61 protein-coding genes (1 of these 61 cut by a window edge) are annotated in these 53,513 nt (G+C 72.8%); 30 read left to right on the forward strand and 31 right to left on the reverse strand.

The features are described from left to right. The first annotated feature begins 25 nt into the window (after nt 1-25). From ACIGO6_RS28490 to ACIGO6_RS28505, 4 genes are all read left to right on the forward strand, one after another. Nucleotides 26-475, forward strand: a complete 450-nt coding sequence (locus ACIGO6_RS28490) for a hypothetical protein (RefSeq protein WP_399881220.1) — start codon at nt 26-28, stop codon at nt 473-475. A gap of 282 nt (nt 476-757) precedes the next feature. After that, a complete protein-coding gene (locus tag ACIGO6_RS28495) occupies nt 758-1,978 on the forward strand; it encodes a cation:proton antiporter (RefSeq protein ID WP_399881222.1) in 1,221 nt (406 codons plus the stop codon). Nucleotides 1,979-2,078: 100 nt separating this feature from the next. After that, complete coding sequence (locus ACIGO6_RS28500) at nt 2,079-2,723, forward strand: PAS domain-containing protein (RefSeq protein ID WP_399881224.1); 645 nt, start codon at nt 2,079-2,081, stop codon at nt 2,721-2,723. Nucleotides 2,724-2,774: 51 nt separating this feature from the next. Next, nucleotides 2,775-3,041, forward strand: a complete 267-nt coding sequence (locus tag ACIGO6_RS28505) for an ATP-binding protein (protein WP_399881226.1) — start codon at nt 2,775-2,777, stop codon at nt 3,039-3,041. 407 nt (nt 3,042-3,448) lie between these two features. Here ACIGO6_RS28505 and ACIGO6_RS28510 read toward each other — a convergent pair whose 3' ends face one another. Genes ACIGO6_RS28510 through ACIGO6_RS28520 form a run of 3 tightly spaced genes read right to left on the reverse strand, consistent with a single transcriptional unit; the run spans nt 3,449 to nt 5,348 of the window. Beyond that, a complete protein-coding gene (locus ACIGO6_RS28510; protein ID WP_399881228.1) occupies nt 3,449-4,075 on the reverse strand; it encodes a YigZ family protein in 627 nt (208 codons plus the stop codon). Between the two features lie 17 nt (nt 4,076-4,092). Then, complete coding sequence (locus ACIGO6_RS28515) at nt 4,093-4,635, reverse strand: SixA phosphatase family protein (RefSeq protein WP_399881230.1); 543 nt, start codon at nt 4,633-4,635, stop codon at nt 4,093-4,095. Next, nucleotides 4,632-5,348, reverse strand: a complete 717-nt coding sequence (locus ACIGO6_RS28520; protein ID WP_399881232.1) for a hypothetical protein — start codon at nt 5,346-5,348, stop codon at nt 4,632-4,634. Before ACIGO6_RS28520 ends, ACIGO6_RS28515 begins: the two co-directional genes overlap by 4 nt. A 182-nt stretch (nt 5,349-5,530) precedes the next feature. Here ACIGO6_RS28520 and ACIGO6_RS28525 point away from each other — a divergent pair, with 182 nt between their 5' ends. Both ACIGO6_RS28525 and ACIGO6_RS28530 read left to right on the forward strand, forming a co-directional pair. After that, complete coding sequence (locus ACIGO6_RS28525; protein WP_399881234.1) at nt 5,531-5,938, forward strand: CoA-binding protein; 408 nt, start codon at nt 5,531-5,533, stop codon at nt 5,936-5,938. A 64-nt stretch (nt 5,939-6,002) separates the two neighbouring features. Beyond that, the gene (locus tag ACIGO6_RS28530) at nt 6,003-7,226 is read left to right on the forward strand and encodes a 4-hydroxybenzoate 3-monooxygenase (protein WP_399881236.1); all 1,224 of its coding nucleotides are present in this window, start codon (nt 6,003-6,005) and stop codon (nt 7,224-7,226) included. Nucleotides 7,227-7,236: 10 nt separating this feature from the next. Here ACIGO6_RS28530 and ACIGO6_RS28535 read toward each other — a convergent pair whose 3' ends face one another. Continuing rightward, a complete protein-coding gene (locus tag ACIGO6_RS28535) occupies nt 7,237-7,596 on the reverse strand; it encodes an ArsR/SmtB family transcription factor (protein WP_399881238.1) in 360 nt (119 codons plus the stop codon). Between the two features lie 69 nt (nt 7,597-7,665). On the opposite strand from ACIGO6_RS28535, the gene ACIGO6_RS28540 reads away from it, so the two are divergent. Next, on the forward strand, nt 7,666-8,709 hold the full coding sequence (locus ACIGO6_RS28540) for a cation diffusion facilitator family transporter (protein WP_399881240.1): 1,044 nt from the start codon (nt 7,666-7,668) through the stop codon (nt 8,707-8,709). 4 nt (nt 8,710-8,713) lie between these two features. Here the strand turns inward: ACIGO6_RS28540 and ACIGO6_RS28545 are convergent, their stop codons facing one another. The 3 genes from ACIGO6_RS28545 to ACIGO6_RS28555 form a co-directional block, all read right to left on the reverse strand. Beyond that, entirely contained in the window at nt 8,714-9,271 is a 558-nt protein-coding gene (locus ACIGO6_RS28545; RefSeq protein ID WP_399881242.1) for a YbaK/EbsC family protein, read from the reverse strand. A 43-nt stretch (nt 9,272-9,314) separates the two neighbouring features. Next, nucleotides 9,315-9,887 carry a helix-turn-helix domain-containing protein gene (locus tag ACIGO6_RS28550; RefSeq protein ID WP_399881244.1) on the reverse strand — a complete coding sequence of 191 codons (573 nt, stop codon included), beginning with the start codon at nt 9,885-9,887 and terminating at the stop codon, nt 9,315-9,317. A 111-nt stretch (nt 9,888-9,998) separates the two neighbouring features. Beyond that, nucleotides 9,999-10,802 (reverse strand): acyltransferase, encoded by an 804-nt coding sequence (locus tag ACIGO6_RS28555; RefSeq protein WP_399881376.1) that lies wholly within the window; start codon nt 10,800-10,802, stop codon nt 9,999-10,001. Nucleotides 10,803-10,910: 108 nt separating this feature from the next. On the opposite strand from ACIGO6_RS28555, the gene ACIGO6_RS28560 reads away from it, so the two are divergent. Beyond that, nucleotides 10,911-11,441, forward strand: coding sequence for a gamma carbonic anhydrase family protein (locus ACIGO6_RS28560; protein WP_399881246.1), 531 nt, complete (start codon nt 10,911-10,913; stop codon nt 11,439-11,441). 68 nt (nt 11,442-11,509) lie between these two features. Here the strand turns inward: ACIGO6_RS28560 and ACIGO6_RS28565 are convergent, their stop codons facing one another. Together ACIGO6_RS28565 and ACIGO6_RS28570 are read right to left on the reverse strand one after the other, a co-directional pair. Continuing rightward, nucleotides 11,510-12,133 carry a DedA family protein gene (locus tag ACIGO6_RS28565; protein ID WP_399881248.1) on the reverse strand — a complete coding sequence of 208 codons (624 nt, stop codon included), beginning with the start codon at nt 12,131-12,133 and terminating at the stop codon, nt 11,510-11,512. A 105-nt stretch (nt 12,134-12,238) separates the two neighbouring features. Beyond that, entirely contained in the window at nt 12,239-12,676 is a 438-nt protein-coding gene (locus tag ACIGO6_RS28570) for a DUF4442 domain-containing protein (RefSeq protein WP_399881378.1), read from the reverse strand. Nucleotides 12,677-12,815: 139 nt separating this feature from the next. On the opposite strand from ACIGO6_RS28570, the gene ACIGO6_RS28575 reads away from it, so the two are divergent. Together ACIGO6_RS28575 and ACIGO6_RS28580 are read left to right on the forward strand one after the other, a co-directional pair. Further along, nucleotides 12,816-13,748, forward strand: a complete 933-nt coding sequence (locus tag ACIGO6_RS28575) for a hypothetical protein (protein WP_399881250.1) — start codon at nt 12,816-12,818, stop codon at nt 13,746-13,748. A gap of 105 nt (nt 13,749-13,853) precedes the next feature. Beyond that, nucleotides 13,854-14,870, forward strand: coding sequence for a hypothetical protein (locus tag ACIGO6_RS28580; RefSeq protein WP_399881252.1), 1,017 nt, complete (start codon nt 13,854-13,856; stop codon nt 14,868-14,870). Nucleotides 14,871-14,916: 46 nt separating this feature from the next. Here ACIGO6_RS28580 and ACIGO6_RS28585 read toward each other — a convergent pair whose 3' ends face one another. From ACIGO6_RS28585 to ACIGO6_RS28595, 3 genes are all read right to left on the reverse strand, one after another. Next, entirely contained in the window at nt 14,917-15,762 is an 846-nt protein-coding gene (locus ACIGO6_RS28585; RefSeq protein ID WP_399881254.1) for a spermidine synthase, read from the reverse strand. A 60-nt stretch (nt 15,763-15,822) separates the two neighbouring features. After that, on the reverse strand, nt 15,823-16,992 hold the full coding sequence (gene tuf, locus ACIGO6_RS28590) for an elongation factor Tu (protein ID WP_399881256.1): 1,170 nt from the start codon (nt 16,990-16,992) through the stop codon (nt 15,823-15,825). A gap of 284 nt (nt 16,993-17,276) precedes the next feature. After that, nucleotides 17,277-17,999 (reverse strand): DNA alkylation repair protein, encoded by a 723-nt coding sequence (locus ACIGO6_RS28595; protein ID WP_399881258.1) that lies wholly within the window; start codon nt 17,997-17,999, stop codon nt 17,277-17,279. 49 nt (nt 18,000-18,048) lie between these two features. Between ACIGO6_RS28595 and ACIGO6_RS28600 the strand changes: the two genes are divergently transcribed. Further along, on the forward strand, nt 18,049-18,828 hold the full coding sequence (locus ACIGO6_RS28600; RefSeq protein ID WP_399881260.1) for a TVP38/TMEM64 family protein: 780 nt from the start codon (nt 18,049-18,051) through the stop codon (nt 18,826-18,828). A gap of 51 nt (nt 18,829-18,879) precedes the next feature. On the opposite strand, the gene ACIGO6_RS28605 is transcribed toward ACIGO6_RS28600, so the two are convergent. Next, nucleotides 18,880-20,049: a thiolase family protein gene (locus ACIGO6_RS28605; protein WP_399881262.1), complete on the reverse strand. Its 1,170-nt coding sequence runs from the start codon at nt 20,047-20,049 to the stop codon at nt 18,880-18,882. A gap of 125 nt (nt 20,050-20,174) precedes the next feature. Between ACIGO6_RS28605 and ACIGO6_RS28610 the strand changes: the two genes are divergently transcribed. The 3 genes from ACIGO6_RS28610 to ACIGO6_RS28620 all read left to right on the forward strand — a co-directional run bounded on the left by ACIGO6_RS28610 (nt 20,175) and on the right by ACIGO6_RS28620 (nt 21,926). Then, nucleotides 20,175-20,648, forward strand: a complete 474-nt coding sequence (locus ACIGO6_RS28610) for a winged helix-turn-helix transcriptional regulator (protein WP_399881264.1) — start codon at nt 20,175-20,177, stop codon at nt 20,646-20,648. 139 nt (nt 20,649-20,787) lie between these two features. Beyond that, the gene (locus ACIGO6_RS28615; RefSeq protein WP_399881266.1) at nt 20,788-21,663 is read left to right on the forward strand and encodes an undecaprenyl-diphosphate phosphatase; all 876 of its coding nucleotides are present in this window, start codon (nt 20,788-20,790) and stop codon (nt 21,661-21,663) included. Nucleotides 21,664-21,746: 83 nt separating this feature from the next. Next, the gene (locus ACIGO6_RS28620) at nt 21,747-21,926 is read left to right on the forward strand and encodes a hypothetical protein (protein ID WP_399881268.1); all 180 of its coding nucleotides are present in this window, start codon (nt 21,747-21,749) and stop codon (nt 21,924-21,926) included. A 62-nt stretch (nt 21,927-21,988) separates the two neighbouring features. On the opposite strand, the gene ACIGO6_RS28625 is transcribed toward ACIGO6_RS28620, so the two are convergent. Beyond that, on the reverse strand, nt 21,989-22,729 hold the full coding sequence (locus ACIGO6_RS28625; protein ID WP_399881270.1) for an SDR family NAD(P)-dependent oxidoreductase: 741 nt from the start codon (nt 22,727-22,729) through the stop codon (nt 21,989-21,991). Nucleotides 22,730-22,889: 160 nt separating this feature from the next. On the opposite strand from ACIGO6_RS28625, the gene lnt reads away from it, so the two are divergent. Then, a complete protein-coding gene (gene lnt, locus ACIGO6_RS28630) occupies nt 22,890-24,464 on the forward strand; it encodes an apolipoprotein N-acyltransferase (protein WP_399881272.1) in 1,575 nt (524 codons plus the stop codon). Here the strand turns inward: lnt and ACIGO6_RS28635 are convergent. Further along, on the reverse strand, nt 24,388-25,293 hold the full coding sequence (locus tag ACIGO6_RS28635; protein ID WP_399881274.1) for a Gfo/Idh/MocA family protein: 906 nt from the start codon (nt 25,291-25,293) through the stop codon (nt 24,388-24,390). The genes lnt and ACIGO6_RS28635 overlap by 77 nt on opposite strands. A 13-nt stretch (nt 25,294-25,306) precedes the next feature. Further along, nucleotides 25,307-26,488, reverse strand: a complete 1,182-nt coding sequence (locus ACIGO6_RS28640) for an FAD-dependent monooxygenase (RefSeq protein WP_399881276.1) — start codon at nt 26,486-26,488, stop codon at nt 25,307-25,309. 98 nt (nt 26,489-26,586) lie between these two features. Between ACIGO6_RS28640 and ACIGO6_RS28645 the strand changes: the two genes are divergently transcribed. From ACIGO6_RS28645 to ACIGO6_RS28655, 3 genes are all read left to right on the forward strand, one after another. After that, nucleotides 26,587-27,210, forward strand: coding sequence for a TetR/AcrR family transcriptional regulator (locus ACIGO6_RS28645; RefSeq protein ID WP_399881278.1), 624 nt, complete (start codon nt 26,587-26,589; stop codon nt 27,208-27,210). 42 nt (nt 27,211-27,252) lie between these two features. Further along, nucleotides 27,253-27,765 (forward strand): DinB family protein, encoded by a 513-nt coding sequence (locus tag ACIGO6_RS28650; RefSeq protein ID WP_399881280.1) that lies wholly within the window; start codon nt 27,253-27,255, stop codon nt 27,763-27,765. Between the two features lie 114 nt (nt 27,766-27,879). Beyond that, nucleotides 27,880-28,365, forward strand: coding sequence for a hypothetical protein (locus ACIGO6_RS28655; protein WP_399881282.1), 486 nt, complete (start codon nt 27,880-27,882; stop codon nt 28,363-28,365). Between the two features lie 55 nt (nt 28,366-28,420). Here the strand turns inward: ACIGO6_RS28655 and ACIGO6_RS28660 are convergent, their stop codons facing one another. The 5 genes from ACIGO6_RS28660 to fabG form a co-directional block, all read right to left on the reverse strand. After that, nucleotides 28,421-28,999, reverse strand: coding sequence for a hypothetical protein (locus ACIGO6_RS28660; protein ID WP_399881284.1), 579 nt, complete (start codon nt 28,997-28,999; stop codon nt 28,421-28,423). A 123-nt stretch (nt 29,000-29,122) separates the two neighbouring features. Further along, a complete protein-coding gene (gene ung / locus ACIGO6_RS28665) occupies nt 29,123-29,806 on the reverse strand; it encodes a uracil-DNA glycosylase (protein WP_399881286.1) in 684 nt (227 codons plus the stop codon). An 82-nt stretch (nt 29,807-29,888) separates the two neighbouring features. Beyond that, nucleotides 29,889-31,475, reverse strand: a complete 1,587-nt coding sequence (locus ACIGO6_RS28670) for an ABC transporter substrate-binding protein (protein ID WP_399881288.1) — start codon at nt 31,473-31,475, stop codon at nt 29,889-29,891. Between the two features lie 200 nt (nt 31,476-31,675). Beyond that, nucleotides 31,676-32,437 (reverse strand): SDR family oxidoreductase, encoded by a 762-nt coding sequence (locus ACIGO6_RS28675; protein WP_399881290.1) that lies wholly within the window; start codon nt 32,435-32,437, stop codon nt 31,676-31,678. Between the two features lie 11 nt (nt 32,438-32,448). Continuing rightward, nucleotides 32,449-33,210 carry a 3-oxoacyl-ACP reductase FabG gene (gene fabG / locus ACIGO6_RS28680; RefSeq protein ID WP_386307321.1) on the reverse strand — a complete coding sequence of 254 codons (762 nt, stop codon included), beginning with the start codon at nt 33,208-33,210 and terminating at the stop codon, nt 32,449-32,451. A gap of 270 nt (nt 33,211-33,480) precedes the next feature. Here fabG and ACIGO6_RS28685 point away from each other — a divergent pair, with 270 nt between their 5' ends. After that, nucleotides 33,481-34,335, forward strand: coding sequence for a hypothetical protein (locus tag ACIGO6_RS28685; protein ID WP_399881292.1), 855 nt, complete (start codon nt 33,481-33,483; stop codon nt 34,333-34,335). A 54-nt stretch (nt 34,336-34,389) separates the two neighbouring features. Here ACIGO6_RS28685 and ACIGO6_RS28690 read toward each other — a convergent pair whose 3' ends face one another. Both ACIGO6_RS28690 and ACIGO6_RS28695 read right to left on the reverse strand, forming a co-directional pair. After that, nucleotides 34,390-34,773: a DUF3037 domain-containing protein gene (locus ACIGO6_RS28690; protein ID WP_399881294.1), complete on the reverse strand. Its 384-nt coding sequence runs from the start codon at nt 34,771-34,773 to the stop codon at nt 34,390-34,392. Then, nucleotides 34,770-35,525, reverse strand: coding sequence for a HipA family kinase (locus ACIGO6_RS28695; RefSeq protein ID WP_399881296.1), 756 nt, complete (start codon nt 35,523-35,525; stop codon nt 34,770-34,772). The genes ACIGO6_RS28690 and ACIGO6_RS28695 overlap by 4 nt, the downstream gene beginning before the upstream one ends. Nucleotides 35,526-35,818: 293 nt before the next feature. Between ACIGO6_RS28695 and ACIGO6_RS28700 the strand changes: the two genes are divergently transcribed. The 3 genes from ACIGO6_RS28700 to ACIGO6_RS28710 all read left to right on the forward strand — a co-directional run bounded on the left by ACIGO6_RS28700 (nt 35,819) and on the right by ACIGO6_RS28710 (nt 38,552). After that, on the forward strand, nt 35,819-37,348 hold the full coding sequence (locus ACIGO6_RS28700) for a SpoIIE family protein phosphatase (protein WP_399881298.1): 1,530 nt from the start codon (nt 35,819-35,821) through the stop codon (nt 37,346-37,348). Nucleotides 37,349-37,596: 248 nt separating this feature from the next. After that, the gene (locus ACIGO6_RS28705; RefSeq protein ID WP_399881300.1) at nt 37,597-38,088 is read left to right on the forward strand and encodes a Rieske (2Fe-2S) protein; all 492 of its coding nucleotides are present in this window, start codon (nt 37,597-37,599) and stop codon (nt 38,086-38,088) included. Continuing rightward, on the forward strand, nt 38,085-38,552 hold the full coding sequence (locus tag ACIGO6_RS28710) for a pyridoxamine 5'-phosphate oxidase family protein (RefSeq protein ID WP_399881302.1): 468 nt from the start codon (nt 38,085-38,087) through the stop codon (nt 38,550-38,552). Before ACIGO6_RS28705 ends, ACIGO6_RS28710 begins: the two co-directional genes overlap by 4 nt. Nucleotides 38,553-38,611: 59 nt before the next feature. On the opposite strand, the gene ACIGO6_RS28715 is transcribed toward ACIGO6_RS28710, so the two are convergent. After that, nucleotides 38,612-39,514, reverse strand: a complete 903-nt coding sequence (locus ACIGO6_RS28715; protein ID WP_399881304.1) for a LysR family transcriptional regulator — start codon at nt 39,512-39,514, stop codon at nt 38,612-38,614. Nucleotides 39,515-39,588: 74 nt separating this feature from the next. Between ACIGO6_RS28715 and ACIGO6_RS28720 the strand changes: the two genes are divergently transcribed. Continuing rightward, nucleotides 39,589-40,569: a DMT family transporter gene (locus ACIGO6_RS28720; protein WP_399881306.1), complete on the forward strand. Its 981-nt coding sequence runs from the start codon at nt 39,589-39,591 to the stop codon at nt 40,567-40,569. A 218-nt stretch (nt 40,570-40,787) separates the two neighbouring features. Here ACIGO6_RS28720 and ACIGO6_RS28725 read toward each other — a convergent pair whose 3' ends face one another. Next, on the reverse strand, nt 40,788-42,119 hold the full coding sequence (locus tag ACIGO6_RS28725) for an aminotransferase class I/II-fold pyridoxal phosphate-dependent enzyme (RefSeq protein WP_399881308.1): 1,332 nt from the start codon (nt 42,117-42,119) through the stop codon (nt 40,788-40,790). A gap of 35 nt (nt 42,120-42,154) precedes the next feature. On the opposite strand from ACIGO6_RS28725, the gene ACIGO6_RS28730 reads away from it, so the two are divergent. Continuing rightward, nucleotides 42,155-42,844 (forward strand): pyridoxamine 5'-phosphate oxidase family protein, encoded by a 690-nt coding sequence (locus ACIGO6_RS28730; protein ID WP_399881310.1) that lies wholly within the window; start codon nt 42,155-42,157, stop codon nt 42,842-42,844. Nucleotides 42,845-42,872: 28 nt separating this feature from the next. On the opposite strand, the gene ACIGO6_RS28735 is transcribed toward ACIGO6_RS28730, so the two are convergent. The 3 genes from ACIGO6_RS28735 to ACIGO6_RS28745 all read right to left on the reverse strand — a co-directional run bounded on the left by ACIGO6_RS28735 (nt 42,873) and on the right by ACIGO6_RS28745 (nt 45,687). Beyond that, on the reverse strand, nt 42,873-43,817 hold the full coding sequence (locus tag ACIGO6_RS28735) for a DMT family transporter (protein WP_399881312.1): 945 nt from the start codon (nt 43,815-43,817) through the stop codon (nt 42,873-42,875). Between the two features lie 188 nt (nt 43,818-44,005). Further along, entirely contained in the window at nt 44,006-45,010 is a 1,005-nt protein-coding gene (locus ACIGO6_RS28740; RefSeq protein ID WP_399881314.1) for an EamA family transporter, read from the reverse strand. A 137-nt stretch (nt 45,011-45,147) separates the two neighbouring features. Further along, on the reverse strand, nt 45,148-45,687 hold the full coding sequence (locus ACIGO6_RS28745; RefSeq protein WP_399881316.1) for a Clp protease N-terminal domain-containing protein: 540 nt from the start codon (nt 45,685-45,687) through the stop codon (nt 45,148-45,150). A 199-nt stretch (nt 45,688-45,886) separates the two neighbouring features. Between ACIGO6_RS28745 and ACIGO6_RS28750 the strand changes: the two genes are divergently transcribed. Next, on the forward strand, nt 45,887-46,075 hold the full coding sequence (locus ACIGO6_RS28750) for a hypothetical protein (protein WP_399881380.1): 189 nt from the start codon (nt 45,887-45,889) through the stop codon (nt 46,073-46,075). An 88-nt stretch (nt 46,076-46,163) separates the two neighbouring features. Here the strand turns inward: ACIGO6_RS28750 and ACIGO6_RS28755 are convergent, their stop codons facing one another. Beyond that, nucleotides 46,164-46,811 (reverse strand): PadR family transcriptional regulator, encoded by a 648-nt coding sequence (locus ACIGO6_RS28755; RefSeq protein WP_399881318.1) that lies wholly within the window; start codon nt 46,809-46,811, stop codon nt 46,164-46,166. 153 nt (nt 46,812-46,964) lie between these two features. Here ACIGO6_RS28755 and ACIGO6_RS28760 point away from each other — a divergent pair, with 153 nt between their 5' ends. Further along, nucleotides 46,965-47,774: a PhzF family phenazine biosynthesis protein gene (locus ACIGO6_RS28760; RefSeq protein ID WP_399881320.1), complete on the forward strand. Its 810-nt coding sequence runs from the start codon at nt 46,965-46,967 to the stop codon at nt 47,772-47,774. A gap of 52 nt (nt 47,775-47,826) precedes the next feature. Here the strand turns inward: ACIGO6_RS28760 and ACIGO6_RS28765 are convergent, their stop codons facing one another. Both ACIGO6_RS28765 and ACIGO6_RS28770 read right to left on the reverse strand, forming a co-directional pair. Next, nucleotides 47,827-48,669 (reverse strand): CPBP family intramembrane glutamic endopeptidase, encoded by an 843-nt coding sequence (locus ACIGO6_RS28765; protein WP_399881322.1) that lies wholly within the window; start codon nt 48,667-48,669, stop codon nt 47,827-47,829. 132 nt (nt 48,670-48,801) lie between these two features. Next, complete coding sequence (locus ACIGO6_RS28770) at nt 48,802-50,319, reverse strand: glutamate--cysteine ligase (protein WP_399881324.1); 1,518 nt, start codon at nt 50,317-50,319, stop codon at nt 48,802-48,804. 552 nt (nt 50,320-50,871) lie between these two features. Here ACIGO6_RS28770 and ACIGO6_RS28775 point away from each other — a divergent pair. From ACIGO6_RS28775 to modA, 4 genes are all read left to right on the forward strand, one after another. Beyond that, nucleotides 50,872-51,456: a hypothetical protein gene (locus ACIGO6_RS28775; RefSeq protein WP_399881326.1), complete on the forward strand. Its 585-nt coding sequence runs from the start codon at nt 50,872-50,874 to the stop codon at nt 51,454-51,456. 272 nt (nt 51,457-51,728) lie between these two features. Further along, on the forward strand, nt 51,729-51,932 hold the full coding sequence (locus ACIGO6_RS28780; RefSeq protein WP_311584508.1) for a DUF5999 family protein: 204 nt from the start codon (nt 51,729-51,731) through the stop codon (nt 51,930-51,932). A 190-nt stretch (nt 51,933-52,122) separates the two neighbouring features. Then, nucleotides 52,123-52,518, forward strand: coding sequence for a molybdopterin-binding protein (locus tag ACIGO6_RS28785; protein WP_399881329.1), 396 nt, complete (start codon nt 52,123-52,125; stop codon nt 52,516-52,518). 213 nt (nt 52,519-52,731) lie between these two features. After that, nucleotides 52,732-53,513, forward strand: the 5' portion of a protein-coding gene (gene modA, locus ACIGO6_RS28790; RefSeq protein WP_399881331.1) for a molybdate ABC transporter substrate-binding protein. Its footprint extends 70 nt past the window's final position; 782 of the gene's 852 nt are visible here — the first part of the coding sequence; the start codon lies at nt 52,732-52,734; its stop codon lies off the right edge, out of view.

Below are 53,513 nucleotides of genomic sequence, written 5' to 3' on the forward strand. Positions count from 1 at the left end.
CAGCAGGGACGGTCGGGGTCGACATGTGCTCTTCGTCACCATCGGCGGCAGGACGTGGGCCCGCGTCATCGCCGCGCGAGCGACCGGCGGACGACGAGCGGAGTCACGTGGGACGGTTCCACGGGCGGACCCTGGCCGCGGTGATCCGTGTGCTGCTGCTCGTCGCCGTACCGCTGACCGCAGCACCGTCAGCGTCGCGCGGGACCGGCTGCCGACCGCCGACGCCCGTCCGGTCGCCGAACGCTGGACCGCCACGGGCCAGTGGCAGATCGCGTCCGTCGAGGCCCGCAACGGCATCGTCGTCATCGGCGTACTCGGCCTGCCCCCACAACCCGCCCCCGACGCACTGCGCGCCGCGCTCGGCGACCACGGCATGGGCTACGCCGATCTGGAACTCCACCTGGTGGGCGGACGGACCCACTGGTGTCCCGCCGACACCGACACGTGCTCCACGCGACGGGGGAAGCGGAGCTGAGGGCGATCCGGATGCGGCCGCAAGGCTTCCGTCGACACCGCGCGTTCCTTCCCCCCGACGGCGTACACCCGGTCGTCCCGGCCGTCCCCGCGCGCGAGAGTGGCACCGACCGCGCGCGGGGTCGCGGCGGTCTGCTCACACCGTCCATGAGGGAGATGGCGATGTCCCGGAGCCCGGAGTCGAAGCCCGCGGAGCCGGCGGTCGCGGCGGCCGACAAGGCGGTCCGGGAGCGTTTCCCCTTCGCCGTCGCCACTCCGTGACCCGGCCCCCCGGCGGCGTGTCATGACCCACCCGGGCACACTCGTCCTGATCATGGCCGTCGCCGTCGTCGCGCCGCTGCTCGCCCACGCCACGGGGCGCCGGATCCGGATCCCGCTGGTCGTCTTCGAGATCGTCCTCGGCATCGTCGTCGGCCCCCAGGTGCTGGGCTGGGCCCACCCCGACGAGGTCGTCGACACGCTCGCCGACCTCGGACTGTCGATGCTGATCTTCCTGGCGGGCTACGAGATCGACTTCGCCGCGGTCCGGGGCGACACCCTGCGCCGTTCCCTGTGGGCCTGGCCCCTCTCGCTCGCCCTCGGCATCGGCCTGGGTTTCCTGTTCAGCGGCGGCGAGATCTTCGAGGCGTTCGTCGTCGGCACCGCGCTGACCAGCACGGCGCTGGGCACGGTGCTGCCGATGCTGCGGGACCGCGGTGAGCTGCGGGGCCGCTTCGGGACGGTGGTGTCGGCGTTCGGCGCGGTCGGCGAGTTCGGTCCCGTCGTCGCCATGGCGCTGCTGCTCAGCGGACGCCGGCCCGCCGAGTCCGCCGTCCTGCTGGCCGCGTTCGGGGCGATCACCGCCGCGGCCGTCTTCTGGGCGCTGCGTCCACGCCCCCCGTGGTTCGGTGAGCTGACCGAGCGGACCCTGCACAGCAGCGGCCAGTTCGCGGTCCGGTTCGTGATGCTGCTGCTGGCCTGCATGCTGGGGCTCGCCGAGGTGTTCGGCCTCGACGTGCTGCTGGGCGCCTTCGCCGCCGGTGTCCTCACCCGCCTCGTGCTGCACCGGGCCGCTCCCGCGAGCAGCGATGCGGTCCTCGGCCGCGTGGAGGCCCTGGGCTTCGGCTTCCTCGTGCCGCTGTTCTACGTGGTCACCGGTATCGAGTTCGACCTGGACGCGCTGCTCGACGCCCCGGGCGCGCTGCTGCTGGTCCCGGCCTTCCTCCTGCTGTTCCTGCTGGTGCGCGGCGGACCGGTGTACCTGCTGGCCCCGAAGGACCTGGGCCGTACCGACCGGACGGCCCTCGCGTTGTTCGCCTCGACCTGCCTGCCGCTGGTCGTCGCGATCACGACCATCGGCGTGGACCAGGAGCTCCTCGGCACCGATCAGGCCGCCGCGCTGGTCGGCGCCGCGATGATCTCCGTACTCGTCCTGCCGTCGCTGGCCATGCGCCTGCGGTCGAGGACCGGCGGGACGGGGAGGCCGGCGGCCCCGGCGGAGGCGACGGACGCGGAGGCCTGGTGAGCGAGGGCGTCCGGGCGACGTGACCGTGCCGCGCCGGCCGAGTTGCCGCGGGCGACCGATGCGAGAAGGTGGGAAGGACGATCCGCGAAGGGAGTGTGCGGTGGCAGGCGGTTCCATCGACGACACCGCAGTGCTGAACGCGCTGATCGCCGGTTCGTCCCAGGGGCTGTTCGTCTTCGACTCCGAGCAGAGGGTCACCCGCTACAACCCCGCCGGGCGGGGAGTACGCAGACTGCCCGCCGAGGACATCCTCGGGCACACCATCGAGGAGTTCGCCCCCGACCTGGCGCGCAGCGAACTCCAGGGCCTGCTCGACGAGGCCCTCACCACCGGCGAGCCGCTGCGGAGCCGGCTGGTCCGGGGACCGGCGCCGTCGAATCCGCACCGGACCCTCGCGCTCGAGGTCTCCCTCTTCCCCCTGCACGGCTCGGGCGAGGACACGCCGGGGCTGGTGGCCGTGATCGAGGACGTGACCGAGCGGCAGGAAACGGCAGACCGCCTCGCCGTCCTCAGTGCGGTGCACGCGACCGTCGGCTCCACGCTGGAGGCGCGGACCACGGCCGACGAGCTGGTGCGGGCCCTGGTGCCCGCCTTCGCCGACGCGGCGAGCGTCGATCTGCTGGACCACGGTCAGGAGGCACCCGAGCGGCAGTCCGGCCCCCCGCCGACGGGTGTCCCCCTGCGCCGTGTGTCCTTCGCCCCGCCGACCGCCGAGCCGAGCAGGAAGGAGGGCGACACCACCTAACTCGTCGTCAGCGAACTCGTCACCAACGCCATCCGCTACGGCAAGGGACCGGTGCGCCTGCGGCTCATCCACGACCGGGGCCGGCTGCTGTCCGAGGTCACGGACGCCCACAGCGCCAGCCCCCACCTGCGCCACGCCCTGGACAGCGACGAGGGCGGACGCGGCCTCTACATCGTGATGAAGCTCAGCTCCCGCTGGGGCGTGCGGCACAGCCGCCGGGACAAGACCATCTGGGCCGAACAGCAACTCGACGGCGCGTCGCCGGACCCGTCGCTCGTGCCGGACGCCTTCGACCCGGCAGTGGTGCCGGAGCTCTGACGAGCCTCCCGTACGGCGTGCCGCACCGGAAGAAGGCGTCGCCGGCATCAAGGCCGACCAGGTCTGGCAGCAGTACGACGACCGGGCGAGGGCATCGTCATCGCCAACGTCGACTCCGGCGTGCAGTTCGACCACCCCGGCCTGGTCGCCAACCACCGCGGCAGCAACGGTGTCGGTGGGGCACCCCGCAAGGGGCAGGGCCGCGTCGCCGGCTGGGTCCGCTTCGTGGACGGGGCGCCGGGGAGAGCGCGTACCTCACCGCTCACGACGACGTCGACACCATCCGCGTCACCGGCAGCGAGCGCACGCACCACGCCATCGTGTGGGGCACCGGCGAGGAGCCCGAGGCGGACCAGGCTGCCGGGCGTCTTCACGTCGGCCCTACGCGGCTGAGCCGGCCCCTCGGGTCATGCGTCCCCGTACGCCTCGCCGCCCAGCTCGAACCCGGCCGACCCGGCGGTGGCGTCCGCGAGCCAGGACCGGAAGGCGTCCACGTCGGCCTCCGGCAGACCGACCTCGATGGTGACCGCCTCGGCGTACCGGACGTCGCGCACCGCGCGTCCCGCCGTGCGCAGGTCGTTCTGGAGCTTGCCGGCCCGCTGGTGGTCGACGGTCACGGTGGCGAGGCGGAACCGGCGCCGGGTGAGCGTGCCGAGGTCGTCCAGGGCCTCGCCGACCGCACCGCCGTAGGCGCGGATGAGGCCGCCCGCGCCGAGCTTGACGCCGCCGTAGTAGCGGGTGACGACGGCGACGACGTACCGCATGTCGCGGCGGAGCAGCATCTGGAGCATCGGGACGCCGGCGGTGCCGCCGGGTTCGCCGTCGTCGCTGGCCTTCTGCACGGCGGCGTCGGCTCCGATGACGTACGCCCAGCAGTTGTGGGTGGCGTCCGCGTGCTCCTTGCGCACGCCCGCGATGAACGCCTGGGCGTCCTGTTCGGTGGCGGCCGGGGCGAGGGCGCACAGGAAGCGCGAGCGGTTGATCTCGGTTTCGTGCACACCCGCGCGGGCGACCGTGCGGTACTCGTCCTGCATCCGGCCAGCCTATGCGCTCAGGGTCGCCCGCCCCTCGGCACCGTCATCGCGGTCAGCAGGGCCGTGCCCGGGGCGAGCGCCCGCCAGTCGGTGCCGTGCCAGGCCAGTACGGCGACGGCCGACGTGGGGTACTTCACCCGGACCCGGTCCAGGGCGTCGTCCAGGGCGTCACCCGCCAGCTCGAGGACCAGCTCCTCCAGACCGGGATTGTGACCGACCAGGAGCAGCGTCCCGACCTGTGCGGGCGCCTCGCGCACCACCTCCAGCAGGTCCGGTACGGCGGCGGCGTACAGACGCGCGTCGTAGCGCACCGGCGGCGGGGTGCCCCATTGGGCGGAGGCCAGTTCCCAGGTCTGCCGGGCGCGCACGGCGGTGGAGCACAGGGCGAGGTCCGGCAGGCAGTCGGCCTCCGCGAGGGCCCGGCCGGCGGCGGGGGCGTCGCGGCGACCGCGTCCGGCGAGCGGACGGTCGTGGTCGGCGACGCCTTCGGGGCGGGCCGACTTGGCGTGCCGCAGGACGACGAGGCGGCGCAGCGGACCGGCCCCCGGGCGCGCGATCACGCCGGGGTCCCGAGGTCACGGGTGAGCTCGAGGCCGAGGAACCGGTCGGCGTACGCGTAGACCTCGAACCGGGCCCCGTCCAGAAGGTCCGGATCGGTCTCCACGTCGCGCAGCACACGCAGCACCCCTGCGGCGTCCAGGTCGTCCTCCCAGGCGGCCCGCAGCCGCTCGCGGACCTCGCCGGGCACCGGACGCGACGGCTGCCGCGCCCAGGTGGCGACGGCGCGGCGCCAGCGCGCGAGCGTGTCCCGGGCCTCGTCCAGCACGGTCGCGTCGAGCTCCACGCGCGCGTGGTGGTGACGCTCCAGCAGCGCGAGTCGCAGGACGTCGGGGTCGGCGGGGATCCGTCCGGCCGGGTCCACCGGGGCGACGGCGACGGTCGCACCGTCCGGAGCGGCCCCGCCCTCGCGGACGACGTGCACGGTCTGGCCGGTGCGGGGCCCGGAGGCGGCGACACCGCCGTCCTCGAAGGGCCGGATGCCGAGCGCCGCCGCCTCCGCCCGCAGCCGGGTCCGGTCCTCCGCGCCGGTCACCAGGACCCACACGGGCGTGCCGTCGAGCTCCAGGGCGCGGACCAGGAGGTCGGCGACGAGCAGCACGCGCAGACCGGTGGTGTCGTGCCCCGGCGGGTGCGCCACGACACGGGTCGGGCCACGGCGTGCGGGGGCGGCGGGAACGGGCTCGGCGGTCCGGGCGTCGATGATGCGCAGCACGGGCTGAGCGTAGGCGGGGCGGGACGGCGGCGCACAGGGGCGCGCTCGCCGCCACTCCCCACCGCACGGGGAATCCGGGCGGGCCGCCGCCCGTTGTGACTGGGGGAAGGCACGACATCAGTGGTCCAGAAGTCACAGCCGTCCACAAGTCACAGTCGTCCACAAGTCACAGGAGGCCGCCGGTGTACGGCGACGAGGCAACCGTCCGCAGGATCCTCACCGAGCTCGGCGACACCTGGGCCGTGGTGGGCCTGTCGTCCAACCGGCAGCGCGCGGCGTACGGCGTCGCCGAGGTGCTGCAGCGCTTCGGCAAGCGCGTCGTGCCCGTGCACCCCAAGGCGGAGACGGTCCACGGCGAGCCCGGCTACGCCTCCCTCGCGGACATCCCCTTCGACGTGGACGTCGTCGACGTCTTCGTCAACGGCGACCTGGCCGGAGGGGTCGCCGACGAGGCGGTGGCGAAGGGTGCCGGGGCCGTCTGGTTCCAGCTCGGCGTCGTCGACGAGGCCGCGTACGAGCGGACCCGCGCCGCGGGCCTGGAGATGGTGATGGACCGCTGCCCCGCGATCGAGATCCCGCGCCTCGGCTGATCCGGCGACGCGGCCGGACGTCCGGACCGTTCCCGTGGAGCAGGGCCGCCGCCATACTGCTCCCGTGACCGCAGCCTCCCCCGCCGCCAACTCCGCTGCCACGCAACGCTTTTCGGTCGTCGTCGTGGGCGCCGGCCCCGCCGGGCTCACCGTCGGCAGCATCCTGCGCGCCGCGGGGGTCGACTGTCTGGTCCTGGAGACCGGGACCCGTGCGTTCATCGAGCGGCGGCCCCGTGCGGGAGTCATCGAGGAGTGGGCCGTACGCGGGCTGGAGCGGCGGGGACTGGCACGGACCCTGTTGGAGCGGGCGCAGACGCACACCGAGTGCGAGTTCCGGTTCGCCGGGGAGCGGTACCGGTTCGCGTACACCGAACTGACGGGCAGCCATCACTACATCTACCCGCAGCAGTTCCTGGTGACGGACCTGGTGCGGGAGTACGCGGACGTGCGGGGCGGGGAGATCCGGTTCGGGGTCCGGGACGTGCGGCTGCACGGACTGGAGTCCGGTCGCCCGTCGGTGTCCTACCTGTGTCCCGACTCCGGTGAACGGTGCGTCGTGGACGCCGGGTTCGTCGCCGGCTGCGACGGTGCGCGCGGGGTGACCCGGACGGCGCTGCCGCCCGGGCGCGCGCGGGTCGCCCGGCACGACTACGGGCTCGGCTGGCTGGCGCTGCTCGCCGAGGCGCCGCCGTCCTGCGACTGCGTCGTGTTCGGCATGCATCCGCGCGGTTTCGCCGGCCACATGGCGCGCAGCCCCGAGGTGACCCGGTACTACCTCCAGTGTCCGCCGGGTGACGACCCGGAGAACTGGCCGCACGAGCGGGTCTGGGCTCAGCTGCGGGAGCGGCTCGGCGCGGCGGGCGCCCCGCCGCTCAAGGAGGGGCGGCTGATCGAGCGGCGCGTCCTCGACATGCACAACTACGTGGTCGAGCCGATGGCCTTCGGGCGTCTCTTCCTGGCCGGGGATGCCGCCCACCTCACCGCGCCCATCGCCGCCAAGGGCCTGAACCTCGCCCTGCACGACGCCTTCCTGCTCGGCGACGGGCTGGTCGCGGCCCTGACGAAGGGCGACGACACCGGGCTGTCCGGCTACTCGGCCACGTGCCTCGCCCGGGTGTGGGACTACCAGGAGTTCTCCCAGTGGCTCTCGGGGCTCTACCACGGCACGGCGTCGGGCGATCCGTACCGCGCGGGCGCCGCACTCGCCCGGCTGCGCCGCCTGTTCGATTCCCCGGTCGCGGCCCGGGCCTTCGCCGAGCAGTACCTGGGCTGCCGCACCACGGGCTGAGGGCGCCCGCTCAGTCGTGGAGCGGCCGGTCGCCGAGCCGGTGGTCGGCCACGTTCAGTGCCTCGGCGACCAGGCGGCGCAGATGTCCGTCACGCAGCGCGTACACCACCCGCCGCCCTTCCTTGCGGGTGCTCACGAGCCCCGCGAGCCGCAGCCGGGCCAGATGCTGACTGACCGCGGGCCGCGCCGCCCCGCACGCCTCGGTGAGGGTGGTGACGTCGGCCTCGCCGCCGGTCAGGGCGTGCAGCAGGGTCAGGCGGGTGCGGTCACCGAGCAGGGCGAGCAGTTCGGCGGCGAGCGCGAACTGCTCCTCGCCCGGGGTACGCGGGTGCGCATCGTCGGCAGGTGACAGGTGCATGCGTGCGCTCATACGCACATAATGGCGTCGTGGGCGCCCCGGCGTCCACCCACCGCACCGGACCACCGGAAGGGGCACCCCGTGAGCGACCCGCACCGGCACCACCACCACGACCACTCCCCCGGCCACCACTCCCCCACCGGCCCGTGGCGGCGTCTCGCGCACCGCCTCACCCCGCACTCCCACGAGAGCACCGACAAGCTGGACCCGGCCCTGGAGTCCTCCGCCCGCGGACTGCGCGCGCTGTGGGTCTCGCTGGCGGTGCTCGGCGCGACGGCGCTGGCGCAGGCGGCCGTGGTGGCCGCCTCCGGCTCGGTGGCGCTGCTCGGCGACACGGTGCACAACACCGCGGACGCCCTGACCGCCGTACCGCTGGGCATCGCCTTCCTCCTGGGCCGGCGCGCGGCCACCCGGCGCTTCACGTACGGCTTCGGGCGGGCGGAGGACCTGGCCGGCATCGTCGTCGTCCTGACGATCGCCGCGTCGGCGGTCCTCGCGGCGTGGACGGCGGTGGACCGGCTGCTCGACCCGCGTCCGGTCGCGCACGTCCCGGCGGTCGCCGTGGCCGCCCTGGTCGGTTTCGCCGGCAACGAGTGGGTGGCCCGCCACCGGATCCGCGTGGGCCGGGAGATCGGCTCCGCCGCACTGGTCGCCGACGGACTCCACGCCCGGACGGACGGCTGCACGTCGCTGGCCGTGCTGCTGGGCGCCGGGGGCGCGGCGCTGGGTTGGCAACTCGCCGACCCGCTGGTCGGTCTGGCGATCACGGCCGCGATCGTGCTGGTCCTGCGGGACGCGGCGCGCGAGGTGTTCCGGCGCCTGATGGACGCCGTCGACCCGGCTCTGGTGGACCGGGCCGAGCGCGCACTGGGCGAGGTGGCCGGCGTGCGCGGGGTGGGCGAGCTGCGACTGCGCTGGATCGGGCACCGGCTGCGCGCCGAGGTCGCCCTGGTCGTGGACGGCGAGGCGACCGTCCGGCAGGCCCATCGCATCGCCGTCGAGGCCGAGCACGCCCTGCTGCACGCCGTGCCGCGCCTCACCGCCGCGCTGGTCCACGCCGACCCCGCACCGGCCCCGGGCGAGGCGGACCCGCATCTGGCGCTGGCCCACCACGCCACGGCGTGAACGGTCAGGCGACGCCCAGCCCGTCCAGCACCACGGCCCCCGGCAACTCGGCGAGGGCCTTGCCCGGCACCAGCAGCTTGCCGCGCCGGCGTCCGCTGCCGACGAGGACGTACGGCAGGTCGACGACGGCCGAGTCCACCAGCACGGGCCAGTCTCCGGGCAGGCCGACCGGGGTGATGCCGCCGTACTCCATGCCGGTCTCGCCGGTCGCCGTGTCCATCGGGGCGAACGACGCCTTCCGGGCGCCGAGGTGGCGGCGTACGACACCGTTGACGTCGACCCGGGTGGTGGAGAGGACCACACAGGCGGCGAGCGTCGTGCCGCCGCCCCGCTTGCCGGTGACCACCACGCAGTTGGCGGACTGTTCGAGCAGTTCGCGGCCGTAGTGCTCGACGAAGGTGGCGGTGTCGGCCCATTCCGGGTCGGTGTCGACGTAGACGATCTGGTCGGCGGGGACGCCGCCGCTCCAGTGGCGTACGGCGTCGGCGACCGGGCGGGTCAGTTCGTCGAGGCAGTCCGGGGCGGGCGAGGCGCTGTCGAAGTTCCCGATGGGTGCGTGCATGGCGGCACGCTAACAACCGCGGGCGGCCTGGCGAACGGCCGTCTCAGCGGACGGGCGGCACCGAGACGGCCATGATCATCTCCATCGGTCCGTCGCCCTCGTTGCCGTAGGTGTGCGGGGTGTCGGACGCGAAGGAGGCGCTGGCGCCGGTCGGGACGCGATGCGCCACCCCGTCGACCGTGAGCGTCAGCTCCCCGGCCGTAACGTGCACCAACTCGACCGTGCCGGTGGGGTGCGGGTCGGACGGGCTGCTCTCGCCCGGCATCAGCCGCCACTCCCACATCTCCAGCGGGCCCGGCGCCTCGACCCCGGCGAGCAGCCGGCTGAAACTGCCCGCGTCGGTGTGCCAGAGCCGTACCGCCTGCTCGGCGGGGACGACGCGGACCGTGGGGCCCTGTTCCCAGTCGAGCAGGGTGGTGATGCTGACGCCGAGCGCGTCGCCGACCTTGACGACCGTGCCGAGGCTGGGGTTGGTGCGGGCCTGCTCGATCTGGATGAGCATGCCGCGACTGACCCCGGCCCGCGCGGCGAGCGCGTCCAGGGTGAAGCCGCGCTCGGAGCGCCAGCGTTTGACGTTGCGCGCCAGGGACTGGGTCAGCAGGTCGAGGTCCGCCACATTCCGTCCATTGCTTGTCCAGTGTCTTGGATGACCAGGTGCGCTTGACCGAACTGTCGCCGACTGCACCCGAACGTGCACTGAACTGTACTGCGGGCGGGGGCGACCCCCTCAGCCCTCGGCGGCCGGCTCCGCGAGCCTGTCCGGCGTTTCCTCCCGCTCGTCCAGCTCGGCGAGCCGGGCCACCGCCTCGTCGTCCAGCTTCGACAGCGCCCGCAACTGCCCCGGCGTGACCCCGTCCGGGATCGGCACCGGAGCCGGCGTCCGCAGCGGCGGCTGCCAGCCCCCGTCCGGCGTCCAGCGCCGTACGACACGGGCCGGCGCGCCCGCCACCACGGCGTGGTCGGGGACCGAGCCCCGGACCACGGCACCGGCGGCCACCACCACGTTCCGCCCGATCCGCGCGCCGGGCAGGATCACCGCGCCGGTGCCGATCCAGCAGCCGGGGCCGATCTCCACCGGGTCCATCCGGGGCCACTGCTTGCCGATGGGCTGGTGCGGGTCGTCGTAGGAGTGGTTGGTGGAGGTGACGTAGACGTACGGGCCGAAGTAGCAGTCGCTGCCGATGGTGACCGTGGTGTCCGCGATGACATGGCTGCCGCGGCCGAGCACGACCCCGTCACCGATGCGCAGGATCGGCTCGGGGCCGAGGTCCAGGTCGGGCATGAGACCGGCGGTGAGGGTGACCTGTTCGCCGATGATGCAGTGGGCGCCGACATGGATCCAGGGCTCGCCGAAGACGGTGCCGAGCGGGAAGGCGAGCCGGGTGCCCGTGCCCATCGCACCGAAGCGGAAGCGGCCGGGGCGGTCGGCGGTGACGGAGCCGGTGCGCTGCACCCAGGCCCAGCCCGCGTGGACGGCTCGCTGCGCCAGGCGGCTCCGCCAGGACGCGTACGTGTTCTTGCGCTTCGGCACCCGCTCACGGTAGTTGGCGTGCGCGGGGGTCATGACCGCGGAGGCCTGTGATCTTCACCCCACCGGGGTGGCGTACGGTGCCGTACATCACACGAGCAGGAGGCGACGATGACGCAGAAGGCGCTGATCACGGGCATTGGCGGCAAGGAACCGAAGGTGGACGCGGGGGCCTTCGTGGCGCCGACGGCCTCGGTCGTCGGGGACGTGACGCTGCACGCGGGGGCGAGCGTCTGGTACGGGGCGGTGCTGCGCGGCGACGTCGAGCGGATCTCCGTCGGCGCGAGCAGCAACGTCCAGGACAACTGCACGCTCCACGCCGACCCCGGCTTCCCCGTCACCGTCGGCGAGCGGGTCTCCATCGGGCACAACGCCGTGGTGCACGGCGCGACGGTGGAGGACGACTGCCTGATCGGCATGGGCGCGACGGTCCTCAACGGCGCGGTGATCGGCGCCGGCTCGCTGGTCGCGGCCCAGGCCCTGGTCCCGCAGGGGATGCGGGTGCCGCCGGGGTCGCTGGTCGCGGGGGTGCCGGCGAAAGTGAAGCGGGAGCTGACGGAGGAGGAGCGTCAGGGGGTCACGCTGAACGGCACGATGTACGCGGCGCTGGCTTCGGAGCATCGGGAAGCGTTTACCGTGTGACGGCGAGAGGCCGTCCGCGGGTTGTTCGTGGTTGCTCGCGCCGTTCCCCGCGCCCCTGCGGGGGCGCTTCAGTCGCCGGCGGTCAGAGGCGCTGCCCTGGCCGCCTTGCGCTTGAGCACCAGCATCGACGCGATGCCGATGGCCACGGCCAGCACCAGACCCAGCCACGAGAAGCGCTTCAGCCAGGACTCGGCGACCACTCCGACGTAGTAGATGACGGCGGTGGTGCCGCCCGCCCAGACGATGCCGCCGAGGACGTTGGCGATCAGGAACTTCCAGTACGGCATCCGCAGCACGCCGGCCAGCGGCCCCGCGAAGATGCGCAGCAGCGCGACGAAGCGGCCGAAGAACACGGCCCACATGCCCCACTTCTGGAAGGACCGCTCGGCGGTGGCGATGTGCCCCTCGCTGAAGTGCTTGGGGAACTTCCCGCCCAGCCAGGCCAGCAGTGGGCGCCCGCCCTTGCGGCCGATGGCGTACCCGATGGAGTCGCCGATCACCGCGCCCGCGCTGGCGCAGGCACCGAGGATCAGCGGGTCGATCCCGCTGTGCTGCGACGACATCAGGGCGGCCGAGACCAGGATGATCTCGCCGGGCAGCGGGATGCCCAGGCTCTCCAGACCGATGACCAGTCCGACCACGGCGTAGACGGCTGCCGCGGGCACCGTGTCGAGCCACTCCTGGACGTGCAACGCCCACCCTCCGCTTCGCGTTCGTGCTGCGATCCGGGTGGGACTCGCCGCTTCCCGGTGCGCCTCGACCGAGGCGCACCGGGAAGCCTACCGGGTCGCCGGCGGTCAGCCGTTGGGACGCAGGGTCCACGTGACGGTCATCTCGCCGGTGACGGCGCCGTCCTCCCGCTGGATGGCGACGCTCACCGGGAACTCGGGGCGGCTGCCCGCGTCCAGCTCCGCCACCACCTCGGCGATGGGGCGGCCGAGTGTCGCGGTGGCCGTGACCGGTCCGAGCGCGATCTTCTTGAAGGCGATCTCGGCGGTGACCGGCAGCGGCACCGCCCGGGAGAGCTGGTCACCGAAGGCGGCCAGCACGATCGCGCCGCTGGCCGACTCACCCAGCGTGAACATGGCTCCGGCGTGCGGCCCGCCGACGTGGTTGCGGTACTCGCTCTGGTCCGGAAGGGCCAGCACGGCCTTCTCCGGAGTGGTCTCCAGGTACTCGAGGTTCAGGGTCCGCACCATCGGCACCGTGGCGGCGAGCAACTCGCCGATCGACATCTGATCTGTGCTCATGCCGACAGGTTACCCACGAGTAGCTTCCGTGACCAGGCATGGCCGGGCATGGGTTCGGACAGGGGCCGGGCATGGGCAGGCACGGGGGCAGGCGTCCGGGATGATCGCCGTATGCTTTCCCCTCATGTGGCCAGGAGAGCAGTCGCCCACCGGTGGAGCGAACCCTCAGCAGCCCAACCCGTACCACCAGCCCGGCTACCAGCAGCACCGGCCGCCGACCGCCCCCTGGAACGCCCCCACGGTCACGGCCCCCGGGCCGCCCGACCGGGGACCGGGCGGCCGTACGAAGCTGGTGGCGATCGTCGCGGCCTCGGTCGTCCTGGTGGCCGCCGCGGCGACCGGGGCCGTCCTCCTGGGCGGCAATGAGGACGACGGGGCCGAGCCCGGCCCCACCGTCTCCTCGTCGGCGTCCGCCTCGGCCACCGCCGACGACCCCCGCAGCGGCGACGACGACCTGAAGCCGACCGTCTCGGGCTGGAACGTCGTGGCCAATCCCGACCACGGCATCGCCTTCGACGTGCCGGCCTCGTGGTCGCTGCAGTCGCCCACCTGGATCACCTACGTCACGGAGGACGACGACCCCGAGGAGAAGCCCCTGGTCGCCATGAAGGCCCCCGCCTTTCTCCAGGAGAAGTGGTGCGGGTCGGACGGCGACCGGGACGGCTCGGTCGACTACACGCCCCTGGCCGGCGCGGGTACCCGCGGCAACAACGGTGCGCGGAGCACCGAGGAGATCGCCCGGACGGACTCGGCGAACTGGGTCTACGGAAACTTCACCCAGCCGGACCGGAACAAGGTCTCGACGGGACCGGTGACCTCCTTCACCACCGCCTCCGGCATCGAGGGCAGCGTCGCCACCTCCCGGTCGTCCGGGGTGGAGAAGAAGGGCAAGTGCGACGTGAACGGCAAGGCCACGACGTTCGCCTTCAAGTCCGCCGACGGCGACCTCGTCTCCTGGTCGTTCTTCGGCGCCGCGGACGTCGGGGACGAGGTGCCGGACACCACCGTCCGGCAGATCCTCGCCACCGTCAGGGAGTACGTGCCGGCGGACTCCTGAGGGGGCGATGTGCCGTTGCCGAGGGCGAGCGTTCGCGGTTTCGGTACGGCCCTGACAAAGGCCGGTGACCGAATCGTGTCCTGGGCGGCATTAGGGTGACTCCTCATGTGGCCAGGACAGCAGCCGCCCGGGGGCGAGCAGAACCCGCAGAACAATCCGTACCAGCAGCCGGGGTACCAGCAGCCGAATCCGTATCAGCAGCCCGGCTATCAGCAGCCCAACGCCTATGGGCAGCAGCAGTGGGGGGCTCCGCAGCCCGCCGGGGCTCCGCAGGCGTCGCCGGGCGGTGGCGGTGGCGGCAACCGGACGAAACTGGTCGCGATCGTCGCGGCCCTCGCCGTGGTGGTGGCCGCCGGCGTCACCGGGTTCCTCGTACTGGGCGGTGACAAGGACGACCAGGCGGACGACGGCAAGGACAAGAAGCCGTCCGCCAGCGCGTCCGCGGACAAGTCCGAGTCCCCGCCGACCGACCCGAGCCCGACCGGCTCCGACGACAATCCGCGGGGCGACGGCGAGTTGCAGGCGACCATCGCGGGCTGGAAGGTCGTGGCCAACCCGCGGTTCGGCACCATGTTCGACGTGCCCGCCGAGTGGGAGATCGACAGCACCGACACCAGCGTCGGCTTCGAGTGGGAAGAGGACGGCAAGACCGACCGCACCACCGTCACCGCCCCGGCCTACCTGAAGTCCGAGTGGTGCACGGCGGACGAGAACAAGGACGGCCGCAAGGAGAGCACCGCGCTCGCCACCGCCGGCACCCGGGGCGAGGACGGCGCCAAGGACGCCACCATGGCGGCCGAGACGCGGGTGCCGTGGTGGATCTACGGCGGTTACACGCAGCCGGACAAGAAGAGCGTGAAGTACGGCAAGCCGAAGGCGTACACCACGGCTTCCGGCATCGAGGGCAGCGTCATCACGGCGTACTCGCAGGGCACCCCCCAGAAGGGGAAGTGCGAGAGCGAGGGCAAGGCGATCACCTTCGCGTTCAAGAACGGCGCGGGCAATTTCGTCACCTGGAACCTGTACGGCGCCAAGGGCGTCGCCGACGAGATCCCGGAGGCGACGGTCCAGAAGATCCTAAGCACCGTGCGCCTCACCGAGGAACCGCCGACCGACTCGTAGGCACACCCCGCGTCACACCCCCGCCGAGCGGCGCCGCGCGCGCCGCTCAGCCGATGCCGAACGCCCCGGCGGGAGGCGGGGGCGACGGTACGGCGTCCGCGTCCCGCACCGGCCGCGCGTCGCCGATGAACTCCCGCAGCGCGGGCCCGTGCTCGACCCTGGCCGGGAAGACGTCGGCGGCGGTGCGCCGGGTCAGCGCCGCCGTGTCGAGGGGCCGGTGCGCGGCGACCAGCACCGCGTTGCCGAAGCGGCGTCCGCGCAGCACCCCCGGTTCGGCGATCAGCGCCAGCTCCTCGAAGAGCGTGGCGAACCCCGCCAGTTGGGGGCGCAGGAAGGGGAACGGCGCCGCGTCGGCCAGGTTGGCCACGTAGACGCCGTCGGGCCGCAGCACCCGGGCGGCCTCGCGGGCGTACTCCACGGAGGTCAGGTGCGCGGGCACCCGCGAACCCCCGAAGACGTCGGCGACCAGCACGTCGGCCGAGTCCACGGGGGCGGACTCCAGCCAGGCGCGGGCATCGGCACCGTGCGGGGTGATGCCCGCGTCGTCCGGGAGCGGCAGGTGCTCGGCGACCAGGTCCAGCAGGCCCCGGTCGGCCTCCACGACGTCCTGCCGCGAGCCGGGCCGGGTGGCGGCCAGGTACCGGGGCAGGGTGAACGCTCCCCCGCCGAGATGCAGCACGTCCAGCGCACGCCCCGGCTCGGCCACCGTGTCCAGGACGTGGCCGAGCCGGCGCGTGTACTCGAACTCCAGGTGCGCCGGCTCGTCCAGGTCGACGTACGACTGCGGCGCCCCGTCGACGGTGAGCAGCCAGGCCCGCCGCCGGTCGACGTCGGGCATGAGCTTGGCGGTGCCGTGCTCGGTGACACGGCTGACGGGTATGGCTTCGTTCACCTGTTCATTGTGCCTGCGCACATTCATGGTGCCTGCGCACAAACGCCCCTGAAGGGGCACTCACCCGACAGCCGTCACCGTGCCCGCCCCCACGGTCCGCCCGCCCTCACGGATGGCGAACCCGAGCCCGGGCTCCAGCGGCACGTCCCGTCCCAGCTCCACCGTCATCGTGACCGTGTCACCGGGCCGCGCCACCGCCGCCCGACCGAGGTCGACGTTCCCGACCACGTCCGCGGTCCGGATGTAGAACTGCGGCCGGTACCCCGTGGCGACCGGCGTCGAACGCCCGCCCTCGCGCGCCGACAGCACGTACACCTGCGCCGAGAAGCGCCGCGCGGGCACGACGCTGCCGGGCGCGGCGACCACATGGCCGCGGCGCACCGTGTCGCGGGCGACCCCGCGCAGCAGCAGCGCCACGTTGTCGCCGGCCTGCGCCTCCTCCATCGGCTTGCCGAAGGTCTCCAGACCGGTGACGACCGTCTCGACGGACGCCCCGAGCACCTCGACCCGGTCGCCGACGCGGACGGTGCCGCGCTCGACCGCACCGGTCACGACCGTGCCGCGGCCGGTGATGGTGAGCACGTTCTCCACCGACAGCAGGAACGGCGCGTCCAGATACCGCTCGGGCATGGGCACATAGGTGTCCACGGCGTCGAGCAGCGCCTCCACGGACGCCGTCCAGCGCGGGTCGCCCTCCAGGGCCTTCAGCCCCGAGACCCGTACGACCGGCACGGCGTCGCCGCCGTAGCCGTGCGCGGTGAGCAGTTCCCGTACCTCCAGCTCCACGAGGTCGGTGAGCTCCTCGTCCCCCGCGTCGGCCTTGTTGAGCGCGACCACGATGTGGTCGACGCCCACCTGCCGGGCCAGCAGGACGTGTTCGGCGGTCTGCGGCATGATGCCGTCCAGCGCGGAGACGACGAGGATGGCCCCGTCGAGCTGGGCGGCGCCGGTGACCATGTTCTTGACGTAGTCGGCGTGGCCGGGCATGTCGACGTGCGCGTAGTGCCGGGTGTCGGTCTCGTACTCGACGTGCGCGATGTTGATGGTGATGCCGCGCGCCGCCTCCTCCGGGGCGCGGTCGATGCGGTCGAACGGCACGAACGTGCCGGCGCCGCGCTCGGCGAGGACCTTGGTGATGGCGGCGGTCAGGGTGGTCTTGCCGTGGTCGACATGGCCCATCGTGCCGATGTTCAGATGCGGTTTGGTGCGGACGTACGCCGTCTTGGACATGGCGGTACCTCGAAGCCTCGTGGCGGTGGTGGGGACCCCTGGGGCCGGCCGACCCTCCCCCTGCGGGGTCCGCCGGACGATCCGGGGAGGGTCAGCTTCGGGCGCCGTCGACAGCGGCCGGGAAGAAGGGGACGGCAGCCTTCGGGGCATCCGCGACCGCGGATGCTGCGAGGTGGAAGGCGTACCGGAACATGACGCCGATCATTTCCGACGCCTCGCCCCACGTCGAATGGTTTTCGGGCGCTCCCGTCCGGGAGCGTGAAGTTGGCGGTCTTCCCGGTCCGCTACGGACCGATGGTGCGCAGCGCCTCCCGCACCGACAGCGGCGCGAGACGCCGCCCGTGTCCGGCCACGAAGGCACGGACCGCGTCCGGATCGGTCTTGGCGTACTCGCGCAGGCACCAGCCGATCGCCTTGCGGACGAAGAAGTCGCCGTGGCCGCACTGGCGCAGGCAGTAGCCGAAGAGGCGGTCGGTGTCGGTGCGTTCCTTGTGGCGCAGTTGGTGGAGCAGGGCCGCGCGGACCAGCCACCTGTCCTCGTCCTCGATCCAGGCGTCCATGTCGGCCGTGAGGTCGGGGTCGGCCGCGACCAGCCCTCCGACGACGTGTGCGGCGAGCAGGTCGACGGTGTCCCACCAGGGGACGGTGGTGAGCAGATGCCGCACCACGGGCAGGACGTCGGAGGAGCAACGCGTCACATGCCGGCGCAGGTGGTCGACGGCGAAGTAGTGGTACTCGCGCTCGGGCAGCCGCCAGCAGCGCAGCGCGATCGCGGTGCAGTCCGGCTCACCCGGGCGGGGCAGACCCTCCAGGACGGTGCAGGACAGGGCGCGGCGAACCGGCGAGGTCAGGCCCAGGAAGGGCGCCACGTCCTTCATGTATCTTCGCAGGTCCACGGCCCGCTCGGGGTCGGCGGCGGCGGGGTAGACAGCGGTGAGCCGCTCCAGCACGGTGTCGGCGAGAGGGCTGGGCGGCACGTCGGGAATTCCCTTGGCTGTGACCCTCATGAGACGCACCATACGGCGATCACACACATTTGTCGGTTAGTGTCACCGGATGCTCGATGCCACCACCCGCTCTGGGGGCACCGCCACGGTCTCTCCCCGGACCGCCGCAACGGAGCTCGCCGTCGCCACCGCCGCCGGACCGGTCGCGCCGGCCGGCTTCGCCGCCCGCGCGACGAGAGTCCTGCTGTCGCCGTGGTCCCGGCTCTCCCTGCTCGTCGCCCTGCTGGCCGCGGCCGCCACGACGGTGGTGCTGTTCCAGCCCCAGCAGTTGCTGACCGACGGCTGGCCGCCCCAGCTCGGCGGGGCCGCGGCGGCCGTCGCCTACGCGGTGGCCTACGGGCTGTGCACCGTCGCCTTCGTGCCGCGTCCGCTGCTGAACCTGGCCGCCGGCGCCCTGTTCGGATCGCAGCTGGGCCTCGCCTCGGCGCTGGCGGGGACGGTGCTCGGGGCCGGGATCGCCTTCTGCCTGGGCCGGGCGCTGGGCCAGGAGGCGCTGCGCCCGCTGCTGCGGGGCAAGTGGCTGAAGGCCGCGGACGGTCAGCTCAGCCGGCACGGCTTCCGCTCGATGCTGGCGGCCCGGCTGTTCCCCGGGGTGCCGTTCGCCGCCGCCAACTACTGCGCGGCCGTCTCGCGGATGGGTCTGCTGCCCTTCCTGCTGGCGACGGGGCTCGGGTCGATTCCCAACACCGCCGCCTACGTCGTCGCCGGCGCCCGCGCCTCGACGCCGACGTCGCCGGCCTTCCTGATCGCCATGGCCTGCATCGCCCTGCCGGGGCTGGCGGGCGCGGTGGTGGCCTGGCGCAAGCGCCACCGGCTGAGCGGCCGCTGACGGGGTTTCACCCCGCTTCCGAGACTTCTCCCCGCTCGGAGACTCGGATTCCTACACCGCTTCCAGGATCATGGCGTTGGCGAGTCCGCCCGCCTCGCACATGGCCTGCAGTGCGTAGCGGGCGCCGCGTTCGTGCATGGCGTGGACGAGGGTGGTGGTCAGCCGCGTGCCGCTCGCTCCGAGGGGGTGGCCCAGGGCTATGGCCCCGCCGTGCACATTGACCCGGTCGAGGTCGGCGCCGGTCTCCTGCTGCCAGGCCAGGACCACGCTCGCGAACGCCTCGTTGACCTCGAACAGGTCGATGTCGCCGAGGGAGAGCGACGCCCGGCGCAGCACCTTCTCGGTGGCGGGTATCACGCCCGTCAGCATGAGCAGCGGGTCGGATCCGGTGACGGCGAAGCTGTGCAGCCGGGCGAGGGGGCGCAGGCCGAGGCGGGCGGCGGTCTCGCTCGACGTGATCAGCACGGCCGAGGCGCCGTCGTTGACCGGGCTGGCGTTGCCCGCGGTGACGTTCCACTCGATCTGCGGGAAGCGTTCGGCGAAGGCCGGGTCGTGGTAGGCGGACCTGAGGCCGGCGAGGATCTCGACGCTGCTGGTGGGGCGTACGCACTCGTCGCGTGCGACGCCGTCCAGGGGCGCGATCTCGGCGTCGAACCGGCCGGTGTCCCAGGCCGCGGCGGCCTTCCGGTGCGAGGAGACGGCGAAGGCGTCCATCCGCTCCCGGGTGAGCGACCACTTGGCGGCGATCAGTTCGGCGCTGATGCCCTGCGGGACGAGCCCCTGCGGGTAGCGGGCGGCGACACCGGGGCCGAAGGGGTCCTTGCCGGACGGCACGTTCGACCACATCGGCACGCGGCTCATCGACTCGACCCCGCAGGCGACGACGAGGTCGTACGCCCCGGCCATGACGCCCTGCGCGGCGAAGTGGACGGCCTGCTGGGAGGAGCCGCACTGGCGGTCCACGGTGGTCGCGGGGACGGACTCGGGGAAGCCCGCGGACAGGAGGGCGTAACGGGTGGTGTTCATGGCCTGCTCACCGACCTGGTCGACGGTGCCGCCGATGACGTCGTCGATCAGCGCCGGGTCGACGCCGGACCGCTCGACGAGGGTGCGCAGCGTGTGCGCGAGGAGCTCCACGGGATGGACGTGCGCGAGGGCGCCGTTCGGCCTGCCCTTGCCCATGGGGGTGCGTACGGCTTCGACGACGACTGCGTCACGCATGGTGCGGGCCTCCTTGGCCGTCGGGGCGGTGACCGGGCCACCGCGGGGACTACCTGTGAGTAGGAAATCCGAACTCACCATAGCCCCGTGAGTTGGAAAAGCAAACCCTCACCTAGACTGACGTCATGGCCGCCGCCCCCAAGAACCCGCGCCCCTGTTCCATCGCCGACGCCCTGGCACTCGTCGGAGAGAAGTACTCGCTGCTCGTGCTGCGCGAGGTGTGCCTGGGCAACGGCCGCTTCGACCAGCTGGTGCGCAACATCGGCGCACCCCGCGACATCCTCGCCACCAGGCTGCGCCGGCTCGTCGACGCGGGAATCCTGACGAAGCAGCCGTACAGCGAGCGCCCCCAGCGCTTCGAGTACCGGCCGACCCGGGCGGGGCTGGAACTGGAGCCGGTGCTGATGACCCTCATGGCGTGGGGCGACCGGCACCTGCGCACGGACGACGACCGGCCCATGGTGATCGAGCACATCTGCGGCAACGAGCTGGTGCCGCAGGTCACCTGCCGGGCGTGCGGCGAGGCCGTCCGGCACGAGGATCTGACCGCCCATCCCCAGGTTCCGGGCTGGACGGTGACGGGTCCGGCGGTGGCGTAGGAGGCTGCGGCCCCTGTGGCCTGGTGTTCACCCAGGGGCGCTACGCTGCCCCACGGCACGCCTGATCCTGATCACCGCACACGGCGGTTCGGTGTGCCCATCGCCCGTTTCTCGATCGGCACTTGGACTCCGTAACTTCATGTCTTGGTTTGAATCCCTCATCCTCGGACTCGTCCAGGGGCTGACCGAGTTCCTCCCCGTGTCCTCCAGTGCGCACCTGCGCCTGACCGCGGCGTTCTCCGGCTGGCACGACCCGGGCGCGGCCTTCACGGCGATCACGCAGATCGGCACGGAGGCAGCCGTGCTGATCTACTTCCGCAAGGACATCGGGCGGATCATCTCGGCGTGGACACGGTCGCTCACCGACAAGTCGATGCGCCACAACCCCGACGCGCGCATGGGCTGGCTCGTGATCGTCGGCTCGATCCCCATCGGCGCCCTCGGCCTGACGCTGAAGGACCAGATCGAGGGGCCCTTCCGCGACCTGCGGATCACCGCGACCATGCTGATCGTCGTCGGCGTGATCATCGGCGTGGCGGACCGGATGGCCGCGCGCGACGAGAAGGGCGGCCGGCACCGCGCGCCCCAGCAGCGCAAGGAGCTGGAGAACCTGGGCGTCCGGGACGGCCTGATCTACGGCCTGTGCCAGGCCATGGCGCTCATCCCCGGCGTCTCCCGCTCCGGCGCGACCATCAGCGGCGGCCTCTTCATGGGCTACCGGCGCGAGGCCGCCGCCCGGTACTCGTTCCTGCTCGCCATCCCGGCGGTGCTCGCCTCCGGCCTGTTCGAGCTCAAGGACGCGATGGAGAGCGACCACGTCTCGTGGGGACCGACGCTGTTCGCGACGATCATCGCCTTCGGCACCGGGTACGCGGTCATCGCGTGGTTCATGAAGTTCATCTCGACCAAGAGCTTCATGCCGTTCGTCTGGTACCGCATCGCGCTCGGCGTCGTCATCATCGTCCTGGTCAGCGCGGGCGTACTGAGTCCCCATGCGGCCGAGTCGGCGCACTGACCGCCCTTACCCGCTCTCGCGCTCTTCCGCATCTGTAGCCGTCCGGTAGCGCACTGTCAGTGCTTGCCCCTAGGCTTGTCCGCATGTCCCCCGATTCCGTGACTCCTGGTTCCGTGCGCTCTGCCGCGGAGCTGAACGATCAGATTCGTGCGCTGTGGCGGCGTGCGGGCGGGTCCCTGTCGGCACAGGAGCGTGTGGAGTACGAGTTGTTGGTGGTCGAGTGGGCGACCGCGATCCGCTGCGAGGTCATCGAGGCGGCCTGAGGGACGGGGGGCGTCCACCGCCCCGCCAACTCCCCTGACACCACGCGCCCTTGCAGACGTCTCTAGCGTCCGCCGGCCACCCGCAGCACCGTCCCCGTCGTGTACGACGCGTCCGGCGACATCAGCCAGGAGATCGCCGCGGCGATCTCCTCCGCCCGGCCCGCACGACCCAGCGGGACGGCCGCTCCCATCCGCCGCGCCCGGTCGGGGTCGCCCATCGCGGCATGCATCTCCGTGTCGACGACCCCGGGCGCGACGGCGTTGACGCGGACACCGTCCGGGCCGAGCTCCTTGGCCAGGCCCAGGGTCAGGGCCTCGACGCCCGCCTTGGTCGCCGCGTAGTGGACGTACTCCCCCGGACTGCCGAGGGTCGCGGCGGCCGACGACACGTTCACGATGACTCCGCTCCCGCGTGCGGCCATCAGCTGCGCGGCGCGCCGCGCGCACAGCAGCGTGCCGAGCAGGTTGACGTCGACGACCCGGCGCAGGTCCGCGGTGTCGCTGTCGGCGAGCCGGCCCAGGGGTCCGGTCACCGCCCCGTTGTTCACCAGTCCGGTCACCGGTCCGAGCTGCTCCTCCGCCACGTCGAAGAGGCGCTCGACCTCGGCCTCGACCGACGTGTCGACCCGCACCGCGAGGCCGCGCCCACCCGCCTCGCGCACCCCCGCCGCGACCGCCTCCGCGGCCGCCGAGTCCCGGACCCAGCCCACGACGACGTCGTGGCCGTCCGCCGCGAGACGCAGACAGGTCGCGGCACCGATTCCCCGACTGCCACCCGTGACCACAGTGACGTGACGTGCCATGAATGCCTCCCAGCCGGAAACCTGTTTGATCGATCATCGATCAAACAGCAATGGATCACAACCCCTGGCGGCTCCCGGGCCACGGACACCCGGTGTGATCAACTGAATTCGCCCTCGTCGAGAGCGCACACTGGGAGAACCACAGGGTAGGGAGGCGCCTATGAAGACGCTCGGCCACTGGCTCGCCTCCCCGTGGCGCCGCTCGGCGGCCGCCGTGCTCGCGGGCGCGTTGCCCGTCCTCGCCTTCCCGAGCCCCGCCCTGTGGTGGTGGGCCTGGGTCGCCCTGGTGCCGTGGCTGCTGCTGGCCCGCACCGCGCCGGGCGCCAAGCGGGCCGCCTACGACGGGTGGTGCGGCGGGTTCGGCTTCATGCTCGCGATGCACCACTGGCTGCTGCCCAACCTGCACGTGTTCACGTTCGTCATCGCCGCGCTGCTCGGCGCGCTGTGGGCGCCGTGGGGCTGGGTGGTGCGGCGGCTGCTGGGCGGGGCGCCCTCGGGCGGCCGGGTGGCGGCGGCGCTCCTGGTGCTGCCGTCGGGCTGGCTGGCGGTGGAACTGGTCCGTTCCTGGCAGGGACTCGGCGGGCCCTGGGGAATGCTCGGTGCGAGCCAGTGGCAGGTGGCGCCGGCGTTGCGGCTCGCCTCGGTGGGCGGGGTGTGGCTGCTGAGCTTCCTGGTGGTGGCCGTCAACGTCGCCGTCGCCGTCCTCGTCGCCGTCCCCCGGTCCCGGGTGCCCGCCGTGGCCGGGCTGGTCGCCACCGCCGCCGCCACCTCCGCGGCCTGGGTCTGGTCGCCGCGCCCCGACACCGACGAGCGGGTCGCGATCGCCGTGGTGCAGCCCGGCGTCGTCGCCGGACGGGACAGCGCCGACCGGCGCTTCGACCGGGAGGAACAGCTGACCCGCGAGCTCGTCGGCCGCGACCCGGACCTGATCGTCTGGGGCGAGAGCAGCGTCGGCTTCGACCTGGACGACCGCCCCGACCTGTCCCGTCGACTCGCGGCGCTGTCCCGGGAGACCGGCGCGGACATCCTGGTCAACGTGGACGCGCGGCGCTCCGACAGGCCCGGCATCTACAAGAGCTCGGTGCTCGTCGGGCCCGAGGGTCCGACCGGCGAGCGGTACGACAAGATGCGGCTCGTCCCGTTCGGCGAGTACGTCCCGGCCCGCTCACTGCTCGGCTGGGCCACCTCCGTCGGCGAGGCGGCGGGCGAGGACCGCCGGCGCGGTGACCGGCAGGTGGTGATGGACGTGGGCGACGGGCTGCGGATCGGGCCGATGGTGTGCTTCGAGAGCGCGTTCCCGGACATGAGCCGCCGGCTCGCCGCCGACGGCGCGGAGGTGCTGCTCGCCCAGTCGTCCACCTCGACCTTCCAGCACAGCTGGGCGCCCGAGCAGCACGCCTCGCTCGCCGCGCTGCGCGCCGCCGAGACCGGCCGCCCGATGGTGCACGCGACCCTCACCGGTGTCTCCGCGGTCTACGACGCGAACGGCGCGCGCATCGGCTCGTGGCTGGGCACCGACGCGAGCACGGCCCGCGTGTACGAGGTCCCGCTCACGCACGGCAGCACACCGTACGTCCGGTACGGCGACTGGACGGTGCACGCGGCGCTGCTGATCCTCGCGGCCTGGGCGGCCGGCGAGGGCGTACGGACGGTGCGGCTCAGGCGGAACGCTCGTGCACCCCGCGTACCACCCGCTCGCACAGCTCATGGGTCTCCAGCGCGTCCCGGGCACTGAGCACCTTGCCCGCGCGGACCGCGTCGAGGAAGGTGAGCACCGCCTGTTCGATGCCGCGCTGCCGGGCCACCGGGACCCAGTCGCCGCGCCGCCGCACGGTGGGCTGGCCCTTGTGGTCGATCACCTCGGCGAGGTTGACCACCTGGCGCTTGGTGTCCTGGCCGGAGACCTCCAGGATCTCCTCCGCCGAGCCGCTGAGCCGGTTCATGACGCCGAGCGCGGTGAAACCGTCCCCGGCGAGCTGGAGCACGACGTGGTGGAGCAGGCCGTCCTGGACGCGGGCGCGCACGGTGACGTCGTCCACCGGGCCGGGCACCAGGAACCGCAGGGTGTCGACGACGTGGATGAAGTCGTCGAGGATCATCGTGCGCGGGTCCTCGGGCAGTCCGGTGCGGTTCTTCTGCATGAGGATCAGCTCCCGCGGGTGCTCGGCGCACTGGGCGTACCCGGGGGCGTGGCGGCGGTTGAAGCCGACGGCGAGGCTGGTCCCGCGCTCCTCGGCGAGGGCAACCAGGCGTTCGGAGTCGGCGAGTTCGTAGGCGAGCGGTTTGTCGACGTAGGTCGGGACGCCGGCCTCCAGCAGCCGGGTCACGATCTGCGGGTGCACGTCCGTCGGCGCGTGCACGAAGGCGGCGTCGAGGTCCTGGGCGAGGAGTGAGTCGAGGTCGGCGTGGCGCTGGGCCTGCGGGATGCGCAGTCCGTCGGCGACCCGCGCCAGGGTGTCGGGGCTGCGGGTCTGCAGGTGCAGCTCGACGCCGGGCAGGGCGCCGAGTACGGGCAGATAGGCCTTCTGCGCGATGTCGCCGAGTCCGATGCAGCCGACCTTCACGGGATGTGCTCCTCTAACGCTCGCCGACCTGGGTCCGCTGGGAAGCATACGGGGGCCCCGGCGGACGCCAGTCGGCGATGCCGTCGAAGCCTCGCAGGAAGAGGGCGGGCCCGGCCTTGGACAGCGCGGCGATCGCGGTGTCGCGTACGGCGACGGCGGCGCGGTTGCTCATCAGGTTGAGCCGGGCGACCCGCACGGCCTGGCGGGCGATCGCGGTCGTACGGGGCAGCCGGGCCGCGGTGTAGGCGGCGAGGTCCCCGTGGTGGTGGGCGAGCACGACCGCGTCCTCGATGGCCTGGTTGCCGCCCTGTCCGAGGGTGGGCGGCATGGCGTGCGCGGCGTCCCCGAGGAGGGCGACCCGGCCGTGGTGGAAGGCGGGCAGCGGCGTGGCGAGGTGGTGCACGTCGTGGCGCAGGACGTCGGCGGGGCGGGCGGCGGCGAGGACGGCGGGGATCGGGTCGTGCCAGTCGGCGTACCGGTGCAGCAGCTCCGCCTTCTCGTCACCGGCGTGCCCTCCCGCCGCGGTGACGGCGGCGGCGTACGCGTAGACCCGGCCGTCCTTGAGCGGGTGCGTGCCCCAGATGCGGCCCCGGCCCCAGGTCTCGTGCGAGGCGAACGCGGCGCCGGGCACCGGGATCACGACCCGCCAGGTGGTGAAGCCGGAGTAGACGGGGCCGGGATGGAGCGGGAAGAGCCTGCCGCGTACGGCGGAGTGGATGCCGTCGGCGGCCACCACCAGGTCGGCCTCGAGTTCGCCGTCGGGTGTGCGCACCCGGGCGGGCCGGTCTGCGTCGCCGGCGTCGGCGAGATGCGCGTCGGCGGCGGTGCGGACGGCGTCCGGCGGCAGCAGCGCGGCCAGGCGGTCGATGAGCGTGGCCCGGTGCAGCAGCACCAGCGGTCCGCCGAACCGGGCCGCCGCGGCCTGGGCACTGGACCGGGAGAGCCAGCGCCCGCCCGGGGTGCGCAGTCCCCCGTCGCCCTGCCAGGCGGCGAGGTCGCGGATCTCGTCGCCGAGGCCGATGACGTCCAGGGCGCGCAGGGCGTTCGGCGACAGGGAGATGCCCGCGCCGACCGGCCGGAGCGAGGGGGCCCGCTCCAGGACGGTGACCCGCAGGCCCGCCAGGTGCAGGGCCGCCGCCGCGGTGAGGCCGCCGATACCGCCGCCGATCACGACGGCCCGCCTGGTGGGTGCCATGGCTCCTCCTCGCATGCGCCAGCTGCGCACTACAGATGTAGTGGGACTCTTCGCCTCGACTGTACTACGGCTGTAGTGAGCCGGGTAGGTTGAGTCCCATGCCCGCACGCACCCCACACCCCCCACGCACCGCACCCACCGAGCCCGCCGGTGCCTCCCGTGCCGGCCTCGTCGCCGACGCCGCCCTCGCCCTGCTCGCCGAGCGTGGGATGCGCGGGCTCACGCACCGGGCGGTCGACGAGACGGCCGGACTCCCGCAGGGCTCCACGTCCAACCTCGCGCGGACCCGGCAGGCGCTCCTGGAGCTGGCGGTGCGCCGCCTGGCCGACCGGGAGGCGCGGGTGCTGGCGCTACACGAGATGCCGGACCCGCGCGACGGCCTCGAGGCCCTGGTGGACGCGCTGGCCCTGGCGACGCACCGCGCGCTGACCCGCAACCGCGACCTGACGCTGGCCCGTTACGAACTGGCGCTGGAGGCCACGCGCCGCCCCGAGCTGCGCGCCCATTTCGACGCGGCCGGCGCCCGGTTCCGGGAGCAGCTCGGCGTCCTGGTCACGGCAATGGGCTCGGCCGACCCGCCCCGGCATGTGCTGTCGCTGGTCGCCTGGGCGGACGGGCTGATGTTCAGCTGTGTGGCCGGGTCCTTCCACGCCGAGGCGCCGGGGCTCCAGGAGGTTCGGGCAAGCCTGCGCGAGCTGTTGGGCGGCATGGCCGGCCGCTGAAAACCCCTGGATGCGGGAGGTCGCGTGGGCGAGGATGCCAACATGACGACCGAACGCCGTGAACCCGTCCCCGACCTCGACGAACGCACCATGCTGGAGGGCTGGTTGGAGTACCACCGGCAGACCCTCGCCTGGAAGTGCGAGGGTCTCACCGACGCCCAGCTCAGGACCGCCGCCGTCGCGCCCTCGACGTTGTCCCTGATGGGGCTGGTGCGGCACATGGCCGAGGTGGAGCGGAGCTGGTACCGCAGGGTGCTGGCGGACGAGGAGGCCGGTCCGATCCACTACTCCGACGAGGACCCGGACGGCGACTTCCGCGTGACCGGGTCGGACACCTTCGAGGAGGCCTACGCCACCTGGCAGGCCGAGATCGAGGCGGCCCGGCGCAACGCGGCCGGCGTGCCCCTCGACGCACCGACCCGGGGCAAGCACCGGCGCACCGGTGAGCGCTACACCCTGCGCTGGATCCACACCCACATGATCGAGGAGTACGCGCGGCACAACGGGCACGCGGACCTGATCCGTGAGTGCCTCGACGGCGCCACCGGCGACTGACGTCACCCTCGGTCGCCCCGGGACCTCCGTACGGGGCCGGAGATCACCCGTGCGGGGCAATCTCCGCCGGTGCGGCCTCGTGGACGGTGCCCCGCCCAGGGCAGAGTGACGCGGGTGCATCGAACGACGACCACCGCAGCGCTTCTGGTGACCGTGGCTGTCTCGGCCCTGACCGGCTGTACGACGGTCCAGGGTCCGGCCACGGCCGGCCCGTCCGCGGGCGCCCCCTCGTCCGCGCCGCGCCCCGAGGGTCCGGCCACACCTGCCGCCGCGCAGGCGCCGGCCCGTGAGGCGCTCGGGCGCAGCGGCCCTTCACGGACTCCGCGCCACGCCTCCGGCGAGCCGCGCCGTACGGCGCCCGCGCAGCAGCGCAAAGCGCCGGCCGCCCGCGCGGAACAGCGCCCGCGTCCCGACCGTTCCACTGCGCCGGTGCGCAAGCGGGTGCCCGTGCGGCCGCCCGCCGAGATTCCCGACGTTCCGGTGACGGGCGGCGGGAGCGTCGGCAAGGAGACGGACGTGTGCTCCCTCGGCAGGCAGTACGGCGGCTGGCGGCCGGGCAGCCCCGAGGCGGTCATCTGCGATCAGGCGTACGGCCACTGACGTACGGCCGTCGAGTACGGCCCTGACGTATGTACGCAATCGTGGCGGGCGGGGCCTACGGCCGCTGCTGCCGCGGTGGTCCCCACGGCCCGACGGGTCCGCCGGACCCACCCGGCCCGCCGGCCCCACCCGACCCGTCGGGTCCGGCGCCGCCCAGCCGGAGCTCCAGCCGGCCGATCGCCGCGCGCACCCCCTCGCCGTAGCGGTCCCGGGCGAGGGACTCGGCCGCGCCCCGGGCCCGCCGCAGGTGCAGCCGGGCCGCCTCGCGGTGGCCGAGCCGTTCGTAGTCGGCGGCCAGGTTCAGATGCAGCGAAGGGTAGAGGGCACGCGCGGCGAGCGCGCCCTCGTGCCGGTCGGCGGGGCGGTCCTCGGCGAGTTCCCGGGCAAGCTCCTGAGCGGCCGACAACGCCCGTAGGTCCCAGGCCAGTTCGTCCTCCGGGTCGTCCTGGGTGTCGGCCAGGTAGTGGGCCAGGGTGCAGCGGTGCAGCGGGTCGCCGTGCTCGCCGATCTCCGCCCACAGGCCGAGGAAGCGGTGCCGGGCCTCCTCGCGGTCGCCGGCGTGGTGCAGCATGACGACCTGCCCGATCCGCGTCAGCACGGCGTCCGGCGCCGCCTGCTCCTGTCCCTTGGCCACCGCGTCCTCCGTGCCCGTCGTCGGCTGTCCCGACGACGCTAACCGCACGCACCCGCATTCCCCGTCAGGCGGCTCCGGGACGCGCACGGGCCGGTCGGTGGCGGACCGGCCCGGGCGTCGGGCTCAGGCCAGGTTCGGGATGGTCCAGTCGATCGCCTCGTGGCCCTGCTTCGCGACCGCCTCGTTGATCTGCGTGAACGGGCGGGAGCCGAAGAACTCCTTCGCCGACAGGGGCGAGGGGTGCGCGCCCTTGACCACCACGTGCCGCGTCTCGTCGATCAGCGACAGCTTCTTCTGCGCGTAGTTGCCCCACAGCACGAACACCGCCGGGTCGGGCCGGTCGGCCACCGCGCGGATCACCGCGTCGGTGAACAGCTCCCAGCCGCGCGACTTGTGCGAGTTCGCCTCGCCGGCCCGGACCGTGAGCACCGCGTTGAGCAGCAGGACGCCCTGCTTCGCCCACGGCATCAGATAGCCGTTGTCCGGGATCGGGGTGTCCAGCTCCGCGTGCATCTCCTTGTAGATGTTCCGCAGGGAAGGCGGGACCTTCACGCCCGGCCGGACCGAGAAGCAGAGCCCGTGGCCCTGGCCCTCGCCGTGGTACGGGTCCTGCCCCAGGACCAGCACCTTCACCTGGTCGTACGGCGTGGCCTCCAGCGCGGCGAAGACCTCCTCCCGCGGGGGGTAGACGGGGCCGTTCGCCCGCTCCTCCTCGACGAACTCCATCAGCTCCTTGAAGTAGGGCTGCTGCAGTTCGCCGCCCAGCACCTCGCGCCAGGACTCGGGCAGCATGGCGATGTCGGTCACGTCAACTTCCTTACACTGTGCGGTCGCTTCCAGTACTGAAGAACCTACCGGCGACCACTGACAACGGGCGCGCCCAGGGCGCCTACCAGCTGGTCTTCCGGTACAGCTGCCACATCATCATGATCGTCGAGGGGTCCATGGCCCGCTCCGCGCCCGAGATGTCCGTGCTGGCGGCCACGTACTGCTTGCCCTGCCACAGCGGCAGCAGCCGTGCGTCGTTCACGAGGATCTGCTGCGCCCGCTCGAACTCCCGCTCCACGTTGGCGCGGTCGCTCTCCCTGCGTGAGCGCGGCAGCAGCTCGCCGGTGATCTCGGGGGCGAGGTAGGGCGTGCCGAGGGCGTTCTGCTCACCGACGAAGGGGGCGATGAAGTTCTCGGCGTCCGGGAAGTCCGGGGACCAGCCGCGCCCGAACACCGGGTACTCGCCTTTCTGGTAGCCGGCGACGTACGTCTTCCACGGCCGGCTCTCCAGGGTGACCGAGAACAGGCCCGACTCGTCGAGCTGGCGCTTGATCTCCTTGAACTCCAACGCCGTCTCGGAGCCGTAGCGGTCGGTGGTGTACCAGAGGGTGAGCGGGACCGGCTCGGTGATGCCGGCGTCGGCGAGGATCTGGCGGGCCTTGGAGACGCTCGGGTCTCCGTAGTCGTCGAAGAAGCCCGTGGTGTGGCCGGTCAGGCCCTTGGGGACCATCGAGTACAGCGGGTCGACGGTGTCCTGGTAGATCTTGTGGGAGATCGCGGCCCGGTCGATCACCTGGGCGACGGCCTGGCGCACTTCCTTCCGGCCCGCCCACGGGTCCTCGGGGTTGAAGACGAGGTAACGGATCTCCGTACCGCTGCCCTCGACCAGCTGCAGGTTCTCGTCCTTGCCGTCCTTGCCCTGCAGGGTGACGACGTCCTCGGCCGCGAGGCCGCGGTAGGTGACCTGGATCTCCCCGTCGCGCAGCGCCTTCACCATGCCGGCGGAGTCCTTGAAGTAGCGGATGGTCACCGCGTCGTTGTGGCGTTCCGCGAACCCCTTGTAGCGGTCGTTGCGGGCGAGTTCCGCCCGTTCGCCGTCCGTGTAGGACTGGAGCGTGTACGGGCCGGAGCCGACGACCTTGCCGTCCTCGCGCAGGGCGTCCGCCGGGTAGCCGTCGGGTTCGACGATCGACATGGCGGGCGTGGCGAGGACGAAGGGGAAGGTGGCGTCGGGCTTGTTGAGGTGGAAGACCACTTCGCGCTCGCTCGGTACCTGGACGCGTTCGAGGCTGCCCAGCAGGCCGGCGGGACCGCCGTTGACGTTGATGTCCTTGATCCGGTCGATCGAGTGCTTGACGGCCTGGGCGTCCAGCGGGTCCCCGTTGGAGAAGGTCAGGCCCTCGCGCAGCTCGCAGCGGTACACCTGGTTCGAGGTGTCGGTGAACGCGCAGTTCTCGGCGGCGTCGGGCTCGGGCGCGGACGCACCGTTGGGGTAGCTGAGCAGCGTTTGGTAGATGTTGCGGAAGAGCTCCCAGGAACCGTCCCAGGACGCGGCCGGATCCAGCGCGCTGGGAGCACTGGTCGTCCCCACGACGATCGGCCCCTCGTCCTTCGAGCTGTCGGACGACAGGATGCCGCATCCGGTGACCAGCGAGGATATGGACACGATGGCCGCCACCCGCCGCAGGCCTCGGTTCCGGTTGAACACGCGCACGCTCCTCGATCCGCCGTACCAAGGGTCGGCAGACCATACCGCAGCACCACGCCCCCTGAACCCCCTTCTGAACAGGGGTTTTGATCATCTTGCGATGACTACGTTGTCATGACCCCCGCAGTCTCGAAACGCGGACACGGGCACCGTTCTTGTCAACGGTGCCCGTGTCGGGTGCGTCCCGGCGGTCCCGGGTGTCAGGCCACGCCGGCGTTCAGGAAGATGCCGCCGTCGACCACGAGCGTCTGACCGGTGACCCAGTCGGACTGCGCCGAGGTGAGGAACGCGGCCGCGCCGCCGATGTCGGCGGGCTCGCCGAGCCGGCCGAGCGGGTAGCCCGCGGCGGCCTCCTCCTCGCGACCCTCGTAGAGGGCTGCGGCGAACTTCGTCTTCACGACGGCCGGGGCGATGGCGTTGACCCGCACCTTGGGTGCGAACTCGTGCGCCAGCTGCTCCGTGAGGTTGATCAGCGCCGCCTTGCTGACGCCGTACGCGGCGATGAAGGGCGAGGGCGCGAGGCCCGCCACGGAGGCGATGTTGACGATCGCGCCGCCGTTGTCCTTCTGCCAGGCGTGCCAGGTGCGCTGGGCGAAGCCGAGCGCCGAGATCACGTTGGTCTCGAAGACCTTGCGCGCGACGTTCAGGTCGAGGTCGGCGATCGGTCCGAACACCGGGTTGGTGCCCGCGTTGTTGACCAGGAAGTCGACGCGCCCGAAGGCCTCCATCGTGCGCTCGACGGCGACCGCCTGGTGGGCCTCGTCGTGCGCCTTGCCCGCGACGCCGATGACCCGGTCGGCGCCGAGCTGCTCGACGGCCTCCTTCAGGGCGTCCTCGTTGCGGCCGGTGATGCAGACGCGGTCGCCGCGCGCGACGAGTGCCTCGGCGACGCCGTAGCCGATGCCGCGGCTGGCGCCCGTGACGAGCGCGACCTTGCCGGAAAGTCCGGGGAGTTCAGTCATGTCCGTGTTCCCTAGTCGAGCGGTCCGCCGGCCACGTACAGCACCTGGCCGGAGACGAATCCGGCCGCCTCGCCGGTGAAGAAGGCGATGGCGTTGGCGATGTCGTCGGGCTCGCCGACGCGCGCCACGGGGATCTGGGTGGCGGCGGCGGCCTTGAAGTCGTCGAAGCCCATGCCGACGCGGTCGGCGGTGGCCTTGGTCATCTCGGTGGCGATGAAGCCGGGGGCTACGGCGTTGGCGGTGACGCCGAACTTGCCGAGCTCCTTGGCGAGGGTCTTGGTGAAGCCCTGCAGACCGGCCTTGGCGGCCGAGTAGTTGACCTGTCCGCGGTTGCCGAGCGCGGAGGAGGAGGACAGGTTGACGATGCGACCGAAGCCGGCGTCCACCATGTGCTTCTGGCAGGCCTTCGACATCAGGAAGGCGCCGCGCAGGTGCACGTTCATGACGGTGTCCCAGTCGGAGACGCTCATCTTGAACAGCAGGTTGTCGCGCAGCACGCCCGCGTTGTTGACGAGGATCGTCGGCGCGCCCAGCTCCTCGGCGATCCTCGCGACGGCCGCCTCGACCTGCGCCTCGTCGGAGACGTCGCAGCCGACCGCGATCGCCTTGCCGCCGGCCGCCGTGATCTTCTCCACGGTGTCCTTGCAGGCGGCCTCGTCGAGGTCGATGACGGCGACGGCGCGGCCCTCTGCGGCCAGTCGTACGGCGGTGGCGGCACCGATGCCGCGCGCGGCTCCGGTGACGACGGCGACCCGCTGCTCAGTGGTGGACATTGCTGCTTCTCCTCGTCCTGGGGATGCGGCCCGTGCGGGGCCCCTCGGCACGCTCGCGAGTGAGCGACCGCTTAGTACCTTCCGCAGACGTGACGCTAGAAGCCCTGGCACCCGGTGTCAACGGGACACCGGGCCGGTGTGATCCATTACCTGGGCCGCCCGGTGCGACACCTGGCCCCGATCCCCCGATCGGCCCAGCGCTGCGGGCCGCCGCGTCGCCTTCCCCCTAGCGTCGAACGCGACCCACTCACGGCTGGAAAGGACGCGTCCATGCGCCGTCTCACCGGTGCCGCAGGCATAGCCGTCGCGATCGCCGCGATCGTGCCGCTGACCGACACCGCACACGCCCAGGATCTGGACCCCCATCTCACCCTTCAGCAGGCGGCACCGGCCGTCTTCGGGAGCGATCCGTCCGCCCCGGACGCGCTCACTCCGGACGCGCTCGCTCCGGGCTCGTTCGACCCGGGCCCCGTCGGTGGAGACCTGCCCGACGCGGGTGACCTCGACGGGGGCGGACCCGACGGCGACGGAATCGGCGGGGGCGGAATCGACGACGGCCCGTTCGGCCCGGGCGGCCTCGACCAAGGCGGGCTCAACGGCCGGCGTCCCGACCAGGGCCGCCTGGACGCCGGCCAACTGGACGCGGGCGCCTTCGACCAGGGCCGACCCGACGACGGCCGGCTCGACCAGGGCGGGAACGGCCAGGGCGGGAACGGGCAGAACGGGAACGGGCAGGGCGGGAACGGCCACGGCGGGAACGGGCAGGGCGTACTCGGCCTGGGCGGAATCGGCCACGGCGGAAACGGGCAGGGTGTACTCGGCCTGGGCGGCAACGGCCACGTACGGGAGACGGGTGGCGGTGCGCCCGGTGCGGTGCCGCCGCGGCGGGGCGGGCCGACGACTGCCGCCACGTCCGTTCCGCGGCCCGTCGCCACCGCACCCGTCCCCGCACCGGCCACCGCCCTTCCGAGCCCGGCCGTCCAGCCGACGCTCGGCACCCGGGGCGGTCTGGGCGGCGCATCGAGTGCCGGACCGAGCCAATGGGACGTCGCCATCGGACTGGGCTGCGTGACGGGCGCCACGCTCGCCGCGGGCTACGTACTGAGGCGCCGTCGGCGCGCCTGAGAACCGCGCCGGACCCGGCCGGGGCCTCCCCGGGCCGGCGGAGCAGGCCCGCCGCTATCGCACCAGCAGGTCGAGGAGCCGTTCCGTCTCGGCGGCCGGATCGGTGGTCAGCCCGGTGTGGACGGGGCCCGGCTGGACGATGGTCGAGCGGGGCGCGATCAGCCAGCGGAAACGGCGGCCGGGATCGTCGCCGGCCGCCTGGCCCGCCGCGTCCCCGCCGGTGCACACGCCCTCGACGGCACGCAGGGCCGCTCGCACACCGGACAGGTCCACGTGCGGGTCGAGGGCCAGCAGCCTCGCCTCGTCGAGGTGGGTGCGGGCACCGACGTAGGACTTGCCCCGGCAGTACACGAGGACCCCGGCGTTCACACACTCCCCGCGCTCGACGCGGGGCACGACGCGCAGCAGCGCGTACTCGAAGACATGACGGTCGCTCACCGTTCCCCCTGGACGCGCTCGTGGATGGTGGCGGCCCGGGCGAGCAGCGGCCGTGCGTAGGCGCGCCGGAGGTCGTCGGGCGTCGCGAAGCCGGGCTCGTCCAGCAGCCAGACGTCCGGGATCTCGGCGGTGACCTCGGCGAGGAGCTCCCCGGTGACCAGCGGGGCGAGCGCGTCGGCCGCCGCGCCGACGTCCGGCGCGAAGCGCGCGAGGGCGTGGTCCGAGGCGTCGTACGGCCGGGCGGCGGAGGTCTCGGCGCCGGGCCAGTGGTGATGCCAGATCATGGTCGCGCCGTGGTCGATGAGCCACGTCTCGCCCTGCCACCGCAGCAGGTTGGGATTGCGCCAGGACCGGTCGACGTTGTTCACCAGCGCGTCGAACCAGACGATCCGCCCGGCCTCCTCGGGGCTCACCTCGAAGGCGAGCGGGTCGAACCCGAGCGCGCCGGAGAGGAAGTCCATGCCGAGGTTGGTGCCACCGCTGGACTTGAGCAGCTCCTGCACCTGCTGGTCGGGTTCGCCGAGTCCGAGCACCGGGTCGAGGTCGACCGTCACCAGCCGGGGCACCCGGAAGCCCAGCCGGCGCGCGAGTTCGCCACAGACCACCTCGGCGACGAGGGTCTTGCGGCCCTGCCCCGCGCCGGTGAACTTCAGGACGTAGGTCCCGAGGTCGTCGGCCTCGACGAGTCCCGGCAGCGAGCCGCCCTCACGAAGGGGCGTGATGTAGCGGGTCGCGATGACCTCTTTCAGCACTTTCCCAGGCCGTCCGTCTCTTCAGGCTTGTCATGCAGGATCAGGGTCCGAGGTCCGTCTACAGGCGCTGCTCCCTGCGCCCGGCCCCGGTCACGAAGTGAGCATAGTAACCGAGTGTGATCGCCGACGAGGAGGGCCCGAGTCTGCGTGCCCGCGGTGCCGGGTCCGGTGCTCACCGCCGGCGCAGGCGTGCGCGGGCGTGCGGCGAAGGGGGACGATGGAGTGGCCGGGGTACTGGCGCCGGCACACGTCCGACCCGGCAGGGCGGCCGACGGCCGGAAGGAGCATGGGGTATGGGTGCGACCGAGCCCTTTCGGGGTGATCCCGGCACGGTGGGTGTGGTTGCGTCCAGGCCGGGTGACCTGCTGGACGTGCTGAACGTGGCGGCCGTCCTGCTCGACGCCGAGGGCAGGATCGATCTCTGGAGCCCGCAGGCCGAGACCCTCTTCGGCTACAGCGCGGAGGAGGCCCTGGGCCAGTACGCGGGTCAGCTGCTGATCGACAAGGAGCACCTGGACACGGTGCTGGCGCTGTTCTCCCAGGTCATGCAGGACGGGGAGAGCTGGGCCGGGGTCTTCCCCATCCGGCACAAGGACGGCAGCGCGCGCCTGGTCGAGTTCCGCAACATGCGGCTCCAGGACGACCAGCGCGACTACTGGGCGCTGGGGCTCGCCACGGACCAGGCGACGCTGCGGCAGGTGGAGCGGAACCTGTCCCTGTCCGCCCAGCTGGTGTCCCAGTCACCGATCGGACTGGGCATGCTGGACACCGACCTGAGGTACGTCTCCGTCAACCCCGCGGAGGAGCGGATGAGCGGCGTGCCTGCCGCCGAGCACGTCGGCCGCCACGTCCACGAGGTGCTGCCTCTGCTGGACTCGTCCTTCGAAGACGCCATGCGTGAGGTCCTGGCCTCCGGAGTCCCGATCCTGGACCAGTACACCGTGGGCCGCACCGCGGCCGACCCGGACCATGATCACGCCTGGTCGATCTCCTTCTACCGGCTCGAATCCTCCAACGGGGACGTGCTGGGCGTGGCCACCTCCAGCGTCGACGTCACCGACCGGCACCGCGCCGTGGAGGAACAGCGCCGCACCGCCCTGACCCTCCAACGCAGTCTCCTGCCCCACCCGCCTCCCCAGCGGCCGGGCCTCGACGTCGCCTACCGCTACCGCCCCGCCCAGGCCACCATCGAGATAGGCGGCGACTGGTTCGACGTCATCCCCATGAACGGCGACAAGACCGCCCTCGTCGTCGGCGACGTGATGGGCAGCGGCGTCACGGCCGCGGCCGCCATGGGACAGCTGCGCACCGCCACCCGAACCCTGGCCGATCTCGATCTGCCCCCGGCCCGGGTCATGCACCACCTCGACCACATCACCGACGGTCTCGACACGATCGCGACCTGCGTCTACGCCGTCTTCGACCCCCGCACCGCGCAGTGCCACGTCTCCCTCGCGGGACACCTGCCGCCCGCGCTCCTCCGCCGTGACGGCACCCGCGAGCTGCTCACCCTGCCCACCGGCGCGCCGCTGGGCGGCTGCGGCATCTCCTTCGAGTCCGCCTCCATCGGCTTCGTGCCGGGTGACCAGCTCGTCCTCTACACCGACGGCCTCGTCGAGACCCGCGACCAGCCGATCGACGTCCGCCTGGCCGCACTCCTCCAGGTCCTCGACGACCCCGACCGCTCCCTCGACGCCACCTGCGATCTGCTCCTGCACACCCTGCGTCACAGCGGGGAGCACGACGACGTGGCCCTCCTTGTCGCCCGGGCCGCCCCCGGCGCGGCGTGGGCGGAGCGGAGGCCGAAGGCGTGCAGGCAGTGACCCTCCCGCAGTGACTGTGGGCGATCGGCCCGTTCCGGTCGGCAGGTGCAGCGCGGTCGGTCTGCCGTTCGGGGATCGACACGGCCGTACGGGGGACGTGGGATCGGCCGACAGCGAATCGACAGGCGTGTCTTACGCCCGCCCGACGGCGGAGCCGACAGCATCTCCGCACGGTCTGAACAGCATGTGTCCCGGGGCCGTACCTCTCGGCAGATCATCACGCGTCCTCCCCGGAAGGGAACCCCAGCATGACCAGCGCATCGTTTCACCCCGCGTCGGGACCGGCCCGTCGTACCGTCGTGGCGGCGGCCGGAGCGGCGGGGCTCGCCGCCGCGCTGACCGCCTGCGGAGGCTCGGACGACGACGCGTCGGGCGACACCGGCGCCGCGACCTCGGCCCCCGCCTCCGAGGAGGCGGGCGGCAGCGGTTCGGGCGGCGGCGAGAAGGGCGGAGCCGCGCTCGCGGCGACCGCCGACATCCCCGAGGGAGGCGGAAAGGTGTTCGCCGACCAGAAGGTGGTCGTCACCCAGCCCTCGGCCGGCGAGTTCAAGGCGTTCTCCGCCACCTGCACCCACCAGGGATGCGCCGTGAAGAGCGTGTCCGACGGTGTCATCAACTGCCCGTGTCACAACAGCAACTTCTCGATCACCGACGGCAGCGTGCAGAGCGGCCCGGCACGCAAGCCGCTGCCGGCCGTGCAGATCACGGTCAGCGGGGACTCGATCCAGCTGGCCGGATGACCGTCACTCAGCGCCGGGGCCGGAAGATCATGATGACGCCCGGTGAGCTGGACGCGTTCCTCACCACCCAGCGCACGTGCCGGGTCGCCACGGTCTCGGCCGACGGCGCACCGCACGTGAGCACGCTCTGGTTCGCCTGGGACGGCTCCTCGATGTGGCTGTACTCGGTCGTGCGCAGCCGGCGCTGGACGGACCTGCGGCGCGACCCCCGGGTGGCGATCGTGATCGACACGGGTGAGGCGTACGACGAGTTGCGGGGCGCGGAGCTGTCCGGCCGGGTGGAGTTCGTGGGCGAGGCGCCGCGCACCGGCGAGCTGTGCGCCGAACTCGACTTCCCGGAGACGCTCTTCGCCCGCAAGAACTTCGGTCTGGACGAGATGCCGCACGACGGCCGGCACGCCTGGCTGCGGCTGACGCCCGAGAAGGTCGTCTCCTGGGACTTCCGCAAGCTGGCGTCGCTGTAGGTCCTGGCGGCTCGCGTCGCAAGCACAGGCCCCGTCGGTCGGCTTCGCCGCAGGCTCCGTCAGCCGAGCCGCTCCGCCGCGGTCCGCAGGGCTCCGACCGCCGCCCGGATCGACGGGCGGCGGTCGGCGTCCGCGCGCCAGACCACGTACACGTGCCGGCGCACCCGCTGCCGCAACGGCGCGGTGACGACGCCGTCGGGCATCGGACGGCGCCCGAGCAGCGGGACGATGCACACGCCGAGCCCCGCCGCCACCAGGCCGAGCTGGGTGTGGGTCTCGGCGGCGCGGTGGCCGACGATCGGCTCGATGCCCTTCGAGCGCAGCGTGAACATCAGCCACTCGTGGCAGAACTCGCCCTCTCCCCACGTGATCCACTCGTCCTCGGCGAACTCGGCGAGGTCCACCTCGTCCCGGTCCGCGAGCCGGTGGCCGACCGGCATGGCCACGTCGGCGGGGTCGTCCAGGAGCGACGCCTTGACCAGGCCGTCGGGCAGCGGCATCGGCTTGTTGTACCAGTCGAGCACGACGGCCAGGTCGAGATCACCGCGCACCACGCCGCCGATGCCGCGCTCCGGCTCCAGCTCGCAGGAACGGACCCGCAGCGCGGGGTGCTCGGCGCGCAGGGCGGCCAGCGCGGCGGGGAACAGTCCACGGGCGGCCGTCGGGAACGCCGACAGCCGCAGCTCGCCCGCCACCTGCCCGCGCTGCGCCTCCAGGTCGGCCTGCGCGAGCTCGACCTGGGAGAGGATGCGGGCCGCGTGCTCGGCGAGCAGCCGGCCCGCGTCCGTGAGCCGCACGCCCCGCCCGTTCTTGGCGAGCAGTTGCTGGCCGGCCTCGCGCTCCAGCTTGGCCATCTGCTGCGAGACGGCCGAGGTGGTGATGTGCAGGCCGGCGGCGGCGCCGCTGACCGATCCGTGCCGGGCGAGGGCGTCGAGGGTGCGCAGGCGCTCCAGGTTCAACATGTAAGCAATGCTACGAGATACACCGTGCAAAAACTCGATTGTGCTACGACAATGCCTGCACCATCGTGGCCTCCATGAGTACTGGCACCATGCCCTCCCCCGCAGTCGCCCGCCGCGTCCTCGACTGGCGGCTGCGCTTCGGGGTCCTGTCCCTCGTCTGGGGTTTCAGCTTCCTCTTCATGAAGGTGGGAACCGAGAGCTTCGCCCCGTTCCAGGTCACGCTGGGGCGGCTGGCGTTCGGCACAGCGGTGCTCGCCGTGGCGATGGCCGTGAAGCGGGAGCGGCTGCCGCGCGGGGTGCGGACGTGGCTGCATCTCACGGTCGCCGGGTTCCTGCTCAACGCGCTGCCGTTCTCCCTGTTCGCCTTCTCGGAGCTGACGATCCCCTCGTCGCTCGCGGGCATCTGCAACGCGACTTCGCCGCTGTGGGGCATGGCACTGTCGCTGGTCGCCCTCTCCGAGGACCGGCCGACGCGTCGACGGGTGGCGGGCCTCGGCATCGGCTTCCTCGGCGTCCTGACGGTGCTCGGCGTCTGGCAGGGCTTCCACGGCCTGGACGTCACGGGCACGGCACTGGCACTGCTGGCCTCGCTGAGCTATCCGGTCGGCTGGATCTACGTCCGTCGCACCCTGGCCGGCTCCCGCCACTCGCACCTCTCGCTGAGCGGCGCCCAGCTCCTGCTCGCCACGCTGCAACTGGCCGTGGTGACACCGCTGTTCACGTCGGTACCGGCCGACTTCCCGCTGCTGCCCTCGCTCTCGGTGGCGGCGCTGGGCATCCTCGGTACCGGGCTCGCCTTCCTGATCCAGTACGCGCTGGTCGCCGAGGTCGGCCCGACGACGGCCCAGATGGTCACGTACTTCACCCCGGTCATCGCCACGGCCGCGGGCGTCGTCCTCCTCGGCGAATCACTGTCCTGGTCGACGCCGGTCGGCGCGGTGATCATCCTCGCGGGCGCGGCACTCACCCAGGCACGCCCCAGGACCGCCAAGGCCTCCACGACCGGCTCGGCACCGACCCGCCGAACCCGCGTACGCCAGAAGGCGAGGGTCTAGGCGTCTCGCCGCCGGTCCGGCCGCTCCCGCAAGCCCTGTACACCACCGGCCGAAACCTCCGGCCGGCTCACCAGCCACCGAGCCGGAGCACGGCCGGGACCCTGGCACCTCACCTTGGCCATCCCGGCGCCGACGCCGCTGCGAGCGAGCGACCCACCACGCAGGCGACAGACGCCCCCACCAAGGTCCAAGCCCCCGACCCGGCGGAACGCCACGCGTCAGACGTAGCTCCGCACCGGCCCGGGACCCACGGCCTGGGCGATCGCGTCCGCCAGCGGCCCGATGTCACCCCCCGTCAGGGTCGAGACGGTGATCCGGATGCCGGGCGGGGCGCTCATACGGAAACGGGCGCCTGGTGCCACGGCCCAGCCGGCGTGCAGCAGGCGGGCGACGGCGCCGGTCTCGTCCCGCACCGGGAGCCACACGTTCATGCCGCTGCGCCCGTGCGCGGGGACCCCTCGCTCGGCGAGCGCGCCGAGCAGCGCGTCCCGTCGCCGCCCGTAGGCCCCCGCCACCTCCTGCGGGTCGACCGCGCCGTCGGCCCACAGCCGGGCCACGGCCCGCTGGGTGACGCGGCTGACCCAGCCGGGGCCCAGCCGCTGCCGCCCGCGCACCCGGTCGAGCGTGACGGCGTCCCCGGTGAGCACGGCGAGGCGCAGGTCGGGGCCGTACGCCTTGGCGGCCGAGCGGACGAACGCCCAGCTGTGGGTCGTGCCGGCGAGCGGGTGCAGGGGCAGGTCGACGATCCGGTGGCCGTGGTCGTCCTCGATCAGCAGCGTCTTCGGATGCTCGCGCAGCACGGACCGCAGGGCACCCGCGCGCGTGGCGCTCACCGCGGCGCCCGTCGGGTTCTGGGCGCGGTCCGTGACGACCAGCGCGCGGGCCCCGGCCGCGAGGACGCGGCGCACGTCGTCGGGGAGCGGCCCCTCGTCGTCGACACCCACCGCGACCGTGCGCAGGCCGAGCGCAGGGACGAGGTCGAGGAGGCTGCCCCAGCCCGGGTCCTCGACGGCGACGGCATCGCCCGGTCTGAGGTGGGCCGCGAGGACCCGCTCCATGGCGTCCAGCGAGCCGGACGTGACGGCCACGGGCCCGTCCGGGACCCCGTCGGCGTCCAGTTCGGCACGCGCGAGGCGCGCCAGCTCCGGCTCCACGGGCTCGTGCCCGTACAGCACCGGCTCCCGGTCGCCCTGCTCGGCCGCCGCGGCGAACGCCGGGCCCAGCGCGGGCAGCAGCGCCGGGTCCGGATTGCCGTCGGACACGTCGCGCACGCCCTCCGGCACCTCGACCCGGATGAACTCGCGCCCGGTGGTGGCCGGCTTGGCGCGGACCCTGCTGCCCCGGCGCCCGGCCGTCTCGATGACCCCGCGGTCCCGCAGGGTGCGGTAGGCGGCGGCGACGGTGTTCGGATTCACCCCGAGCCGCTCGGCCAACTCCCGCATGGGCGGCAGTGGTTGCCCCGGCTCCAGCTCCCCCGAGCCCACCGCACGCTCGACGCTCGCGGAAATCTCCGCTGCGCCCCGGCCCGTGATCAGATACTCTCCTAGCACAAAGCCAATTATGCACTAGTGCAATGGAGAACGCCATGCAGGGGACCACGCGGACGCCGTCGCCTTCCACCGACACCGCCTACCCGTCCACGGACCGCACCGTCCCCACCCGCTCCCCGAACCGGGCGTCGTACGACAAGGAACTGGTGCACGCGATACTCGACGAGGGTTACGTCTGCCACCTCGGCTTCGTCCGCGACGGCGCTCCGGTCGTCCTGCCGACGCTCTACGGCCGGGTCGGTGAGCGGCTGTACGTGCACGGCTCGACGGGCTCGCGCCCGTTGCGGATGACGGGCGCGGCCGACCCCGGACTGCCGGTGTGCCTGACGGTGACGCACGTGGACGCCCTGGTGCTGGCCCGGTCGGCCTTCCACCACTCGATCAACTACCGGTCGGTGGTGGTGCACGGCACCGCGTACGAGGTGACGGACCCCGAGGAGCGGCGCACGGCTCTGGACGCCCTGGTCGACCACGTCGTACCCGGCCGTTCCCAGGACTCCCGGCCGGCCAACAAGAAGGAGCTGGCCGCCACCGCCGTGATCCGCCTCGACCTGAACGAGGTCTCCGCCAAGCTCCGCACCGGCGGTGTGAACGACGAGCCCGAGGACCTGTCCCTCCCCCACTGGGCCGGCATCGTCCCGCTGCGCAAGGGCTACGAGACCCCGGTGGCCGACCCGGGCCTGGACGCGGGCACCGGGCTGCCCGACTATCTGACGGCTCTGTGACGTCCGTCCGCCGCGAGGACCGGCGCCGTCATGCCGGCGCCGGTCGCGTCCGGGCCCCCCGCGCCTCCGCCACCGCGAGCCCTGCGACCGAGCCGAGCATCAGCAGCGTCCCGGCGAGGGTCGCCGCGGTGAGGTGCTCGCCGAGGAGCAGGACGGCGAGCACCGCCGCGGCGACCGGCTCGAGGAGCATGATCACGGAGACGGTGGCGGACCGGACGACGGCCGCGCCGGCGAAGTAGAGCCCGTAGGCCAGGGCGGTCGGGACGGCCGCGACGTACACCAGCAGCCACAGCAGCCGGACCGGGTCGGCGGTGTGCGGCACCAGGCCCTCTGCCAGGGCCAGGGGCAGCAGACACAGGCTGGCGACGGTGAACGCCCCGACGGACGTGCTGGCGGCGTCCGCCCCGCCGTCACGCCCCCACCAGCGGGTGAGCAGCGTCATCAGCGAGTACCCGGCGGCGGACAGCAGCGCCAGGACCACGCCCCACGGACGGACGGTCGTGCTCGAGCCGCCGAGGACGAGCACCATGAGCCCGCCGAGCGCCCCGGCCACGGCCCCGGCCCCGCCGAGGCCCAGGCGCTCCCCGAGGGCCAGGCGCGCACCGAGCGCGATGAGCACCGGGCCGGCGCCGAGGGTGACGACGGTGGCCACGGCGAGCCCGGTGTACTGCACCGCGGCGAAGTAGGCGGTCTGGAAGACCGCGAGGCCGAGGCCGGTGACGAGGGCCCGCCGCACCTTGCGCGCGCGTGGCTCGCGTACGGCGGTCCGCGCGCGGCGGGGACGCAGCGGGCGGGCGGCGAGCAGCAGCACGAGGCCGAGCGCGCAGCGCCAGAAGGACAGGGCGACGGGGCCCATGTCACTGGCCCGGTAGACCAGTGAGGCGGCGGCACCGGCGGTGCCCCAGGCGACACCGGCGACGATCAGACAGAGGAGGCCACGCCCGACGGGCAGGCCGGAGACGGCATTCGACACGAGTTCTCTCCGCAGACGCGCACAGGGCGCGGACGTTCGGCACGGCCCCGGAAGGGACCGGGGCGCGGGGACTGCGTCTGCGGGCAGCACCGTCCGGCCCGGCGGCAACACGCCGGGCTCGCCACAGGGGCCCGCCTCAGGCGGCCGGAGGCGGGAGGACGAGTGCGTCGGAATGCATGATCAGCACCTTAGGCAGCCGTTCCCCGGCTGGACAACTCCCTTTCCGGCCCGCCGCTCGCCACCGGATCCGTCGAGGCCTTCGCGGGCGTGGACGACTGGGCGATGAAGGCACCCACCAGGACCACGACGCCGCCGATGATCTGTGGGGCGGAGAGGTGCTCGCCGAGCAGCACCCAGGCCAGCACGGTCGCGATGACCGCTTCGAGGCAGGCCACGACGCCCGCCACCTGCGGCGAGAGGCGGCGCACGGCGACGATCCCGGTGACGTAGGCGAGGACCGTGGCGATGAGCACGATCCAGGCCAGCAGCAGGGCGGCGGCGACGGGGGTGCCGTCCATGGGGGCGGACCGGGTGAGGAGGGACCAGTCCATCGACCAGGGACGGGCGAGGACGGTGAGCACGGCGGCCCCGACGAGCAGCCCGTAGGCGATGACGCCGAGCGGGTCGGGGGCCTCGTCGCCCGCGTCGCTGCCCTGGTCGGACAGGACGAAGTAGCCGACCTGGCAGCAGGCGGCACCGAGCGCGAGCAGCAGGCCGAGGGCGTCGAAGCGGAGCCCCGACCACACCTCCACGACACAGGCCAGCCCGCCGACCGCGAGGACCACCCCGAGCGCCGCGGCCCGCGTCACCGGCCGTCGCTGCACGAACCGCACCCAGCCGAGGACGAGGGCGGGGGCCAGGTACTCGACCAGCAGCGCGACACCGACCGGGATACGGGAGATGGCGGCGAAGTAGCAGGCCTGGACGCCGGCCACGGCGAGCAGCCCGAACCCGGCGAGCAGCCCGGGGCGGCGGCGCAGCAGCCCGCGGTGGCGCACGGCGAGCGGCAGCATCACCAGGGCCGCGCCGGCCACGCGCAGCCAGACCACGTGGAGCGGGTCGAGTCCCGCCTCGATCAGGGGCTTGGCCGCGACCCCGGAACCTCCGAAGGCGACCGCGGACACGAGCGCCAGGCCGAGCCCGGCGCCCCTTCCACGATGGCCGCGAGCGCTGTCAGACGTATGCACCGGCACATGATGACAGGGGACGACATGAGCGTCACCCCCGATGACACCTGTCTCACCGACTGGACGCCCACGGCTCGGCCGGAATCGGCCCGGGAGCGGGACCGGATCAGGGCCGGCCACGACCGGATCGGGCCCGAACCGCTTCAGGGCGTCGGCTCGAAGTGGTTCTCCGCGCGGGCGAGCACCGTGCCCGCGTCCACGGCCGCCCGGCCCAGCACCTCGACGGCACGCGCCCGGGGGTCCGCCACGAGGGCGGCGAGCAGGTCGACGCCGCAGGCCTGCGCCACCCCGCGCCGGGCGGCGCGCGCACAGGCGTCCTCCATGGCCGCGGCGGCGAGCGGCGAGAACCCGGCGACGCCGGTCACCAGGGGCACGGCGCCGGAGTCCTCGACGGCGCCCTGCCAGCGCAGTCCGTAGCCGATGCTGCGCTGCACGAGGTAACCGAGCAGGCGGGCGATCTGCGGGCCGTCACCGAGCACGGCGCGGGCCTCGGGGTCGTACTCCAGGAGGGAGTGCAGCAGGTGGGCCGTGTCGATCTGCCGGTCCCCGTCCCGCACCGCCCGGCGGCGGGCACCGGAGACCACCGCGGCCAGTTCCGCGCTGAAGCGGGCATCGCCGTCGATGCCGTCCGGGCGCCGGCCGCCTTGCTCGCCGGCCGACTGCCGGGGGATACGGGGTTGCACATCCTCTAGCTCACCAGTCCCGCCAGACCGGGTCATCCCCGAAGGGAAGCATCTTCGCGTCCCACGCAGAGTGGACCCGGCCGGCCGGAATCTCCTCCTTGGGGATGAGATCACGCCGTTTCGCCCCGCAGGGCGCGCGTCGCCTTCCCTCGCGCCCCCTCGGGCAACCCAGGCGTGCCGTCGTGAGTCCAACAGGAGCATGAGGAGCAGGTGCTGGCTCGTGGCCCTGCCGGCGGTCGACGGCAGAGAGTACGTGTACCGGGTGTACGCCCCGGAGGAGGCGCTGCTCGCCGACCTGTTCTGGGAGGCGTGGCACTGCCACGACGAGAGCGCCCACCCGCGGGCCTCCGACCTCTTCGACGCGGCGGTGATACGGCGGGTCGACTGAGCACCGTACGCGCCTGTACACGCCCGTGCGCACGAGGACGCCCCGTGGACCACTCCACGGGGCGTCCCGTCACGGCCGCGGTGCCGCGTCAGTCCTCGTCGGCGAGGATCAGGTACAGCTTCTTGCGGGCGTCGCCGATGACGGCGAGCGCCTTCTCGCGCTGCTCCTTGCTGCCTGTCTTCCAGACCTGACCGAAGGCCTCCATCAGCCCGAAGCCGGCCTGCCGGATGTCATTCAGCGCCTCCCAGTCGACACCTCGAGATGCCTCCTCCCAGGGTGCCTCCGGGCCCTCCTCGGCCGCGGTGCGGCCCGCCTCGGTGAGCGAGAAGAGCTTCTTGCCGCCCTCGCTCTCACTGACAATCAGGCCCTCGTCCTCCAGCAGCTGCAGGGTGGGGTACACCGAACCGGGGCTGGGCTTCCACGCCCCCGAGCTGCGCTCGGCGATCTCCTGGATCATCTCGTAGCCGTGCATCGGCCGGTCCTTGAGGAGGGCCAGGATCGACGCGCGGACGTCACCGCGCCGCGCCCTTCCCCTGGGTCCGCCTCGCCCCCGGCCACCCCAGTGGCCGCCATGGCCGAAGCCCGGCCCGAAGGGACCGCCGGGGCCACCGGGTCCGCCCGGCCCGAAAGGGCCGAAGGCCGCGCGCCGGCCGTCGAAGCCGCCGCGGCCGAAGGGGCCGCCGCCCTCTCCGCGGCCGGGTCCACCATGTCCACGCTCGTATCCGTGGGTACGCATCGCCATCACTCCATTCAGTCGTTGATCTAACGCGATGTCTCAACGATATATCGGAACCTGTCGGACGACAAGCCCCGGCGCACACGAAAACCCGGTCCAGAACCCGCGAATTGGCCTTGGCCTGCCACTTCAGGGCCGGTCTAACGTCGGGACATGCGCATCCGAATCGTCGACGCCTTCACCGACCGCCCCTTCGCCGGCAACCCCGCCGGCGTCCTGCTCCTCGACGCCTTCCCGGACGACAACCGGCTCCAGCAGATCGCCCTGGAGGTCAATCACGCCGAGACCGCCTTCGCCCACCCCCTGCCCGAGGGCGGCGAGGCCGACTGGGCGCTGCGCTGGTTCACACCGGCCACCGAGGTCGCGATGTGCGGCCACGCGACGCTCGCCACGGCCCACGTCCTGCACACCACCGGCACCCACGAGGGGCCCGTCCGGTTCGCCACCCGCAGCGGCGTGCTCATCGCCACGCCCCGCGAGGACGGGTCGATCACCCTGGACTTCCCGACCGCCCCGCTGACCCCGGCCGAGACTCCCGCGGGACTGGCCGAAGCCCTCGGCGCCGAGCCGCGCACGGTCGTCGACACCGGCCCGAACGTCGGTGACCTGCTGGTCGAGGTGGCCGACGAGAAGACCGTCCACGGACTGCGGCCGGACCACAGGGCACTGGCCGCCCACTCCGCGCGCGGCGTCATCGCCACCGCCCGCGCCGAGAACCCCGCCCTCGGCTACGACTACGTCTCCCGCTGCTTCTTCCCGAACGTCGGCATCGACGAGGACCCGGTCACCGGCAGCGCCCACACGGCCCTCGCCCCCTTCTGGTCCGAGCGTCTCGGACGGCCCGTCCTCACCGGGCTCCAGGCCTCACCCCGTTCCGGCCGCGTCCACACGGAACTGCGCGGCGACCGCACGCTGCTCAGCGGGCGCGCGGTGACGGTGATCGAGGGCGAGCTGCTGGCCTAGCCGGGCCGGGCGGGGTGGCGGGAGGGGGCGCGTACCGCGGGGCCCCCTCCGGTCACGCCGTCGGCAGCCAGTCCACCTTCCCGGCCAGCAGCGCGTAGCCCACGAAGGCCCCGATGTCGAGCAAAGCGTGCGCCACCACCAGCGGTCCCACCCGGCCCCACCGGCGGTACAGGTACACGAACACGACGCCCATCACCATGTTGCCGATGAAGCCGCCGATGCCCTGGTAGAGGTGGTAGGACCCGCGCAGCACCGAACTGGCCGCCAGGGACGCGCCCGCGCTCCAGCCGAGCTGGTCGAGCCGACGCAGCAGGTAGCCGACGACCAGGACTTCCTCCAGAACGGAGTTCTGCACCGCCGAGAGGATCAGTACGGGGTACTTCCACCACACGTCGGGCAGTGCCTCGGGCACCACGGTGAGGTTGAAGCCGAGCCCCCGGGCAGCCAGGTAGAAGGCGATGCCGGTGCTGCCGATGACGGCCGCGACGGCTGCCCCGCGGCCCAGGTCGGGCCACGGTCGCGAGCGGTCGAAGCCGAGCGTGCGCAGGCTCTGCCCCTCACGCAGCAGGAAGTGCGCGACGAGGGCGACCGGGACGAGCGCCGTGGTGATCCCGAACAGCTGCCAGGCCAGGTCGAGCCAGGGACGGCCCGGCGCCGCGGAGGCGTTGAGGGTGGCAGCCTGGTCCTTGAGCCCGCCGGGCCGGGTGACCAAGCCGATGAAGCTGATCAGTGCGGACACGCCGCTCGCGCCGAGCGAGAGCGCCAGGACGAGGAGCGTCTCGTCGCGCAGGGTCCGTCGCGTGAGCCGCGCCTGGGGAAACGACTCCTGAGGAATCGGTTTCCCCGGCACCGGCTGCTGAGAGAACGCATCGTCCACCGGGCCCGCCTCCGCCATGCACACCTGCCTCCAGCTGGGACGTCACAGCATGCCCGATCAGTGTGAGGCGACGCGCGGCGGGGCCCCGGCCCGCGGGGCGGAGCCCGACAGGGGGCGGGGACCGGCGGCTGCCGGCCGGCCCCGGTGGTCTCAGCCCGTCGGCACCGGTTCCGGCATTCCCACGGGCCACAGGTGCACGGGGTCCCCCTCGCGCATGAGCTCGCAGTACCGGCGGGTCGTGGCGGCCAGCGCCGCCTCGCGGGACAGCCCCGCCTCCAGCGCCCGGTGGAACGTGGCCGCCTGCCAGGACGCGCCGTTGACCCGGCGCCGGCACCGCTCCTCGATCACACCGAGGTACAGGTCCCGGTCGGCGGGCTCCACCCCCCACGCGTCCAGCCCGGCCTCGGCGAGCGGCAGCAGCTCGTCGCGTACGAGGACGGCGGCGTCGACCTCGGTGGTCCCGCCCAGCCGGCCGCGCCGGGGCCACTCGAAGCGGGCGTCGATGCCGTGGCGGCACGCGGCCTCGAAGTTGGCGGCGGCGGCGTCGAAGGTCAGCCGGGTCCACACCGGCCGGGGCTCCTCGGCGAGCGCGCGCACCACTCCGTAGTAGAAGGCTGCGTTGGCGATGACGTCGGTGACGGTGGGGCCGGCGGGCAGGACGCGGTTCTCCACGCGCAGGTGGGGGACGCCGTCGGCGATGTCGTAGACGGGGCGGTTCCAGCGGTAGACCGTGCCGTTGTGCAGGACGAGTTCGGACAGGGAGGGCACACCGCCGGCGTCCAGGACCTCCAGCGGATCCTCGTCGTCGCAGATCGGGAGCAGCGCCGGGAAGTAGCGCCGGTTCTCCTCGAACAGGTCGTACGCCGAGGTCACCCACCGCTCGCCGAACCAGGTGCGCGGGCGGACGCCCTGGGCCTGGAGCTCGGGCGGGCGGGTGTCGGTGGACTGCTGGAACAGCGGGGGCCGCGACTCCCGCCACAGCTCGCGACCGAACAGGAAGGGCGCGTTGGCGCCGACGGCGATCTGCGCGGCGGTGACCGCCTGGGCCGCGTTCCACACGTCCGCGAAGCGGTCCGGGGTGACCTGGAGGTGCAGTTGCACCGAGGTGCAGGCGGCCTCCGGGGCGATGGACTTGGAGGTGCAGGTCAGTCGCTCGACGCCCTCGATGTCCAGGGTGAAGTCCTCGCCGCGGGCGGCCACGATCTGCTCGTTGAGCAAGGCATAGCGGTCGACGGCGGAGAGATTGGAGGAGACCAGGTCGTCCCGGTCCAGCGTCGGGAGAATGCCGATCATCGCGATTCCCGCGTCGACTTCCCCCGCCTTGCGGTCCGCATATGCCAGTGACGTACGGATCTCCTCGGCGAGCCGGTCGAATACCCGCCCGCCCAATCGGTGTGGGGCTATGTTGACTTCCAGGTTGAACATGGCGAGTTCTGTTTGGAAGTCGCGGCTGGCGATGCGCTCGAGGACTTGCGCATTCAACATTTTCGGCATCCCGTCGGTACCGACGAGATTCAATTCGATCTCCAGCCCCATCAGGTTCTTCGGGCGGTCGAATCGCTTCTCCGCCAGAAGTCGCTCCAGTCCCGTCAGGCACCGCTGGAGCTTCTCGCGGTAGCGCTGGCGATCGGACAGATCGAACTGACCTGCCACGACCTTCTCCCCCATGGAAGCGTCCCTTCTCGGAGCGGCGGGTCGAAGATCCGGCCGCCGGTGGCCGGACAGGTGGGATGATGCCCAGCCCAAGCGATCGATAACGTCCCCGCACGGGGCCGGCAACCGCTAGGCTGTGCCACTGCGCCCGGTGGCACATTCACCAGGCATGACACCTCCCGCAGTTTCCGGTTCCCGGAACTCGTGAAAAACGCCGACGACAATTGGCCGACCGCTTGGTGAACATTCCCCGAGGTCATCGTCGTACACCCGGTCCGGAATCCGGATGTTTCCCGCAAATCGACGGCCGAATGCAACCTTGTACTGGTTGCCGGAATCGGCTAGTTGAAACACAGTCTGAACACATGTCGTATAAACTCCGCGGACAAGGCAGAAGACCGGCGCCCGCGGTCGAAGGATCCTGCCGTCGAGCTGACGCACGGCAGGCCTCACCCCACTTCTCGGTTCCAGGACCCCGGCCCCTGCCTCCCCAGCCCCGTGAGCCGACAGCGTCGTCCGCCCCGCTCCGCCCTCGCGCCACCATGCCCGAATGAGAGGCGACCCATCATGCCCCTGCATGTCCTCCCGGCCCCCGCGCCCGCACTGCGCTCCGTCCTCACCGCCCTCTCCTCTCCCACCGCGGTGCGCGAGGCCCGAACTCCCTCCCTGCTCGTCGCCCAGGGACCCGCCACGCCTGAACTGCCGCTGCCCGTGCACGTCCTGGACCGGATCACGGCCGAGGGCGTGACGGCGACGCGGCTGGCCGGGTGGCGGTTCCTCATCCGCTGCGGCGACCGGGCGGTGGCGGCGGCGGACACCATGCTGACCGCCGACGGCTGGGCGTTCTCCCACTTCTTCGAGGGGCCCTACGTCGCCTCGACCGAGCGCGCGCTGCGCCAGGCGGAGGCGATGCCCCAGGCCTACCAGCCGCGCCTGCTGTCGGTTCCCGGCCTGTACATGCTCACGCTGTGGCTGCACGGCGACTGCACCGCGGACGCCACCGCCGGCCGCCCCGCCGCCACCGACCTGCTGGTACCACTGGCTCCGACGCCTCCGGGCATCGCGGCCCACCGGCCGCACCGGGTCGCCGAACTGCTTCCGGTCCTCACGCACCGGATGACACCGACGCGGCTGCTGCGCTCCCCCGCCTGACATCCCCCTCTCGCCCACCCACGCGGACTAGCCTCATCCGGCCATGCCGAACCATCCAAAGTGACAGTGCAGTTGGGATGAACCGTCCGCGTGGGTGACGCGTCATGAACCTGTGAGAAGCGGTGCTGCGAAATGCCTGCGGATCGACGCCCGTGGGGCAACACTGGGTTCGGACCACTACACAACGGGGGGCGGCCATGAACGATGTTTCACGCCGCGGGACAGACAAGACAGCGAACTCACCCATCACAACAGACCGAGAGACCCCACTCATGTGTCAGCACCAGCCACCGTGCCCCTCAGCCGACTCCGCCGACCGGGAATCCGCCCGCCTCGTGGCACACCACCCGGAACAGGGCTGGAGCCTGCTGTGCAACGGCGTCGTCCTCTTCGAGGACACCGGTGAGCTCCTGCCGGACGGCCAGGCCATCGCCCCGCACCGCCCCGTCGGTGCGGGCCTGATGACCGCCGCCTGAGCACCGGCCGGACGGTGCGCCACCACGCCGTCCGGTAACCCCTGGGGCCGGCCCGCAGAGACTCTGCGAACCGGCCCCGACGCGTGTCCGGAGGCGGTCGCACCAGGTAGCCGCTCATGCTGACGCGGTCATGGCGCTGCCGGTCACCCGGAGGGGCACCGCCCCCGACTCGCGGCCTATCGTGACCGGCATGCAGTCCTACACGATCGGCCAGGCAGCTCGACTGCTCGGCGTCAGCCCGGACACCGCCCGCCGCTGGGCCGACGCCGGCCGGATCACCACCCACCGCGACGAGGGGGGACGACGACTCATCGACGGACGTGACCTCGCCGCGTTCTCCGTCGACCTCGCCCGCTCGGGCGGCGTGGAGGAGGAGACCCCGTACACGTCGGTCCGCAACGCCTTTCCCGGGATCGTGACCGCGATCAAGCTCGGCGACGTCGCGGCCCAGGTCGAGATCCAGGCCGGCCCGCACCGGCTGGTGTCCCTGCTGACCCGGGAGGCGGTCGAGGAACTCGGCCTCGAGGTCGGCATGGAGGCCACCGCCCGCGTGAAGTCGACGAATGTCCATGTCGACAGGACATGACGCGCCACCCGCACCCACCACCCACAGCCACACCTGCCGTGCCGTACGAACGCACATGCAAGCCAATCCGCAGCCACCGCTTGCTCATGCGATGGTCCAGGTGACTTACCCCTCGCAGATGCGGAAGTATGATCGGCGCAACGGGAAGCCCGTCGTGCGCCCGGCCGCCGAGCCCGTCGGACTTTCGCCCAGCGCCCAGAGGGAGTAGCCGTGATGACCCGTTCCGTACGCGGGACCCGCCGCCCCAGCCGGACCAGCCGGACCCTGCGGGTGACCGGTGCGGGGGCCGCCGCGCTGCTGGCCCTGAGCGCGTGCTCCTCGTCCTCCGACGCACATACGGACTCGGCGGCGGACTCCGCCGGTTCCTCCTCGTCCGCCTCCGCGGAGGTCTCCGGCCAGGTCACCGTCTTCGCCGCCGCCTCGCTCAAGGAGAGCTTCACCGCGCTCGGCGAGACGTTCGAGAAGCAGCACCCGGGCACCCGGGTCACCTTCAACTTCGCCGGCAGCGACTCCCTCGCCGCCAGCATCACCAGCGGCGCCCCGGCGGACGTGTTCGCCTCCGCCAGCCCGAAGACCATGGCCACCGTCACCGACGCCGGGGCGGCGGCCGGCACCCCGTCCACCTTCGTCCGCAACCAGCTGCAGATCGCCACCCTGCCGGGCAACCCCGACAAGATCTCCTCCCTCAAGGACCTCACCGCCTCCGGCCTGAAGGTCGTCCTGTGCGACAGGACCGTGCCGTGCGGCGCCGCCGCGCAGAAGGCACTGGAGGGCGGCGGCCTCGAGCTCACCCCCGTCTCCTATGAACAGGACGTCAAGGCCGCACTGACCAAGGTCGAACTGAAGGAGGCCGACGCCGCCGTCGTCTACAGGACGGATGTGAAGGCGGCCGGTGACAAGGTGGCGGGCGTGGACTTCCCCGAGTCGGCCGAGGCCGTCAACGACTACCCGATCACCCTGCTCAAGGAGTCCCCCAACGCGGACGCGGGCAAGGC

This window comes from Streptomyces sp. NPDC053750 (genome assembly GCF_044544295.1).
In the GTDB taxonomy this organism is placed as follows: Bacteria; Actinomycetota; Actinomycetes; order Streptomycetales; family Streptomycetaceae; genus Streptomyces.

Excerpts from the sequence above, each read along its gene's own strand:
- ACIGO6_RS28535 (WP_399881238.1), bottom strand. The coding sequence starts at position 7,596 with ATGAGCGCACGCATGCACCTGTCACCTGCCGACGATGCGCACCCGCGT.
- ACIGO6_RS28645 (WP_399881278.1), top strand. The coding sequence starts at position 26,587 with ATGCCCGCACGCACCCCACACCCCCCACGCACCGCACCCACCGAGCCC.
- ACIGO6_RS28640 (WP_399881276.1), bottom strand. The coding sequence starts at position 26,488 with ATGGCACCCACCAGGCGGGCCGTCGTGATCGGCGGCGGTATCGGCGGC.
- ACIGO6_RS28780 (WP_311584508.1), top strand. The coding sequence starts at position 51,729 with ATGTGTCAGCACCAGCCACCGTGCCCCTCAGCCGACTCCGCCGACCGG.
- ACIGO6_RS28600 (WP_399881260.1), top strand. The coding sequence starts at position 18,049 with ATGCTCGATGCCACCACCCGCTCTGGGGGCACCGCCACGGTCTCTCCC.
- lnt (WP_399881272.1), top strand. The coding sequence starts at position 22,890 with ATGAAGACGCTCGGCCACTGGCTCGCCTCCCCGTGGCGCCGCTCGGCG.
- ACIGO6_RS28705 (WP_399881300.1), top strand. The coding sequence starts at position 37,597 with ATGACCAGCGCATCGTTTCACCCCGCGTCGGGACCGGCCCGTCGTACC.
- ACIGO6_RS28730 (WP_399881310.1), top strand. The coding sequence starts at position 42,155 with ATGCAGGGGACCACGCGGACGCCGTCGCCTTCCACCGACACCGCCTAC.
- ACIGO6_RS28620 (WP_399881268.1), top strand. The coding sequence starts at position 21,747 with ATGTCCCCCGATTCCGTGACTCCTGGTTCCGTGCGCTCTGCCGCGGAG.
- ACIGO6_RS28650 (WP_399881280.1), top strand. The coding sequence starts at position 27,253 with ATGACGACCGAACGCCGTGAACCCGTCCCCGACCTCGACGAACGCACC.
- ACIGO6_RS28510 (WP_399881228.1), bottom strand. The coding sequence starts at position 4,075 with ATGCAGGACGAGTACCGCACGGTCGCCCGCGCGGGTGTGCACGAAACC.
- ACIGO6_RS28580 (WP_399881252.1), top strand. The coding sequence starts at position 13,854 with ATGTGGCCAGGACAGCAGCCGCCCGGGGGCGAGCAGAACCCGCAGAAC.
- ACIGO6_RS28685 (WP_399881292.1), top strand. The coding sequence starts at position 33,481 with ATGCGCCGTCTCACCGGTGCCGCAGGCATAGCCGTCGCGATCGCCGCG.
- ACIGO6_RS28570 (WP_399881378.1), bottom strand. The coding sequence starts at position 12,676 with ATGTCGATCGGCGAGTTGCTCGCCGCCACGGTGCCGATGGTGCGGACC.
- ACIGO6_RS28495 (WP_399881222.1), top strand. The coding sequence starts at position 758 with ATGACCCACCCGGGCACACTCGTCCTGATCATGGCCGTCGCCGTCGTC.
- ACIGO6_RS28755 (WP_399881318.1), bottom strand. The coding sequence starts at position 46,811 with ATGCGTACCCACGGATACGAGCGTGGACATGGTGGACCCGGCCGCGGA.
- ACIGO6_RS28765 (WP_399881322.1), bottom strand. The coding sequence starts at position 48,669 with ATGGCGGAGGCGGGCCCGGTGGACGATGCGTTCTCTCAGCAGCCGGTG.
- ACIGO6_RS28575 (WP_399881250.1), top strand. The coding sequence starts at position 12,816 with ATGTGGCCAGGAGAGCAGTCGCCCACCGGTGGAGCGAACCCTCAGCAG.
- fabG (WP_386307321.1), bottom strand. The coding sequence starts at position 33,210 with ATGTCCACCACTGAGCAGCGGGTCGCCGTCGTCACCGGAGCCGCGCGC.
- ACIGO6_RS28615 (WP_399881266.1), top strand. The coding sequence starts at position 20,788 with ATGTCTTGGTTTGAATCCCTCATCCTCGGACTCGTCCAGGGGCTGACC.
- ACIGO6_RS28760 (WP_399881320.1), top strand. The coding sequence starts at position 46,965 with ATGCGCATCCGAATCGTCGACGCCTTCACCGACCGCCCCTTCGCCGGC.
- ACIGO6_RS28625 (WP_399881270.1), bottom strand. The coding sequence starts at position 22,729 with ATGGCACGTCACGTCACTGTGGTCACGGGTGGCAGTCGGGGAATCGGT.
- ACIGO6_RS28610 (WP_399881264.1), top strand. The coding sequence starts at position 20,175 with ATGGCCGCCGCCCCCAAGAACCCGCGCCCCTGTTCCATCGCCGACGCC.
- ACIGO6_RS28785 (WP_399881329.1), top strand. The coding sequence starts at position 52,123 with ATGCAGTCCTACACGATCGGCCAGGCAGCTCGACTGCTCGGCGTCAGC.
- ACIGO6_RS28675 (WP_399881290.1), bottom strand. The coding sequence starts at position 32,437 with ATGACTGAACTCCCCGGACTTTCCGGCAAGGTCGCGCTCGTCACGGGC.
- ACIGO6_RS28770 (WP_399881324.1), bottom strand. The coding sequence starts at position 50,319 with ATGGGGGAGAAGGTCGTGGCAGGTCAGTTCGATCTGTCCGATCGCCAG.
- tuf (WP_399881256.1), bottom strand. The coding sequence starts at position 16,992 with ATGTCCAAGACGGCGTACGTCCGCACCAAACCGCATCTGAACATCGGC.
- ACIGO6_RS28560 (WP_399881246.1), top strand. The coding sequence starts at position 10,911 with ATGACGCAGAAGGCGCTGATCACGGGCATTGGCGGCAAGGAACCGAAG.
- ACIGO6_RS28545 (WP_399881242.1), bottom strand. The coding sequence starts at position 9,271 with ATGCACGCACCCATCGGGAACTTCGACAGCGCCTCGCCCGCCCCGGAC.
- ACIGO6_RS28595 (WP_399881258.1), bottom strand. The coding sequence starts at position 17,999 with ATGAGGGTCACAGCCAAGGGAATTCCCGACGTGCCGCCCAGCCCTCTC.
- ACIGO6_RS28720 (WP_399881306.1), top strand. The coding sequence starts at position 39,589 with ATGAGTACTGGCACCATGCCCTCCCCCGCAGTCGCCCGCCGCGTCCTC.
- ACIGO6_RS28710 (WP_399881302.1), top strand. The coding sequence starts at position 38,085 with ATGACCGTCACTCAGCGCCGGGGCCGGAAGATCATGATGACGCCCGGT.
- ACIGO6_RS28605 (WP_399881262.1), bottom strand. The coding sequence starts at position 20,049 with ATGCGTGACGCAGTCGTCGTCGAAGCCGTACGCACCCCCATGGGCAAG.
- ACIGO6_RS28700 (WP_399881298.1), top strand. The coding sequence starts at position 35,819 with ATGGGTGCGACCGAGCCCTTTCGGGGTGATCCCGGCACGGTGGGTGTG.
- ACIGO6_RS28775 (WP_399881326.1), top strand. The coding sequence starts at position 50,872 with ATGCCCCTGCATGTCCTCCCGGCCCCCGCGCCCGCACTGCGCTCCGTC.
- ACIGO6_RS28715 (WP_399881304.1), bottom strand. The coding sequence starts at position 39,514 with ATGTTGAACCTGGAGCGCCTGCGCACCCTCGACGCCCTCGCCCGGCAC.
- ACIGO6_RS28750 (WP_399881380.1), top strand. The coding sequence starts at position 45,887 with ATGAGGAGCAGGTGCTGGCTCGTGGCCCTGCCGGCGGTCGACGGCAGA.